Raw genomic sequence first — 53,110 nt, forward strand, 5'->3', positions numbered from 1 at the left:
GGCCTGCTGGGTGGCGTCCTCGGTGGTGACGGCGGTCTGCTCGGTGGTGTGCTCGGTGACGACGGCCTCCTCGGTGGTGTCCTCGGCGGAGACGGCGGTCTGATCGGCGGCGTGCTCGGTGACGACGGCCTGCTGGGTGGTGTCCTCGGCGGTGACGGCGGTCTGCTCGGTGGTGTGCTCGGTGACGACGGCCTCCTGGGTGGCGTCCTCGGCGGCGACGGCGGTCTGCTCGGTGGCGTGCTGGGCGACGACGGCCTGCTGGGCGGCGTCCTCGGTGGCGGCGAAGGCGGCTTGCTCGGCGGCATCGTCGGCGAAGACGGCCTCGTGGGCAGCCTGCTCGGCGGCCTGCTCGGAGGCAAGGCCCCCGTCGCGGACATCCTGGAGCCGGTGTCGTCGGTGCTCTGCCATGCAAGCGACGCCGTGGCACCGGTCGTGGCCGAGGCCACGCAAGCCGCATCCGGCGCCGCGGTGCCCGCGGCCGACATCCTGGCCGGCGCCAGCTCGGCGGTCGCCCCAGTGGTCGCGGAAGTGGTGAACACCGTCGAGCACGCGGTCACGCCGCTGGTGTGCGAAGTCGTGGCCCCGATCACCAGCCTGCTCGACCACAGCGGCACGGGCTCCGCGCTGGCGCCCGTGACGAACATCCTGCACGGCCTGCTGGGCTGACCGAAGGCGGGAGAGGCCGGCAACGGCCCTCCCCTTTGTTCCAATTCGCGCACACGAAGGCGCAGCGCACCGCTTCCGGCGCGCTGCGCCTTCGCACGCCTGCCGTGCACAATCGGCGCTCCCGAGACCAGAGCCCCTTTGCCCCACGCCGCGCATGCGAATCCACGAACTGAAACGACGACTCCGCGAGGCCGGGGCCGGTCCCAGCCACGAGCAGCGCATCCTGCGGCTGTGGTCGCACGCGCTGCCACGCAACAGCGGCAGGCGCCTGCCGGCCACCTTCTTCCCGTCGTCGCTGATGGAGGCCTTGCCGGCCATCGAGGCCGAGCTTGCGGGCCTGGCGCGCATCCACGCGGTTCATCCCGGCGCGGACGGCTCCGAGCGGCTGCTCGTCGCGCTGGCCGACGGCCAGACGGTCGAAAGCGTGCTGCTGCCACGCGATGGGCTGTGCGTCTCGTCGCAGGTCGGCTGCGCCGTCGGATGCCAGTTCTGCATGACGGGCCGCGACGGCCTGCTGCGCCAGGTCGAAAGCGCCGAAATCATTGCGCAGGTCGCCCTCGCGCGCCTGCGCCGGCCGGTGCGCAAGGTGGTGTTCATGGGCATGGGCGAACCGGCGCACAACCTGGACAACGTGATCGAGGCCATCGAGCTGCTCGGCACCGTGGGCAACATCGGCCACAAGAACCTGGTGTTCTCCACCGTGGGCGATCCGCGCGTGTTCGAGCGGCTGCTGCAAGCGCGCGTGCGGCCCGCGCTGGCGCTCTCGCTGCACACGACCAATGCCGAGCTGCGCAAGAAGCTCCTGCCGCGCGCACCGAACCTGACGCCCGAAGCCCTCATCGACGCGGGCGAGCGCTATGCCCGAGCCACCGGCTACCCCATCCAGTACCAGTGGACGCTGCTCGAAGGCGTGAACGACAGGCCCGAGGAGGTCGAGGGCATCGTGCGGCTGCTGTCGGGCAAGTACGGCGTGCTGAACATGATCCCGTTCAACACGGTGGACGGCGTGGCCTTCGGCCGCCCGTCGCGCGAGCGCTGCGAGCAGATGGCCCGCACGCTGCACGAACGCGGCATCCTCACGAAGCTGCGCTACTCGGCCGGCCAAGACGTCGACGGCGGTTGCGGCCAGCTGCGGGCACGCGCGACCGAAGTGCGGGTGACGGTGCCAATCCGCCGCGCCGACGACCGGCTCAGCTGAACGAGGCCATCCAGTCCCACACCGCGCCGGGCGCCTCGACCATCACGTTGTGGCCGTGCGGGCCCAGGTCGCGGGCCTCGGGGTCGAGGGAACGGGTCTGTTCCATCGTCACTAGTGCATCGTGGCGGCCCTGGCCGAGGTGGACGGGGCAGCGCACCAGGCCGACCAGTTCGGACAGCGGCGGCTTGCCCACGGCGTTGGCGCGCGGGTCCATAGCGAGGCGCCATCCCTCGTCCTCTTGCGTCACGCCGCGCGCCACGACGGGCGCCGTCGCGTCGGCGATCGCGGCCAGGCCAGAGACCTTCAGGTAGCGGTCAACTGCCTCTTCTTTCGTCGCGAAACGCTTGGTAGGCTGCGTCGCCAGCGTCTCCATGCGGCGGACTTCTTCATCGCTCCATCCGACCTTGATGCCCGCCGCGAACACCGCGTGCGGCACGACGCCGAACCATCGCGTCGCAAGCGCCAGGCCGATCACGCCGCCCAGCGAATGGCCGAGCACCACGAGGCGGCCTTCGGGCTGCAGGTGCGGCAGCACCGCGCGTGCCACGGTGGCGGCGTGCTGGCCGATGGCGTAGGAGGCCTGCCGGTCCGATGCGCCGTGCCCGGGCAGGTCGAGCGCAAGCCAGCGGCCGCGCCATCGCGCATCGGCCTGAGCACACAGCGGCGACCACACCGCGCTTGTCGCGCCCATGCCGTGCAGCAGCACCAGCAGGTCCGGGCCTTCGCCGCCTTGTTCCGTGTACATGTCCGTGGTCTCCAGGCACTTTCGATGGCGCGAGAATACCCGGCGACGCCCCGAAAAGGGCCCGACCGGCACCCGCTGCCGCAAGACAGCGCGGGGCCTTGTCCGGCCCCGTTTGCGCGGAATGGCTGACGCGCCGTACCCTGTGGTCCGAGGCATGCTTGGCGTTGTTTTTCCCCCGTCTTTCCGACGCTTCTCTTTTCCCTTCTCCTCCAAAGGCTTTCGCCGCCCCTCAAGAACCCATGCTTGATCGCCGATCCTTCCTCGCCGCCGGCAGTGCCGCCGCCGCACTCGCCGCCCTGGGACTGCCCGAAGAGGCGCTGGCCGCCAACGGCCTGCAACTGAGCCAGCCGGCGCCCTTCTCCTTCGATGCGCTCGTCGCGCAGGCCAAGCGCCTCGCGGCCCGCCCCTACACCGCCGCCGCGCCGCTGGCGCCGCAGGTGCTGGAGCGCATCGACTACGACGCGCACGGCAAGATCCGCTTCGACCCCGCCAACGCCCTCTTCCGCGACGGGCCCGGCGCCTTTCCGGTCACCTTCTTCCACCTCGGCCGCTTCTTCCAGACCCCGGTGCGCATGCACGTGCTGGAGACCGCCGGCGGCGACAGCTTTGCGCGCGAGGTGCTCTACAGCCCCACGTACTTCTCGATGCCCCCCGACAGCCCCGCGCGCGCGCTGCCCGAAGGCGCCGGCTTCGCGGGCTTTCGCCTGCAGGAAAGCCGCCTGGGCGACCAGGGCAAGCTCGACTGGCAGAAGAACGACTGGGTCGCCTTTCTCGGCGCCTCGTACTTCCGCGCCATCGGCGAGCTCTACCAATACGGTTTGTCGGCGCGCGGCATCGCGCTCGACGTCGCGGTGCCCGACAAGCCCGAGGAGTTTCCGAACTTCACGCGCTTCTATTTCGAGACACCCGCTGCGGGCAACACCACCTCGATGACCGTCTACGCGCTGCTCGAGGGGCCGAGCGTCACGGGCGTGTTCAAGTTCGTCATGCAGCGCGGCAAGGCCGTGATCATGGACATCGACGCGCGCGTGTTCCTGCGCCGCGACGTGTCGCGCCTGGGCTTGGTGCCGCTCACGTCGATGTACTGGTACTCGGAAACCATCAAGCCCACCGCCATCGACTGGCGCCCCGAGGTGCACGACTCCGACGGCCTCGCGATCTGGAACGGCGCGGGCGAGCGCATCTGGCGCCCGCTCAACAACCCCACGCAGACCCGCGCCTCCGCGTTCGCCGACACCCGGCCGCGCGGCTTCGGCCTGCTGCAGCGCGACCGCAACTTCGACCACTACCAGGACGGCGTCAACTACGAGAAGCGCCCCAGCCTGTGGATCGAACCGCTGGGCGACTGGGGCGAAGGCTCGGTGCAGCTCATCGAGATCCCGACCGACGACGAGATCCACGACAACACCGTCGCCTTCTGGGTGCCCAAGGCCGATGCAAAGGCCGGGTCGAGCTACAGCCTGCAATACCGGCTGCACTGGACCGACCAGGAGCCCTTTCCGTCACCGCTCGCGCGCTGCGTCGCCACCCGCATCGGCCGCGGCGGCCAACCGGGCCAGCCGCGCCCGCAAGGCGTGCGCAAATTCATGGTGGAGTTCATCGGGCAACCGCTCACCACGGTGCCCTTCGGCGTCAAGCCCGAACTGGTGCTCACCGCGCCACGCGGCAAGTTTTCGTATGTCTTCGCCGAGGCCGTGCCGAATGGCGTGCCGGGCCACTGGCGCGCACAGTTCGACTTCACGCCCGAAGGCACGGAGCCGGTCGACATGCGGCTGTATCTGAAGAACGGGGATCAGACGTTGACGGAGACCTGGCTGTATCAGTACCAGCCAGGTTGAATTTCACGAAGCCTCAGCGCTTCGTGACCGACACCAGCTCGACTTCGAAATTCAGCGTCGCATTCGGCGGAATCAGGCCGTTGCCCGCACCGCGCGCACCGTAAGCAATCGACGCCGGGCAGGTCAGCTTGGCCTTGCCGCCCGGCTTCATCTTCTGCACGCCTTCGGTCCAGCAGGGGATCACACCGTTGAGCGGGAACTCGGTGGGTTCGCCGCGCTTGTACGAGCTGTCGAACTCCTTGCCGCTGTCGGGGAAGGTGCCGCGGTAGTGCACCTTGACCACGTCGGTGGCGGCGGGCGATGCGCCGGTGCCTTCCTTGAGCGACTGGTAGATCAGGCCGCTGGGCGTGGTGACCGCCGCGGACTGCGCAAAGGCTGCGGGAATGGCAAGGACGGACACGAGCGCGGCACAGACAAATGACTTCACGAAACACCTCGGTGGTTGAAAAGCTGCCGATTATGGACAGCCCCCGTGAAGCCGCCTGTACGCCGATGTATCCGATGGAACGGCCCTTGCTTTGGGAGGGGTGCACTGTCACCATCCGCCCAGAGAGGAAGCCCCCATGCGCTCCAACGACGCTCCGCCGGCCCCCGTCGCCGGCACCGGTCATCTCAAGAAAGTCCTCGGTCCCGTCCAGTTGTGGGGCATCGCGGTCGGCCTCGTCATCTCGGGTGAGTACTTTGGTTGGAGCTACGGCTGGAACACGGCCGGCACGCTCGGCTTCCTGGTCGCCACGGTGCTGGTGGCGACGATGTACACGACCTTCATCTTCAGCTTCACCGAGCTCTCGACCGCCATCCCGCACGCGGGCGGTCCCTTCGCCTATGCGCGGCGCGCCTTCGGGCCGCGCGGCGGTTTCGTGGCGGGCTTCGCGACGCTGATCGAATTCGTCTTCGCGCCGCCGGCCATCGCGCTGGCCATCGGCGCCTACCTCAACGTGCAGTTCCCGGGCATCAATCCGAAGTGGTTCGCGGTCGGGGCCTACGTGATCTTCATCGGGCTGAACTGGATCGGCATCGGCATCGCGGCGGCGTTCGAGCTGTTCGTCACGGTGCTCGCGATCTTCGAGTTGCTGGTGTTCATGGGCGTGGTCGCACCGGGCTGGTCGATGGCGAATTTCGTGGCCCACGGATGGGCCGGTGGCAACGTGCTGAACGGCGCGGCGGTGTCGGGCATCTTCGCGTCGATCCCGTTCGCGATCTGGTTCTTCCTGGCCATCGAGGGCGCGGCCATGGCGGCCGAAGAGGCGCGCGATCCGCACCGCACGATTCCGCTGGCCTACACCACCGGCATCGTCACGCTGGTGCTGCTGGCCTTCGGCGTGATGATCTTCGCGGGCGGCGTGGGCGACTGGCGCCAGCTCGCGAACATCAACGACCCGCTGCCTCAGGCGATGAAGGCGGTGGTGGGGGCCAACAGCGGCTGGTTGCACATGCTGGTGTGGATCGGCCTGTTCGGCCTGGTCGCCTCGTTCCACGGCATCCTCATGGGCTACTCGCGCCAGATCTTCGCGCTCGCGCGCGCCGGCTACCTGCCGGCCTACTTCGCCGGCCTGAGCCCGCGTTTCGACACGCCGCACCGCGCGCTGCTGGCCGGCGGCGTGGTCGGCATCGCCGCCATCTTCAGCGACGAGTGGGTGCAGTTCGGCGGGCAGACGCTCACGGCCAACATCGTGACCATGGCCGTGCTCGGCGCGATCGTGATGTACCTGATCTCGATGGCCGCCCTGTTCAAGTTGCGGCGCACCGAGCCCGACCTGCTGCGCACCTACCGCGCGCCCTTCTACCCCGTGTTCCCGGCCGTCGCGCTCGGGCTCGGGCTGGTGTGCCTGGGCGCGATGGTCTGGTTCAACCCGATGCTCACGGTGCTGTTCCTCGTACTGATGGCGGCCGCCTACGGCTACTTCCTGCTCACCTCGGCGCAGCGCGATGCCGCCGCGCCGGACGCGATGCTGTCCTCCACGCCCTGACAAACAGACATGCGCTACCGCACCACCATTGCCGGCCAGGGCTTCGCCTTCGACGATCTGCGACAGGTGCTCGCCTGCGCCAGCCCCGCGCGCTCGGGCGACTACCTCGCGGGCCTCGGCGCGGCGACCGCCCAGCAGCGCATGGCGGCGCGCCATGTGCTGGCCGACACGCCGCTGAAGCAGTTCCTCACCGAGGCGCTGATTCCCTACGAGCAGGACAACATCACGCGGCTCATCATCGACACGCACGACGTGCAGGCCTTCGCGCCGGTCGCGCACCTCACGGTCGGCGACTTCCGCAACTGGCTGCTGTCCGAGCAGGCCACCACAGAGGCACTCGCCGCGCTGGCGCCGGGCCTCACGCCCGAGATGGTCGCAGCCGTGTCCAAGCTCATGCGCAACCAGGACCTGGTCGCGGTCGCGAAGAAGTGCCACGTCGTCACGCGCTTTCGCGACACCATCGGCCTGCCCGGCCACCTGGCCGTGCGCCTGCAACCCAACCACCCCACCGACGACCTGCGCGGGGTGGCCGCCTCCACGCTCGACGGCCTGCTCTACGGCGCGGGCGACGCGGTGATCGGCATCAACCCCGTGTCCGACAGCCTGCCGGTGCTCGGGCGCCTGCTGCACATGCTCGACGAGGTGATCCAGCGTTTCGAGATCCCCACGCAAAGCTGCGTGCTCACGCACGTGACCAACACGCTGAAGCTCGCCGAGGCCGGCGCGCCGGTGGACCTCGTGTTCCAGTCGATCGCCGGCACCGAGAAAGCGAACCTCTCGTTCGGCGTGACGCCCGCGCTGCTCGACGAGGCCCACGCCGCGGCGCAGTCGCTCGCGCGTGGCACCGTCGGCAACAACCTCATGTACTTCGAGACCGGCCAGGGCAGCGCGCTTTCGGCCAACGCCCACTTCGGCGTCGACCAGCAGACCTGCGAGGTGCGCGCCTATGCGCTGGCGCGGCGCTACCAGCCGCTGCTCATCAACACCGTCGTCGGCTTCATCGGCCCCGAGTACCTGTACGACGGCAAGCAGATCATCCGCGCCGGGCTCGAAGACCATTTCAGCGGCAAGCTGATGGGCCTGCCGATCGGCTGCGACATCTGCTACACCAACCACGCCGAAGCCGACCAGGACGACATGGACACGCTGCTCGTGCTGCTGGGCACGGCGGGCATCAACTTCATCATGGGCATCCCGGGCGCCGACGACGTGATGCTCAACTACCAGAGCACCTCGTTCCACGACGCCCTCTTCCTGCGCGAAACGCTGGGCCTGAAGCGCGCGCCCGAGTTCGAGGCCTGGCTGCAGCGCATGCAGATCACCGACACCACCGGGCGACTCGCACCGCCCTCGGCCAACCGGTTGTTAAGCGACATGGGCGGGCTGTCCGCGCTGGCGCCATGAGCGATTCGCCGGTCACCCCCAACCCCTGGGCGCAATGGCGCGCCGCCACGCCCGCGCGGCTCGCGCTGGGCCGCGCCGGTGCCGGCATGCCCACCGACGAGACGCTGCGCTTCGGCTGGGCCCACGCGATGGCGCGCGACGCGATCCATGCAGCGCTCGATGTCGACGCACTCGATGCCGCACTGCGCGCGAACCAGTGGGACGTGAATCGCGTGCGCAGCCGCGCGCCCGACCGCACCACCTACCTGCGCCGCCCCGACCTGGGCCGCCAGCTCGATGCCGAAGACGCCGCGCGCCTGCGCGACGGCCGACCTGCGGGCGGCTGCGACGTCTGCTTCGTGATCGGTGACGGCCTCTCCTCCCTCGCCGTCGCCCGCCACGCCGTGCCGCTGCTCGCCGCGCTGCGCCCGCAGTTGCCGCCCGGCACCCGCCTGTCGCCTGTGTTCATCGCCACCCAGGCGCGCGTGGCACTGGCCGACGAACTGGGCGAAGCGGTGGGCGCGGCGCTGTCGGTCATGCTCATCGGCGAACGCCCGGGCCTGAGTTCGCCCGACAGCCTCGGCATCTACCTGACCCATTCGCCGCGCCGTGGCCGGCACGACGCTGAACGCAACTGCATCTCGAACGTGCGGCCCGAGGGGCTGTCGTACGCGCAGGCCGCCTTCAAGCTTGCGTGGCTGGTGCGCGAGTCGCTGCGCCGGGGGTTGAGCGGGGTGGGGCTCAAGGATGAGAGCGACCTGGCGGTGCTGGCTGCAAGCCCGGACGCCGTTGCCTATGATCCCGGGACCGATCCCCAGGAGACAAGCAGATGAACGCCCCCCGCTACCCCCTCGCCGAACTGAAAGACCTGCCCGACGACATCCGCACCGCGATCCTCGCCGTGCAGGAAAAGGCCGGCTTCGTGCCCAACGTGTTCCTCGGCCTTGCGCGCCGCCCCGCCGAGTGGCGGGCCTTCTTCGCGTACCACGACGCGCTGATGCTCAAGGAAGAAGGCTCGCTCACCAAGGGCGACCGCGAGATGATCGTCACCGCCACCAGCGCGGTCAATCAATGCCTGTACTGCGTGGTGGCGCACGGCGCGCTGCTGCGCATCTACGAGAAGAAGCCGCTGGTGGCCGACCAGGTGGCGGTGAACTACCGCAAGGCCGACATCACGCAGCGCCAGCGCGCGATGCTCGACTTCGCGATGAAGGTCTGCGAACGCTCGCACGAGATCGACGACCGCGACTTCGGGCCGTTGCACGCGCACGGCTTCGACGACGAGGACATCTGGGACATCGCGGCCATCACCGCCTTCTTCGGCCTGAGCAACCGCCTGGCCAGCTTCAGCGGCATGCAGCCGAACCCGGAGTTCTTCCTGATGGGCCGGCTGCCGCGCGAAAAGAAGTAAGAAGCCGAAGCTGCGAGCGCGCTCAGGCCTTGCCGCGGCACGAGGCCAGCGCGTCGAGCGCGGGCTTGTAGGTGGGCGTGGTCACGTCCATCAGGCCCAGCACCGTGTGATAGAGGTTGTCGTGCGTGAGCGGCGCGTCCAGGCCCGCCTCCATGCACGAACGCGAGAGCTTGCGGCGCTCGCTCATGCCGTCGCCGAACCAGGTGACCATGGGCACGTGCTTTTGCGCATCGGGCGCGAAGCTGTAGGGCACGCCGTGCAGGAACAGGCCGTATTCGCCCAGCGACTCGCCGTGGTCGCTCATGTACAGCAGCGCCGTGTCGTACTGCTTCGATTGGGTCTGGAGCCAGTCGATGGTCTGGCCGAGGAAGTGGTCGGTCTGCGCGATCGAGTTGTCGTAGACGTTCATCAGCTCGGCATGCGCGCACTCGGCCAGTGCGTTGGTCTTGCACTCGGGCGTGAAGCGCTTCAGCTCGGGCGCCGAGCGCTTGTAGTAGGCCGGGCCGTGGCTGCCCATCTGGTGCATCACGAGCACGACGCCCTTGGCACGCCGCTCGGCGGGCAGCGCGGCGATGCGTTCATCGAGGCCCTTGAGCATCACGTTGTCGAGGCACTCCTCGCCGTCGCACAGGGCCTTCTTGGTGGCCGCATCGAGCCCGTCGAAGGCCGAGGCGTTCGGGATGCGCGCACACACGCCCTTGCAGCCGGCCTGGTTGTCGAGCCAGAACACGGCCAGGCCCGAGGCCTGCAGCACGTCCATGAGGTTCTCGTACTCGTCCTTGCGCGACTCGTAGCCGCTCTTGCCCAGGGGCGAAAACATGCAGGGCACCGAGGCCAGCGTGTTGGTGCCGCACGAGCGCACCTCGCGGTAGCTCAGCACGTTGCGCTTGGCGAGTTCGGGCGTGGTGTCGCGGGCGTAGCCGTTCAGGCCGAAGTGATCGGACCGCGCGGTCTCGCCCACCACCACGACGAACAGCGGCGGGCGCTTCTGCGCCGCATAGCTCGCGCCCAGCGCCGTGCCTGCGGTGATCGGAATCAGCTTGCTGCTGCGCTTGAACATCGGCTTGAGCACCACGGCGCCGGCCGAGTACAGGCTGGCGATCGGGTTCATCATGTAGCGCAGGTGCACGTTGTTGCGCATCAGCGGCGCGAGCTGCCGGTTCATGGCCACGGCCGTGACCACCGCCACGACGGCGGCCAGCACCAGCAGCAGCGCGTTGCGCCAGACGTGCGACAGCAGCCCCATCGGCACGATGCGCACGCGCCAGATCGCCCAGGCCGCAGGCAGCACGACCACGAGCACGTTGAAGGCCATGCGCCCGCTCAGCAGGTCGCGCGCTTCGTTGGGGTCGGTCTGGAACGCGTTCGCGATCATGCTCGGGTCCATCACCACGCGGTACTGGAGCATGTAGTGCTGCGCCACCGCGGCGACCACCACCACGAGCAGCCACAGCGGCTTCATCCAGCGCGACCAGGCCGTGAGCGACAGCATCGCCACGGTGCCGCAGAAGGTGAGCATCCCCAGCGCGGCAATGGTCGGCATGTAGGTGCTGGGCGCTCCGCCCAGGCGGGCCAGGTCGTTCAGCAGCGGCCAGTTGGCGGTGAGGCCGAGGTACAGGCTGAGCCAGACGATCACCTGCCGCGTCGAGCGGGGCTGCGAGATCCAGCGGTCGATGCGTTGCCAGAAAGTGCCGGCGGCGCCCGCATCCGACAGCGGCGCGGGGCGGGATTCAGATCGGCTGGGAGCACGCGCCAGCAGCGCGGAGTCGAGACGCGAAACAGACATGCCGCCAATGTAGGCAGCGCGCCTGAAGAGAGCCTGAACAGTTCATTCAGAGCGCATTCAGGCTCGGCCGATGCGCGCGCGGCGCAGCAGACGCAGGCGCGGGCTGCGCGACACCGCGCGGCCGACGGGGCGGCTGATGCCGCGCTCCACCACGATCGAGACCAGCGCCGCCAGGATCGCGGCAGCCGTCACATCGGTCGGGAAATGCAAGCCCAGGTACAGCCGGCTCCAGGCCACCACCACCGCCGCCACCAGGGCCAGCCGCATCGGCGTGCGCCACGGCAGACACCACAGCGAGAAGGCGGCGGCAAACGTGCCGGCCGCATGCAGGCTGGGGAAGCCCGGGCGCGCACCCTGCGGCACCCACTGGATGCCCAGGCCGTAGAACGCGGGCCGCGGGAACGGCAGCACCGAGCGGAACACGTTCACCACCAGCCACACGACGAGCACGCTGACCAGCGCGGTGAAGAAGGCGTGGCGCCAGCGGCGATCGAAGGCCGCGGCGGCCGCGATGGACAGCGCCAGCAGCGCCGGCAGCACGTCGGACGCGAACATCGCGAAGCGCAGGCTCCACGCCGGCGCGGAGGCCGAGGCGTTGATCCAGCTGAACAGGGCGAAATCAAGGGCTTGCATGCAGGGGCGCGGTGCGCTCGATGGGAGGGGACGTCCGGCGGCGCGTCGCCACCAGCTCGATGAGGAAGCCGACCGTCCAGCAGACCCAGGCGGTCCACAGCGTATGGCTCATGTAGTGCGCGCCGCGCATCTGCTGCGCCACGCCGAGCACGAGCCCGGCGACCAGCGCCACGCACAGCCACACGACGGCCCCGCGCGGCGCCACGTGCCGCAGCACGAAATACCCGCCAAGGTAGGCAAAGGCGGCCGAGGCATGGCCGGCCGGGAAGCAGCCGCCCGGCCCGCCGTCGTCCTGGCGCCAGGCCCAGTGCGACACATAGCGCGCCACGCCGCCGAACTCCTTCAGATCCCAGGGGCAGCTGGTGTCGCTCAGGTGTTTGATCAGGCTCACTGCCAGCACCGAGGCCAGCACCGTCAGCGCCAGCTGCACGCGAGCGCCCGTGCCCAGGCGCCGCAGCACGCCCACGGGCCAGCGGATGGCGGCGAACAGGCCGATCACCAGCAGCCAGCTGAGGTTTCTCGCGCCTTCGTGCATCACGTGGACCAGGAAGGGGTTCTCGCGCCAGGGAAAGCCCATCGGCGTGCCGGCCAGGCGGGCCAGCGGCAGGTCGCCGCCAAGGGCGTCCCAGATCATCAGCAGGGCCAGGGCAAGCAAGGTCAGGGCTCCGAGACGGAGATACGGGGTACGGGTCATGAAGAAAAACAGGCCTCGGAACAGACTGGCGCGAGCCTACGCACGCGGGATGAACCCAGTCTGAAGCGACCTGAACGATTCCTGACGCGATCGCCAGAGGGGCGGCGCTAGACTTCGAGTTTTGTAAGGGCCACCGCGTGCGAATCTTGCTGGTCGAAGATGACAGTTCGTTGGCAGACGCGGTCTGCAGCTACCTCGTCGCCAAGGCGTTCGTCGTCGACGTGGCCCCCAGCCTGGCCGAGGCGCGCGGCGCCCTCCTTTCAGTTCAGTACGCGGCGGTGCTGCTCGACCTGCACCTGGGCGACGGCGACGGCCTCTCTTTGCTGCCGCAGGTGCGCGCGCTGCGCGAGCCGCCCATCGTCATCGTGCTCACGGCCCGCGACCAGGTCACCGACCGCATCCGCGGCCTCGACGCCGGCGCCGACGACTACCTCATCAAGCCCTACGACCCGGCCGAACTGCTGGCGCGGCTGCGCGCCGTGGAACGCCGGCGCAGCGCCAACACCTCGCCGGTGCTGCAGCTGGGCACGCTGGAGATCGACCTGGCCCACGACCGCGTGCGCAAGGACGGCGTGCCCGTCGTGCTCACGCAGAAGGAATGGGCCCTGCTGCGCGTGATGGCCACGCGGCCCGAGCGCATCCACACGCGCGACAACCTGGCCGACGCGCTGTACGGCTTCGGCGACGAGGCCGACAGCAACACGCTCGAGGTGTTCATCAGCCGGCTGCGGCGCAAGCTCGGGCGCAGCCACATCCAGACGCTGCGCGGCCTGGGCTACCGGCTGTCGTTCTCGGCGGACGACGAGGAATGACCGGCACCTTGCTGCGCGACCGCCGCGATTCGCTGGCCGGGCGCCTCACGCGCACGCTGATCCTGTGGGTCGGCGGCGTGTGGCTGCTGTGCGTGCTCGCCGTGGTCTGGTACGTGGACCGCGAGATCAACCACAACTTCGACAACGAGCTGGTGGAGGTGTCGCACCGCATGTTCGACATGGCGGTGCAGGAGCTCGAGAAGCTGCGCCTGCGCCATGAAAGCGGCAAGCAGGACACGCCGCTGATCGCGCCCAAGCAGCTGTTCTCCGAAGACGCCGTGATGTACCAGGTGGTCGACGTGCACGAGCACGTGCTGCTGCGCTCGGCCGAGGCCCCCGACGATGCCTTCGACGTACCGCTGGCCGCGGGCTTCGCCAACAACCAGACCTGGCGCATCTACACCGTGCGCCACCCCACGCTGGGCCTGTACTTCCAGGTGGCCGACCCGCTGGACGAACGCCGCCGCGCGCTGAACCGCACGCTGTTCGGCCTGATCATTCCGCTCGGCGCGGTGCTGCCGTTGCTGGCGCTGGTGCTGCGCCGCGTGGCGCGCACCGAGCTGCGCGTGCTGCAGCAGCTGGCCGCCGAGATCGAGAAGCGCAACGGCGCGGACCTGCGCCCGATCACCCTGCCCGGCCTGCCGCAGGAGCTGCGCGCGGTGGGCGACCATGTCAACCGGCTGCTGCAGCGGCTGTCGCAGTCGCTCGACGTGGAGCGCGCGCTGGCCGCCAATGCCGCGCACGAGCTGCGCACGCCGCTGGCCGCCGCGCGCCTGCGGCTGCAGACCGCGCTCGACCACGACCTGAAGCGCACCGACGTCGAAGGCGCGCTGCAGGCGCTGCAGATGCTGAGCCACCGCGCCGAAAAGCTGCTGCAGCTGTCGCGCGCGGAATCGGGTGCCTCGCTCGCGCGGGCGCGGGTCGACCTGGTGCAGCTGGCGGGCACGGTGGCACAGGAGTTCTGGCAAGACCCGCAGATCAACGAACGCCTGAAGCTCAAGGTGCCCGACAGCGCGGCGCCGGTGGCCTTCGGCGACGTCGATGCGCTGGCGATCGCGCTGCGCAACCTCGTGGAGAACGCGCTGCGCTACAGCGGCGACGGCCGCGTGACGATCGAGGTCGCGGCGCCCTGCGTGCTGGTGGTGCGCGATGCCGGTCCGGGTGTCAGCGCCGAGCAGCTGCAGTCGCTGCACCAGCGCCATGTGCGCCACGGCTCGGACCGGGCCGGCTACGGCCTGGGCATGTCGATCGTGAGCACCATCGTCGAGAAGCACAACGCGACGCTGGCGCTGGCCTCGCCGCCGCCCGGCATGGCGCGCGGCTTCGAGGCGCGCATCGTGCTGCGGCCGGCCTGAACTTTTTTCGACAACGCGCCGTCAGTCGCTGACGATCTCGCGCAGCCAGTCGGGCAGCGCCAGCGCCTTCTGCTTCGGAAAATCGACCCAGATGGTGGTGGCGCCGCCGGCCGCGCAGAGCACCTCGGGCGCGTCCTCGCGGACCATGGTGGCCCAGCTTTCGAAGGTGGTGCGCCCCGGGTCGCTCACGTACATCTTGATCCGCACGTTGCCCGGGTACTCGATCTGCCGGTAGAAGTTGCAGAAGGCATTGACGATCACCATGCCCTCGCCGCCCGGCGTGGGCTCGACGCCGAGCGAGCGGATCCAGTCGATGCGCGCCGTCTCGAGGTAGCGGAAGTAGGTGCCGTTGTTCAGGTGGCCCATGGCGTCCATGTCGCCCCAGCGGATGGGGATCGACATCTCGTACACGAGCTTCTTCTTTTCGGGGATTTCGATTCTCATCGGTGGGCCTTGATGGATGCGAGGATGCCCAGGACGAACAGCGCCGCCGCCACCCATTCGGTGGCCTGCGGCCAGCGGCCGTCCCAGAGGAAGGAATAGAGCAAGGCGAACAGCGTCTCGCTCACGATGAGCTGGCCGCACAGGCTGGCCGAAAGGCGCTGGCTCGCGACGTTCCAGAGAATGGTCGCGAGCCACGACGAGCCGAAACCGCTCGCCAGCGCGATCCAGATGAACAGCATGCTGTCGGGCTGAGACTGCAGCGTGGCGACATCGCTGCCCGCCACCGTCCACAGCAGCAAGGCCCCGAGGCCAGTGGCAATGCCCAGCCAGTTGGCCCAGTCGGCCGCATGCACCTCGCGGTGCCGTTGCAGCCAGGCGGCATTGAGCAGGCCGTAGACCGTCCAGCTCACCATCGAACACAGCGCCAGCGCAATGCCCCAGCCGAAGCGCGCGCCGCCACCACCGCCCGCGCCGTGCTGCGCCGACCACGCGCCCCAGATCATCAGCGCGATGCCCGCGCCCGTGAGCAACAGGCCGGGCAGCAAGGCCCGCATGTGCAGTCCCGCGGGCCGGCCCAGCAGCATCATCCAGACGGGAATGGTGCCGATGATGAGGCTGGGCACCTCGGTGCCCGCCGCCGCGATGCCGAAGGCCAGCAGCAGGTAGTAGCCGCTGAAGCCCAGCACGCTGAGCGCGAGCGCCGCCAGCGCCTGCCGGCCCGTGGGCCAGCGCACGGCCGCGGGCCGTGCGAACACCGCCAGCGCCGACACCGCGCCGAACACCGCGAAGCGCGCCGCCGTGATGTCGACCATGCCGAAGTGGCCGACCATGCGCGGCGCCACGAACACCAGGCCCCAGAGCGCGCCCGCGCCCAGGCCGGCGGCGATGCCGATCCAGGCCCGGGGGCTCAGATCGCGAACCCGTCGTCGGCCGCGATGACGGCGCCGTTCACGAAATGGCTCTCGCCGCTGGCCAGCAGCACGATCAGGCCGTCGAGGTCTTCGGGCTTGCCCACGCGCTTGCGCGGCAGCATGTTGACCAGTTTGGCGCCGCCTTCGGTGCTCCAGTGCTCTTCGTTGAGCTCGGTCGTGATGTAGCCCGGGCACAGCGCGTTCACGTTGATGCCGAAGCGGCCCCATTCGAGCGCCATGGCCTTGGTCATCTGCACCACGGTGGCCTTGCTCATGCAGTAGGTGCCGATCTGCGGCATGACCTTCAGCGCCGCTGACGATGCGATGTTGATGATGCGTCCGCCGATGTAGGTGCCCGGCGCCTTGCCCTGGGCGCGCGCCAGCATGCGCTTGCCGACCTCCTGCGCGACGAAGAAGGAGCCCTTCACGTTGGTGTCGAAGATGTAGTCGTAGTCCTCGGGCGTGACGTCCTGCAGGCGCTGCGTGGCGCTCACGCCCGAGTTGTTGACCAGGATGTCGATGGGCCCCACTTCGGTCTCGGCGCGCGCGACGGCGGCCTTGATGCTGCCGATGTCGGTCACGTCGAGCTCGACCACGTGGGCGTCATGGCCCTCGCCTTCGATGCGCGCGCGCAGCTCCTTGAGCTTCTCGACGCGGCGGCTGGCCAGCACCACGGCGGCGCCGGCACGGGCCAGTGTCTTGGCAAACTGGGCACCCAGTCCGCTGGAGGCGCCGGTGACGAAAGCCACGCGGCCGGAGAGATCGATGCTGTAAGCCATGAGCTGAATCCTGTGGAGTCGCGCAGGTGACGCAAGGCGCCTCGCCTGCGGGCGACAAGGCCCCCGCCGGACGCCGCATAAAATGCCCGGCGAACCGGGACGCCCCCGCGCCTCTAAAAATCATTATCGACCCAACCCACATGACGCACGACGAAATCCTCGCCCAGTTCGGCCCTCGCGAAGCCATGGAATACGACGTGGTCGTGGTCGGCGGCGGCCCCGCCGGCCTCTCGACCGCGATCCGCCTCAAGCAGCTCGCCGCCCAGCAGGAGAAGGAAATCTCCGTCGTGGTGCTCGAGAAGGGTTCCGAGCCCGGCGCGCACATCCTGTCGGGCGCCATCATGGACCCGCGCGCGCTCAACGAGCTGCTGCCCGACTGGGAGGAACTCGGCGCCCCGCTGAACCAGCCCGTGACCGACGACGCCATGGTGTTCCTGAGCGAAAAGTCGGGCCTGCGCACGCCCAACGCCTTCCTGCCGGCCTGCTTCCAGAACCACGGCAACTACATCATCAGCCTGGGCGCCTTCACCAAGTGGCTGGCGCAGCAGGCCGAGAACCTGGGCGTGGAAATCTTCCCCGGCTTCCCGGCCGCCGAAGTGCTCTACAACGAGAACGGCTCGGTGCGCGGCGTGGCCACCGGCAACATGGGCGTGGGCAAGGACGGCGAACCCACCGAGAACTTCCAGCTCGGCATGGAGCTGCTGGGCAAGTACACGGTGTTCGCCGAAGGCGCGCGCGGCCACCTGGGCCGCCAGCTGATCGCCAGGTTCAAGCTCGACGAAGGCCGCGACCCGCAGACCTACGGCCTGGGCGTCAAGGAAGTCTGGGAAATCGATCCCAAGCGCCACCAGCCCGGCTTCGTGCTGCACACGGCCGGCTGGCCGATGGACAACAACACCTACGGCGGCGCCTTCCTCTATCACATGGAGGACAACAAGGTCACGATGGGCTTCATCACGGGCCTGGACTACAGCAACCCGTACCTGAGCCCGTTCGAGGAAATGCAGCGCTGGAAGCTGCACCCCAACATCCGCTGGTACCTCGAGGGCGACGAAGCCAAGGGCATCAAGCCCGCCAAGCGCATCGGCTACGGCGCCCGCGCCATCACGGCCGGCGGCCTGATGTCGCTGCCCAAGACGGTGTTCCCGGGCGGCGCGCTGGTCGGCTGCGAGGCCGGCTACCTGAACGTGAGCCGCATCAAGGGCAGCCACGCCGCCATCAAGACCGGCATGCTGTGCGCCGAAGCCGCTTTCGACGCCGTCATGGCCGGCCGCCAGCACGACGAGCTCACGGCCTACCCCGCCGCGTTCGAGAAGAGCTGGCTCTACACCGAGCTGAACAAGGCGCGCAACTTCAAGGCCTGGTTCAAGAAGGGCCTGGGCATCGCCACGGTCATGAACGGCGTCGAGCAATGGCTGCTCAAGGGCCACATCCCATGGACCCTGCGCCGCAACAAGCCCGACCACCAGTACCTGAAGCCGGCCGCCGAGTGCAAGCCCATCGTCTATCCGAAGCCGGACGGCAAGCTCACCTTCGACCGCCTCTCCAGCGTGTTCATCAGCAACACGAACCATGAAGAGCAGCAACCCGCCCACCTGACGCTGAAGGACGCGTCGGTGCCGGTCAACGTCAACCTCGCCAAGTTCGCCGGCCCCGAAAGCCGCTACTGCCCGGCCGGCGTGTACGAGTTCGTGCCCGACGAAGCCAGCGCCGGCAAGGAGCGCCTGCAGATCAACGCGCAGAACTGCGTGCACTGCAAGACCTGCGACATCAAGGACCCGACGCAGAACATCGTCTGGGTCACGCCCGAAGGCGGCGGCGGGCCGAACTACGTGGGCATGTAAGCCCCGCCGCGTCGATGCATGAAAGCCCTCTTCGGAGGGCTTTTTTCATGGCGCTTCAGGCGAGGTACGCGGCGACCTCCTCGGGCGTGAGGAAGTGCACCAGCGACACCTGCGGGTTCTGCTCGGCGTGCAGCACGTGGGTGAATCCGTTCCAGCCGCGCGCGGGCTTGTCGTCCGTCTCCAGCGCGACGAGCACCAGCCGCCCCTGCCGGCGCGCGTTTTCGCGCAGCGTGCCTTCGCCCCAGGACCACGCCATGCGGTCCACCAGCTCGCCGTTGGCGAAGGCTGTCGCCTGCAGCCAGAGGAAGGCGGCGGCGTCGCTGTCCTCGTCGCGGCGCGTGCGCGGCGGCTGTCGGATGCCCAGCGTCTGGGCGTGCGTTTCCATCAGGTCCTGCAGCAGCGAGAAGGCGTGGAAGTTGTTGTTGATGCCCTGGGCGCGAACGACCATGCCCGCGCGCGACGCCGGCAGCAGGACCACCAGCTCGTCCTCGTACGACAGCTGGGCCGCGGCGCGCAGGAAGTGCAAGGCCTCGAAGGGCAGCGAGTCGTTGGCGTACATCGCCTCGAGGTGCGCGAGCAGGCCTGCGTCCGCCACCAGCGACTGGTGGTTGCGCACATCGCGCACCACCATGGTCATGAGCGGCAGCACCAGCAGATCGACCGCGCGCTGCAGCGCATCGACCTCGAAACGCGCCGGCGGCGACAGTGCCGCGAGCGCCGCTTCGGCGGCCTGCCAGGCGGCAAGTTCTGCCTCGTCCTGCGATTCTTCGTCGTCCTCATCGGGTTCGTACGGCTGCGCCGCGCAGTAAGGCGCCAGCGACGCCAGCAGGCGCCCCGCCAGCTGCCGCACGGCGTCGAACATGAGCTGCGGATCGGCGCCGTTCTCGACCAGCGCGCCGCAGAACACCGCCAGCAACGCGGCCCGGTGCGGATGCAGCTCGCCGAGCTGCGCGACGGCGGCCCGCAGCACCTCGTCCTTCGCCGAACCCTCCACCACCTCGAAGTAGAGCCCACGGACCTCCGGCCGCTGGAAGAAGGAGGCCTGGGTGTCGAGGTCGGCGTCCTGCAGCACAGGCAAACGCAGGGTGGCGAGGAGATCGGGGGGCAGCATGGGCATGCACAAATTGTGCGATACCACCGACGCTATCCTCGCGACACAAGGACACAAGGAGACAGGACCCCATGCACATCGTCATCACCGGCGGCGCCGGCTTTCTCGGCGCGCGCCTGGCGCGCACCCTCCTGGCCCTGGGCCAGCTGTCGCTCGCCGGCGCCCCCGCCCGCGACATCGCACGCATCACGCTGGTCGACCGCGCGCCGCCGCCGCCCGACCTCGCGGCCAACCCGCGCATCGCAACCGCCACCGGCGACCTCAACGCCCAGCTGGCCGACGACAACGCCACCTTCTGGCGCGAGGCCGACGCGGTGTTCCACCTGGCGGCGGCCGTCAGCGGCGAATGCGAGGCCGACTTCGACCTGGGCATGCGCAGCAACTTCGCCGCCACGCACGGCCTGCTCGAGAAACTGCGCGCGCTCGGCACGCGGCCGGTGCTGGTGTTCTCCAGCTCGCTCGCCGTGTTCGGCGATTCGCCGGAACAGCCGCTGCCCGCGCTCATCGACGACCACACGCTGCCCACGCCGCAGACCAGCTACGGCATCCAGAAATTCATCGGCGAGCAGCTGGTGGCCGACTACACGCGCAAGGGCTTCGTGCAGGGGCGCAGCGTGCGCCTCATGACGGTGAGCGTGCGCCCCGGCCAACCGAACGGGGCGGCCTCGGGCTTCTTCAGCGGCATGATCCGCGAGCCGCTCGCCGGCCTGCGCGCGGCCTGCCCGGTGCCCGACGAGACGCCCGTGGCCATCGCCTCGCCGGCTCGGACCATCGAAGGCATCGTGCGCGCCGCCGAAGCCAGCGACGCCGACTGGGGCCCGCGCACCGCGCTCAACCTGCCTTCGCTGGCCACCACCGTGGGCGAGATGGCCGCCGCGCTCGAACGCGTGGCCGGCCGCGCCGCCACCGACCTGCTCGACCGCACGCCCGACGCCGCCATCCGCCGCATCGTCAAGACCTGGCCCGGGCGCTTCGACACGCCGCGCGCCCACGCCCTCGGGCTCACGGCCGACGAGAGCTTCGACGCGGTGATCCGCGCCTACGTCCGTGAAAGTCCCGACGCGGTCAAACTGGTTATTGGTGCATAGTCATTTCCTGACCTGCGCCTGACGCGCTTTCGACCCCCAACTCCCCGGAGACACCATGAAATTCGGCCACATCGCCGCCGCCTGCCTTTCGCTCGCCCTGGGCACCGCCGCCTTCGCGCAGCAACCCACCGTTCTCAAGATTGGCTATGCGACGTCCAAGGAATCGCATTACGGCGTGGGCTCCACCGTGTTCTGCGAAGAGGTCGAGAAGAACACCCAGAACCGCTTCAAGTGCCAGCACTTCGCCAACTCGGCGCTGGGCGGCGAGCGCGAGCAGATCGAAGCCATCCAGCTCGGCACGCAAGACCTGCTGAACACCTCGACCGGCCCCGTGGGCAACTTCGTGCCCGAGGTCAAGATCGTCGACATCCCCTTCCTGTTCCGCGACTACGACCACGCCCGCAAGGTCATGGACGGCCCCATCGGCCAGGACATCCTGACCAAATTCCCGAGCAAGGGCATCATCGCGCTGGCCTGGACCGAAAACGGCTTTCGCCACATGACGAACAGCAAGCGCGACATCGTCAAGCCCACCGACGCGGCCGGTCTGAAGATGCGCACCATGGAAAACAAGGTGCACATGGACGGCTACCGCACCTTCGGCATCCTGCCCACGCCGATGGCCTTCCCGGAACTGTTCGGCGCGCTGCAGCAAGGCACGGTCGACGGCCAGGAAAACCCGATTCCCGTGATCCTGTCCTCGAAGTTCTCGCAAGTGCAAAAGCACCTGTCGCTCACCGGCCACGTCTACTCGCCGGCGCTGCTGCTGCTGTCGCCCAAGGTGTGGAACAAGCTCTCGGACGCCGACAAGAAGGTGTTCACCGAAGCGGCGAAGAAGGCCTCGATCGCGCAGCGCAAGAAGGTCAACGACGACGAGAACAACGGCATCGCCCAGCTTGAGAAAGACGGCATGAAGGTCACGCGCACCGTCGACGGCGCGGCCTTCCGCGAAGCCCTGAAGCCGGCCTACGTGGGCTACGCCAAGGAATTCGGCGCCGACAACATCAAGAAGATCACGGACGTCAAGTAAGACCGCTCCGCCCCGACCGCGCCCGGCCCGCCTCAGTGTGCCGGGCGCTTCGCATTTCCGACACCACAGAGAACCACAACGTGCAAGCCTTCGAGCGCTACTTTCTCGCCGCCAACCGGTGGGCGCTGATCCTCCTGCTGGCGGCCATGTCCGTCATCATCTTCACCAACGTCGTGCTGCGCTACACCACGAACCAGTCGATCGAATGGGCCGAAGAGGTGTCGCGCCACATGATGATCTGGCTCACCTTCCTGGGCGCCGGACCGGTGCTGCGCTACGGCGGCCACATCGCCGTCGAGAACCTGCAGGACGCCCTGCCCCGGCCCGCGGCCGTGGCGGTGCGCATCGTGGTGGCCGGGCTGCTGTTCGCCTTCTTCGGCTTCATGGTCTGGTACGGCTGGCTCTACATGGAACGCACGATGTTCCAGCTCACCGCCGTGACGCAGATTCCGTTTGCCTACATCTACAGCGCGATGTTGATCGGTGGCGTGCTGCTGATCGTGCACTGGCTGCTGGTGGTGCGCGGCTACGTGCTGAACCGCGAGTTCGCGTCGGACGCGCATTTCGACGCCAACGCGTCGGCCTCGCTGTAAGGAGAAGACCATGGATGCCAGCATTGTCCTGATCGTCTCCGCCTGCGTGTTCCTGGCCATCGGCGTGCCCGTGGCCTTCGCGCTCGGCCTGGCCACGGCCGCCACCCTGATCCTCGCGGAAAGCTACCCGCTGATGGTGCTGCTGAAGGAAACCTTCACCGGCATCGACAGCTTTCCGCTGATGGCCGTGCCCTTCTTCATCCTGGCCGCCGAGCTCATGAGCGGCGGCTCGCTCACCGAGGTGCTGCTGCGCTTCGCCGGCCAGTTCGTCGGCCACCGCCGCGGCGGGCTGGGCTACACCAACGTGGTGTCGCTGACCTTCTTCTCGGGCATCTCGGGCTCGGCGCTGGCCGACGCGGCCGGCCCCGGCTCGATGCTCATCAAGATGATGGACAAGGCCGGCTACGACCGCTCGTACGCGGCGGCGCTGACGGCCTCCACGGCCATCGTGGGGCCGATCATTCCGCCCTCGATCATCATGATCATCTACGCGCTGCAGGACGAGACCGTGTCGGTCGGCCAGCTGTTCGTGGCCGGCATCGTGCCAGGCATCCTGATCGCGGTGGCGATGTGCGTGGTGAACTTCTACGTCTCGAAGAAGCGCAACTACAAGGGCGACGGCCAGACGCCGCCGCTGCGCGAAATTCTCATCACGACCTGGAAGGCGATTCCCGCCATCCTGCTGCCGGTGGTGATCCTGGGCGGCATGCGCGCCGGCTGGTTCACGCCCACCGAAGCGTCCGTGGTGGCGGTGTTCTATGCGCTGGTGTGCGGCAAGTTCATCTACCGCACGCTCGAGTGGAAGATGCTGCCCGACATCCTGTCGCGCTCGGCCCTGCTGTCGGCGTCGGTGCTGATCATCATCGGCCTGTCGGCCTCGTTCGCGTGGGTGCTGACCATCGAGGGCATTCCGCAGCAGATGGCCGAATGGCTCATCAGCATGAACCTCTCGCCGTGGATGTTCCTGATCATCGTCAACGTGTTCCTGCTCTTGTTCGGCATCTTTATCGAGCCGCTGCCGGGCGTGATGGTGCTGGCGCCGATCCTTGCGCCCGTGGCGATCAAGCTGGGCGTCGACCCGGTGCACTTCGCGATGATCGTGATCTTCAACCTCACGCTGGGCATGATCACGCCGCCGGTGGGCGGGCTGCTGTTCGTGACCTGCAACGTGTCGAAGGTGCCGATGTCGGCGCTGGTGAAGGAGCTGGTGCCCTTCCTGTGGGCGCACGGCGCGGTGCTGATGCTGCTGACCTTCGTGCCGATGCTCAGCACCTGGCTGCCGCGCGCGCTCGGGTTCAAGTAGCGGCGCAGGCCCACGCCTGCACTCGCCTCAGGCCGGCGGGTGCAGGTACTGGCTCGGCGGCACGCCGAGCGTGCGGCGGAACATCGCGGTGAAGGCGCTCGGGCTCTCGTAGCCGTGCGCCAGCGCCACCTCCAGGATCGACGCGCCCGCGGCCAGCCGCGGCAGGCTCAGCAACAGCCGCGCCTGGCGGCACCACGCGCCGAAGGTCATGCCAGTTTCGCGTTCGAACAGCCTCGCCAGCGTGCGCGCGTTCATGTGCAGCCGCGCGGCCCAGCCGTCGAGCGTGGCGGGCTGCGCGGGGTCGCGGATCAGTGCCTCGCACAGCGCGGCCAGGCGCGCATGGCGCGGCATCGGCACATGCAGCGACAGCGCGGGCGCGGCCTCGATCTCGTCGAGGATCAGCTCCATCACGCGCTCGTCGCGCCCGCCCGGTGGGTAGTCCAGCGGCAGCGACACGGCCGCCACGATCAGCTCGCGCAACAGCGCCCCCACGTGGATCACGCGGCACTCGGCGCCCAGGTCGGCGCGCGTGCCGGGCTCGACGAAGACAGTACGCATCTTCACCTCGCCCGCCATGCGGATCTGGTGCGTCATGCCCGGCGGCACCCAGACGCCGCGCCCCGGCGGCACCACCCAGCTGCCGGCCGCCGCGCCGACCATCATCACGCCCGAAATCGCATGAATGAGCTGCCCGCGCCGGTGCGCATGCGGCGGAATGAAGGCGTCGCCCGCCGGATCGGTGGCCAGCACGGCCACGGCGCGCGGGGTCGATTCGCCCTCGTCGGGGCGCAGATTCAGTTTGTCCATTTCACGACGATGTTTGCACATTCGTAGCGAGAACATCTTTCCGTGTCTTCCTACGATGGCTTTTCTCCCTCTTTTTCTCCAACCGGACATCCAGGAAAGAAGCCATCGCATGAACACGCGCCGACTCGGGCTGCTCACCGGCACCCATGCCGTTAACGACCTCTACCAGGGCCTCGTGCCCGCGCTGCTGCCCTTCATGGTGCTGGAGCGCGGCTACAGCTACACGGCCGTCAGCGGCCTGATGCTGGCGGCCACCGGGCTGTCGAGCGTGGTGCAGCCGCTGTTCGGCCTGTACGCCGACCGCCACCCGCGCGCCTGGCTGGTGCCCGTGGGCTTCCTGGTGGCGGCGCTGGGCGTGGTGCTGGCGGGCCTGAGCCAGAGCTACCTGCTGACCTGGATCGCGGTCGCGCTGTGCGGGCTGGGCATCGCGGCCTACCACCCGCCCGCCACCGTGGCCGCGCGTGCGGCCGGCGGCGCCTCGCAGAAGGCGATGAGCGTGTTCTCGGTGGGCGGCACCATCGGCGCCTCGTTCGCGCCGGTGCTGGCGGCCACGGTGGTCGGCGGCGGCAGCCTGTCGCGCAGCTATCTGCTGGGCATTCCCGCGGTGGCGATGGGCGTGGTGTGGGTCGCGGCAAATGCACGGCGCAGCGCGGCCGCCCAGCACGCAGCCACGGCGGCGCGGGCCGCGCAGGCCCGCGCCCAGGTGCTGAAGCCGCACAACGACTGGCGCGCCTTCAGCCTGCTGGTGGCGACCATCGTGGGCTGGTCGATCCCGTACGTCACGGTGCTGTCGATGCTCTCGCTGCGCATCACGCGCGACCTGCACGGCAGCACCTTCCAGGGCGCCGCGGCGCTCACCGCCTTCACCGCCGCAGGGGCCGTGGGCACGCTGGCCGGCGGCTGGCTCGGCGACCGCATCGGGCGCATGGGCACGATCCGCTGCGGCTACCTGCTCGCGCTGCCGGCCATGGCAGGCCTCGTGCTCGCCTCCACGCCCGGCGCGGCGCTTGTCTGCACCGCGTGGCTCGGCATGAGCATGTTCCTGCCCTTCGCCGCGCAGGTGACGCTCGCGCAGGACTACCTGCCGCGCAACCCGGCCACCGCCAGCGGCATCACGCTCGGCCTCGCGCTCTCGGTCGGCGGGCTGGTGTCGCCGCTGTTCGGCCTGTTGTCGGATGCGCGCGGACTCGGCGTGACGCTCACGGTGGTGTTGTGCGTGCTGTGCGTCGCGACCGTGCTGGCCTTGCGGCTGAGCAATCGCACGGTGCAGGTGATGGCGGGTGAGGCTGCGGCGGCCTGAGCCCTGCCCCGCGCACCCGGTGCACAGGGCACCGGGTGCTTCCCGCAGCGAAATCAAGGAGGAGCCGGAGGCGGGGGACATTCGCGGAGGGAAGTACCCGGTGTCCTGTGCACACGCCCTGATCCACGAACCACCGAAATCCGTGGGCGATTCAACGCCGCACGCCTCCTCTTTCACTGCCAGAATCGACGCAAGCTTCGACGTCGAGCCTGACAGACAAGAAGAAGGAAAGAGAAGGACGCCATGCACCGAATCGTCGCCCAGGGCTGCAGCCTTGTCGCTGCCGGCTTGCTGGCCACCGCCGGTATCGCGGCCACGCCGGCCGCCGCGCCCGTTGCAGCCGTTGCGCCAGCAGCCGCCCCCGCCCATCCCACCAACCCCGTCACCCACCTCGCCGAAGTGGAAAGCGCCGTGCGCGCCTGGGCCGCCGCCTGGTCCGCGCGCGACGTGGAGCGCTACCTCGCCGCCTACGCGGCCGACTTCACCCCCGCGCGCGGCCAGACCCGCGAGCGCTGGGAGGCCGACCGGCGCGCCCGCATCACAGGCAAGTCGCGCATCAGCGTGGGCATCGAGGGGCTGGTGATCAGCGTCCAGGGCACCTCGGCCAGCGCGCAGTTCCGGCAGATTTACAGCGCCGACGCGCTCACCGAGACCGACCGCAAGACCCTCGAGCTGCAGCGCGTGGGCCCGCGCTGGCTGATCCGCAAGGAGAGCGCGGGCAACTGACGCGCCCCGCCTTGTCCCTGTAAGGCAAATGGTTCACGAAGATGTCACCACTTGCAACGATGCTGCAGCCTTCGACCTCCGAAAGCTGTGGCCGCCATGTTCCCCACCAAGACCGAGAAGGCACGCGACGAACTCCAGGCCGGGCAGCGCACGCTCAGCCAGCGTGAGCGCGCCCTGCTGCTCATGGCCGACGGCCGGCGCTCGCTGACCGACTTCAGCCCGCTGTTCCCCAGCCGCGTCGAGGCCGAGCAGGCGATCCAGGGGCTGATGCAGCGCGGCTACCTGCAGGTCGCGCGCCCGGTCGCGCCACCGCCCGCACCGGCCCCCACGCCCGTCCCCGCCGCCGAGCCGATCCAGGTCGCCACCTCGGCCGACAGCTTCGACGGCAAGCGCTCGCTGGCCACCACGCGCATGTTCCTGTTCGACATCTGCGAGCGCATGTTCGTGCGCCGCGACCCGCGCTTCGCCAACCAGATGCGCGACGCCCTGCGCGAGGCCCGCGACCGCGAGGCCATGCTGACCATCGCCGCGCTGATGCTCTCCGAGATCGAGAAAGCCGCCGGCCCCGAGCGCGCCGACTCGCTGCGCGAGCGCATCGACAAGCTGCTGCCGCCGGCCGAAACCGTGCACTGAGCCGCCAGCCCCGGCCCCGCGATCCACTACACTCGCCGGGTCAGGAGAGAGCCCCGCGCGACGGGGCCGCCGAAGGCGCAGGGGTTCCCCGAACGCTCAGGCAAAAGGACTGACAAGACGCCGGCAACCACCGGCGTTTCCTTGCTGGAGAGAGGCCGTGGCATTGCACGCGGCCCACCGAAGGAGCAAACCCCGATCGTGGGGCGAATCTCTCAGGTAAAGCGGACAGCAGGGGTGGCCCGTGGCGTTGCAGCCATGGATTTCGACTGCCCCTTTGGAGTGCCCCGTGGCCGCTTCCTCCGCTTCTGACGCCCAACTTCTCAAGACCCCGCTGTACGACCTGCACGTGGAGCTCGGCGCCCGCATGGTGCCCTTCGCCGGCTATTCCATGCCCGTGCAGTACCCCGCCGGCCTCATGGCCGAGCACAAGCACACGCGCGATGCGGCCGGCCTGTTCGACATCTCGCACATGGGCCAGCTGCGCCTGGTCGGCCCCGATGCCGCCGCCGCGTTCGAAACCCTGATGCCCGTCGACGTGGTCGATCTGCCCGCCGGCAAGCAGCGCTACGGCCTGCTGCTGAACGACGAGGGCGGCATCCTCGACGACCTGATGTTCTTCAACGAAGGCAATGGCTCGCTCTTCGTGATCGTGAACGGCGCCTGCAAGGTGGCCGACATCGCCCACATCCAGGCCAGGATCGGCGCGCGCTGCCAGGTGCAGCCCCTGCCCGACCACGCCCTGCTCGCACTGCAAGGCCCGCAGGCCGCGGCCACGCTGGCGCGCCTGTCGCCCGGCATCGAGCGCTTCGTGTTCATGACCGGCGGCGCGGTGCAGATCGGCGGCATCGCGGCCTTCGTCACCCGCAGCGGCTACACCGGCGAAGACGGCTTCGAGATCTCGGTGGCCGCCAAGGATGCCGACGCCCTCGCCCGCCTGCTGCTCGCGCAGCCCGAGGTGAAGCCCGTCGGCCTGGGCGCGCGCAACTCGCTGCGGCTCGAAGCCGGCCTGTGCCTGTACGGCAACGACATCGACACCACCACCACCCCGGTCGAAGCCTCGCTCAACTGGGCGATCCAGAAGGTGCGCCGCGCCGGCGGTGCGCGCGAAGGCGGTTTTCCGGGCGCGGCCAAGGTGCTGGCCCAGCTGGCCGCCGTCGCCTCGGGCGCGGCCGGCCACACCGACCACAAGACGCTCACGCGCAAGCGCGTCGGCCTCGTGGCACTCGAACGCATTCCGGTGCGCGACGGCACGCTGCTGCAGTCGCTCGAAGGGCACGACATCGGCGCCGTCACCAGCGGCCTGCTCGGCCCCACCGCCGACCGCTGCGTGGCCATGGGCTACGTGGCCGCCGCCTTCGCCGAGCCCGGCACGCGCGTGCAGGCCATCGTGCGCGGCAAGCCGGTGCCGATGGAAGTCTCGACCATGCCCTTCGTGCCGACGCGCTACTACCGCGGCTGACCGACACTGAACCCCGCAGACCCGGCTAGGCTCTGCATCCCGATTCCATTTTTTCCACGAGGAGTTTTTTCATGAGCATCAAATACACCAAGGACCACGAATGGGTGGCAGCCGAAGGCGGCGCCGCCACCGTCGGCATCACCGTGCATGCGCAGGACGCGCTGGGCGACGTGGTGTTCGTCGACCTGCCTGAAGTGGGCAAGACCTTCGCGCAGGGCGAGGTCGCCGGTGTGGTCGAGTCGGTGAAGGCCGCCGCCGATGTGTTCATGCCCGTGTCGGGCGAGATCACCGAAGTGAACGAAGCGCTGCGCGCCGACCCGTCGCTGGCCAACAGCGACCCGCTGGCCGCCGGCTGGTTCTTCAAGGTCAAGCTGAGCGAGCCCGCGCAGCTCGACGCCCTGCTCGACGCCGCCAGCTACGACAAGTTCGCCGCCGAATCCTGATCCGCTGAACCGCAGCCGTTTCCTCGCACCTTCGTTCCTTCTCCCCGAGCCTTCACCGCCATGCCGATTCCCGCCCTTCCCTCTTTGCAAGCCCTAGAGAACGCCGAAGAATTCCTCGCCCGCCACATCGGCATCGATGCAGCGGACGAGGCGCGCATGCTGCCGGTGATCGGCTCGGAAACGCGCGCGGAGCTCATCGACGGCATCGTGCCGGCGGCCATCCGCCGCGCCCGGCCGATGCGCCTGCCCGCGCCCGTCACCGAGGCCGACGCGCTGGCCGAGCTGAAGGCGCTGGCGTCGAAGAACAAGGTGTTCAAGAGCTTCATCGGCCAGGGCTACTACGGCACGCACACGCCGGGCGTGATCCTGCGCAACATCCTGGAGAACCCCGCCTGGTACACCGCCTACACGCCCTACCAGGCCGAGATCTCGCAGGGCCGCATGGAAGCCCTGCTCAACTTCCAGACGATGGTGTGCGACCTCACGGGCATGGCCATCGCCAATGCCTCGATGCTCGACGAGGCCACGGCCGCCGCCGAGGCCATGACGCTCGCCAAGCGCAGCGTGAAGAGCAAGAGCAACGTGTTCCTGGTCTCTGGCGACTGCCACCCGCAGACCATCGAAGTCATCAAGACGCGCGCCGCGCCGCTGGGCATCGAGGTCAAGGTGAGCACCGTGTCGGAAACGCTGCCGCACCTGATGGTGAGCGGCGAGTTCTTCGGCGTGCTCGCGCAGTACCCGGCCACCACCGGCCACGTGCACGACCTGCGCCCGCTCGCGGGCCACGCGCACCAGTGCGACGCCGCCTTCATCGTCGCGGCCGACCTGCTGGCGCTGACACTGCTGGTCGCCCCCGGCGAGTTCGATGCCGACATCGTCTGCGGCACCACGCAGCGCTTCGGCATGCCGCTGTGCAACGGCGGCCCGCACGCCGCCTACCTGGCCTGCCGCGATTCGTTCAAGCGCTCGCTGCCCGGCCGCCTCGTCGGCGTGAGCGTCGACACGCACGGCCAGCCCGCCTACCGCCTCGCGCTGCAGACGCGCGAGCAACACATCCGCCGCGAGAAGGCCACCTCGAACATCTGCACCGCGCAGGTGCTGCCGGCCGTGGTCGCCAGCATGTACGCCGTGTACCACGGCCCCGACGGCCTCACGCGCATCGCGCAGCGCGTGGCCGTGCTCACCGCCATCCTCGCCAAGGGCCTGTCGCAGATGGGCCGCGAGCCGGTGAACACCACCGCCTTCGATTCGCTGACGATCCGCACCGGCGACGACACGGCCGCGATCATCGAGCGCGCGCAGGCCGGCGGCGTCAACCTGCGCCAGCGCCTGCAGCAGCACCTGGGCATCTCGCTGGACGAGACCACCACGCGCGCCGACATCGAAACCCTGTGGGCCCTGTTCGTGCCCGCTGGCACCGCGATGCCGCGCTTCGACGAGCTGGCCGCCAGCACCACGCCGCTGATTCCCGAGGACCTGCGTCGCACCAGCGCCTTCCTCACGCACCCGGTGTTCAACACCCACAAGAGCGAGACCGCGATGCTGCGCTACATCCGCAGCCTGTCGGACAAGGACCTCGCGCTCGACCGCAGCATGATCCCGCTGGGCAGCTGCACCATGAAGCTCAACGCGACCAGCGAGATGATCCCCATCACCTGGCCCGAGTTCGCCAACATCCACCCCTTCGCGCCCGCCGACCAGCTGCAGGGCTACGCCCAGCTCGACGCGCAGCTGCGCGCCTGGCTGTGCGAGGCCACCGGCTACGCGGGCATCAGCCTGCAACCCAACGCGGGCTCGCAAGGCGAGTACGCGGGCCTGCTGGCCATCAAGTCCTTCCATGAAGCCAAGGGCCAGGGCCACCGCAACATCTGCCTGATTCCCTCCTCGGCGCACGGCACCAACCCGGCCAGCGCCCAGATGGTGGGCCTGCAGGTGGTGGTGACGGCCTGCGACGCGCAGGGCAACGTCGACATGGACGACCTCAAGCGCGCCTGCGAGAAGCACAGCGCCCACCTGGCCGCCGTGATGATCACCTACCCCAGCACGCACGGCGTGTTCGAAACGCGCGTGAAGGAACTGTGCGAGCTCGTGCATGAGCACGGCGGCCGCGTGTACGTCGACGGCGCCAACATGAACGCGCTGGTCGGCGTGGCCGCGCCGGGCGAGTTCGGCGGCGACGTGAGCCACCTGAACCTGCACAAGACCTTCTGCATCCCGCACGGCGGTGGCGGCCCGGGCGTCGGCCCGGTCTGCGTGGTCGAAGACCTCGTGCCCTACCTGCCGGGCCATGCCACGGCCGGCGTGCCCTCGAACGGCGTGGGCGCCGTGTCGGCCGCGCCGCTGGGCAATGCGGCCGTGCTGCCGATCAGCTGGATGTACTGCCGCATGATGGGCGCCAAGGGCCTGCAGGCCGCCACCGAGACGGCCATCCTGAGCGCCAACTACATCAGCGCGCGCCTGAAGGACCACTACCCCACGCTGTACGCGAGCCCCAACGGCCACGTCGCGCACGAGTGCATCCTCGACCTGCGTCCGCTCAAGGACACCAGCGGCGTCACCGCCGAAGACGTGGCCAAGCGCCTCATCGACTACGGTTTCCATGCGCCCACGCTGAGCTTCCCCGTGCCCGGCACGCTGATGGTGGAGCCCACCGAAAGCGAACCGCTGGCCGAGCTCGACCGTTTCGTCGACGCGATGATCGCCATCCGCGGCGAGATCCGCCGCGTGGAAGAAGGCGTCTGGTCGAAGGATGACAACCCGCTCAAGCACGCGCCGCACACCGCCGCCAGCTTGCTCGGCACGGAGTGGAGCCACCCCTACTCGCGCGAACTCGGCGCCTTCCCGCTGGCCGAACTCAAGCAGGCCAAGTACTGGCCGCCGATCGGGCGCGTCGACAACGTCTACGGCGACCGCAACCTGTTCTGCAGCTGCGTGCCGGTGGGCGAGTACCAGGAAACCGAAGAGGCCTGACGAAGGCGAGGCGGCGCAAGCCGCCCGCCATTCAGCCTTCTTGCCGGTACATCGCCCACTTCACGGTGAGCAGGTCCGCGGCGATCTTCGCGGCGTTCACGCCCGCGTAGGTTTCGGACGGATCGAACGCGAAGGCCGCCTGGTAGCGCTTGATGTGCGCATAGTCCCGATCGAAGGTCATCGGGCCCATGAGTTCGGTCGGGTCGGTGCCGGCGGGAAGCGCCAGGAATTTCCCGGGGTCGGTGGTGCTCTGGTAAAGATCGACGCTCATCAGGTTCATGGCTTGCCCTCGAAGTCGTAGGCGCAAATCATCTCGACCCTTCGCGCGGCATGCAATCGGCCCGCGCCTACAGGGCGTGCAGGCGGGGCGCTGTCAGTGCATCGCGCCTCAGGGCTGCTTCTTCTTCGCGATCTCGCCGGTGGCGATCTGCGCGCGCAGCCCGCGCAGGCTGGCCTTCATCTTGCGCTCGTTCTCGGGCCCCATGCGCACCAGGATCTTCTGGCCGGCCGAGAGCGATTCGAGCTTCGGGTCGGCGTATTCGTAGCGCACCCAGGGCCGCTGCGAGGGGATGTCGCCCTTCACCTCGACCAGCTTCACCTGCACCGGCCCCGTGGGCTCGGGCGCCTGCAGCAGGTGGTCGATCACGGCAATGAAGCGGTCGTTGAAGTAGCGTCCCGGATAGCCCAGCTCTTCGTACGCCTGCTGGAACAGCGGGTACAGCCGCGCATACACCGCCGCCGCCTTGGCCGGATCGACAGCCCCGGCCAGCATCACGATGCCGTTGTAGCGCGCGGCGTTGTTCGCCGCGATGGTCTGCACGCCGCCCTGCTGCGGCCCGTCGGTGATGAAGCGCTGCGGCGCGGGCTGCACCGGCCACTTGCTGGCGGGTGCCTGCTCGCGCGGCAGGTTGTCGACCGTGGCGACGAAGCGCCGCACCACGCCGTCGGACTGCAGGTAGGCCGCGACGGCCTTGCCGCCCAGCAGCTCGGTGAGCGCCTTCATCACGCGCGCATCGGAACTGGCCAGCGCGGGCAACGCGGCATCGGGCGGGGCCAGCGCCTCGACCGGGTTCTGCGGGCCCTTCGGCTCTTCAACCTTGGGCGGCTCGGGGGGCGCGTCGTTCGGGGCGACGGCCACGGGCGCGGTCGGCAGCGGCGCCAGTTGCTGCTGCTGGTACCAGCGCCAGCCGAAATAAGCCGCCACCAGCACGACCAGCGCCAGACCGACGATGGTGCCCATCGGCGCTTCCTTGCGGGGTCGGAATTCAGGGGTGTCGCGGGGGGAGTCGGCGTCGGACATGGGCGGTTTCCTTTTGCGGGATGGCAGTGGGGAGACGAAAGGCAATGGTGCACCAGGATGGCCTGCACGGCCCGCACGATCGCCACGTTCTCGTAACCCCCTGTGACGCCCCACCCGCGCCGAAGTTCAGTCGCTCAGCCCGTCACGCGCCACCGATGCGCACCACATGCGCCTCGCGCGGATCGACGCTGCCCGCGTGCAGATCGGCGATCACGGCCTGCGCATGCGCGAAGCCGCGGCCCTGGGCCAGCGTCATCCAGCGGTTGCCCGGGCGGCTCAGCTCGGCGATGAAGCGGCCCTGCGCGTCGTTGAAGCGGCGGTTGACCTCCTGCGGGCCCCAGTCGGCATTGCGCTTGCGGATCTGCACGGGCGCGAAGTAGAGCTTCGGCGTGGGGCCGGGCAGCGCGCTGGTGTCGCCGAGAAACTCGGTCTTCTGCGCCGAGCCCGCATAGCAGTCGTAAACCAGCGACTCGCCGAAATGGTGGTGCACCGTGGCGCGCAGGTTGTCGTGGCCCGCGAAGTCGACGTAGAGCGTGGGCACGTCGGCCGCCAGCGTGGCGATCTCGTCGTAGGCCACCGTGCGGTCGTAGCAGCCCAGCGCCTCGACGAAGGCGCGGTTGCCTTCCGACGTGGCGGCGATCAGTTGCAGTCCTTCGCGGCGGCCGAGGCAGAAGGCCGTGCCGAACGCCGTCTTGCTCGACGCGCTCGATACCACCACCTGCGTCGCGCCGAAGAAGGCGTTGTCTTCGAGAAAGTCGGCCAGCATGAACGAGGTGATGAACAGCGGACGCACCAGCATCTGGTAGTCCTCCAGCGCGGCGACGTAGCCCGCATCATGGCTGCAGCGCATGTACTGGTTGTAGGCCGACACCAATTCGCTGCGATGCGCCGCACCGTCGTAGAAGCCGCGCGGCGTCACGCGCACCGGCTGCATGCGCAGGTGGCTCGCAATGGGAAAGTAGCCGTAGAAGCGCTCGCCCACCGCCACGCCTTCGACGTTCGATGCCACCACGTCGGCAAAGCCCCAGGCCGGCATGTGGCCCCAGTCGGCGTCGCCGGTGGGAAAGAACTGCCAGTACTTCATGACCGCATCGCCGAAGGCCGCGTAGGTGATGTTGTTGGTGGTGAGCGAGAAGCGCTCGATCTGCATCAGCACCTCGCCCGGCTGCAGGCTGCCTGCGTCTTCCGAAGTGACGATGCGGGTGGTTCCGAGTGCGTTCTTGCGCGTTTCGAGGCGGGTTAAAGTGAATGCGTTGTTCATTCGCAAACTGTAGGACGGCCCGCTTCGCCGCGGGTTCGGAAACCCGGTCCATGCCCGCCGCACCCCGCTCCAAGCCCCTGAAACGCCCCACGCAGGCGCGCGGCAAGTTCACCGTGCAGGCCATCTACGACGCCTTTGTTCGGATTTGGCGCACGCAGGGCTGGGAAGGCGTGACCACGCGCGCCGTGGCGCTCGAAACCGGCATCGCCGTCGGCACCTTCTACGACTACTTTCCCGACAAGGAAGCCCTGCTCTCGGGCTATGTGCGCCACTGCGTCGAGGCGCTGCTGGCGCGGCTCGACGCGGACGTGATCGCGCCACCCGACATCGACTGGCGCGAACGCACGCAGCGCCTCGTGCGCCTCACCTGCGACACGCGCATCGACGAATTGCCCGCCTTCGACCACGAGATGCTGATGCTCGAACACCGCGTGGCCGAGCCCAAGCACCACCGGCGCGTGTACGACGAGTTGCTCGCGCGCTGGACGCAGGCCTTCGCCGCCTGCCGCGACCTGCAGCCGCCACCCTCGCCCGCCACCGTGCAGGCGCTGCTGACCGCGGCCTGGGGCGGGCGCCGCTACCGGCTGCTGGTGCAGCCCGACGACGCAGCGGGGGACGCCTGGGTCGACGAGATGGAAGCGCTGGTCAGGGCGCGGCTGTTGGCGCGCTGAGCGCCTGCAGCCACGCCAGCGTGCCCTGCAGCTCGGCCGGGCGGATCTCGTGCGCGCCGGGAAAGTCCGAGCCCGACAGCACCAGCGGCAGCCCGCGCACCAGCTCGCGCGTGGCCTGCGCGGCGCTCGGCGGAATCACGTTGTCGGCGCTGCCGTGGCTCACCCACAGCGCCTTGCCCGCGAAGGCCTCGGGCGGCGCGATGTGCGGCACCACCTCGGGCAGCAGCCGGCTGTGCCACACCAGCGCGGCGCGCAGCTTCTCGGGCTGCGTGAGCAGCAGCGACAGCGACATGATCCCGCCCTGGCTGAAGCCGCCGACCACCACGCGCTCGGGCGGAATGCCCAGCTGCTGCGACGCCGACGTGACCATCTCGCCGATGAGGAAGCGGCTTTCGCGCTCCTGCTCTTCGTCGATGCGGCGCCCGCCATCGGCCAGCACCTGGAACTCGAACCACGCGTAGGAGCCGGGCGACAGCACATAGGGCGCGCGCAGGCTCAGCACGTGGAACTGCGGCGGCATCATGCGCGCCAGGCCGAACAGGTCTTGCTCGTTGCTGCCCACGCCGTGCATCAGCACGAGCAGCCAGGGTTCAGGGCCGCCCGAGGGTGCGGGGTGATGCAGGAACTGCAGGGGCAGATGGAGCGATGTCATGGGTCGGAAGGGCTCGAAAAAAATGACGGACGGCGCGGCTCAGCGAAAGCCCTTGGCCAGCGCCCGCGTGACCTCGGCCGAGGACACCTCGCGGCAGCCGGTGGCGTTCTGCCCCGACCACAGCGGAGAAAAATCGCCGCTGCCCTGCGCTTCGGCCTTGGCGCGCAGCGGCGCGATGCCCGAGGTGGCGAGCGGAAATTCCGGCGCCGGGCCGATGGGGCCCAGCTCGCGCATCACGCGGTTGACGATGCCGCGCGCCGGTCGGCCGGTGAACAGGTTGGTGAGCGCCGTGTGGCGCGCGGCCTCGCTCTTCAGCGCCGCGCGGTGCAGCGCGCTGGTCATGGCCTCGGGCGTCAGCAGGTAGGCCGTGCCGACCTGCACGCCGGCCGCGCCCAGCGCCATGGCCGCAGCCACGCCGTCGGCATCCGCGATGCCGCCGGCCGCGATCACCGGCACCTTCAATGCGCGCACCAGCTGCGGCAGCAACGCGAAGGTACCGAGCTGCTTCGTCAGGTCGTGCGACAGGAAATGGCCGCGGTGCCCGCCGGCCTCCAGCCCCTGCGCGATGACCGCGTCGACGCCCTTCGCCTCGAGCCACAGTGCCTCGTCGACGGTCGTGGCCGAAACCAGCACCTTCGCGCCCCAGCCGCGCACCTTGGCCAGCAGCGGCTCGGGCGGCAGACCGAAATGGAAGCTCACCACCGGCGGCTTGAACTCGGCCAGCAGGTCGGCCACCTCGGCGCTGAAGGGGTTACGCCCCGGGCCGGTCGGGATGCCCGCGGGGTCGATGCCGAACTCGGCGTAGTACGGCCCCAGCGCGGCGCGCCAGGCGGCCTCGCGCGCCTCGTCCGGCGTGGGCGGGGTGTGGGCGAAGAAGTTGACGTTGAAGGGCTTGTCGGTGCCCGCGCGGATCGCCGCGAGTTCGCTGCGCATCGCGTCGGGGCCGAGCATCGCGCACGGCAGCGACCCCAGCGCGCCTTCGTTGCACACCGCGATCGCCATCGCGCTGGCCTGCGCGCCGGCCATCGGCGCCTGGATCAATGGAAGTTCGGTGCCGAGGATCTGTTGCAACGTCGTCATTCGGGGTGCGCTCCTGTGTCCGTGTGTCGAATGCACGGCATTCTCCGGCGAAGCCGGTGGGCGCTGTGGCTGCGGGGTCATCGCGGGCGCAGCCGCCCGCCGGCTCAGCGCGCCTTGCCGAAGTCCTTCAGCTTGAAATCGGTGTCGTCCTGGTAGCCGTACAGGCGGCACACCGCGCGGAAGTCTTCCACCGCAAAGCCGGTCCAGGTGTAGTTGCGGGCACGGCGGCCCGTCTTGCGGTTCTGCACGTCGAAGGACAGCGAGGCCTTCGGCTCCGGCAGGTTGATCGTCTTGTGCAGGCTGGGCACGAACTTGAAATCTTGCGCCTCGAAGCGCTTGGAGGCACCGAGTGCCGTGCGCACGACGATGGCCTCGGGCGTGAACTCGTAGCGCGACACGAACAGGTAGTCGCGCCGCACCGCGACGATGACCACGAGCGCCAGCAGCAGCGTCACCGCATAGAACAGCGGCGTGTTGATCGTGCGGTCGACCAGGAAGCGGTAGGCGTAGTTGAACACCAGCGAGGTCAGGCCGACCATCAGCACCAGCTGCCCGAGCTGCATCAGCAGCCACTTGGCCTTGTTCGAGACGGAGACGATCACGACCGCTTCACTCCTCGCTGGTCCACTCCACCTGCACGCCCAGGCTGCGCAGGTTTTCCACGAAGCGCGGGTGCGCGCGCCGGATCGGCGTCGCGTTGCGGATCTCGGACTTGCCTTCGATGCTCGCGGCCACCATGAACAGCGCGATCGCCACGCGGATGATGTAGGGGCTCTCGACCACCGCCGGCGTGAGCGCATGGCCGCCGAAGGTGATGAGCCGGTGCGGGTCGGACGAGAACACATGCGCGCCGAACTTGGACAGCTCGCCGGTCCAGCCCAGCGCACCGTCGTACACCTTGTTCCAGAACATTGCGTTGCCCTGCGCGCGCACGCCCAGCGCAATGAAGATCGGCAACAGGTCGACCGGGAAGTACGGCCACGGCGCGGCCTCCACCTTGGTGAGCACGTTGCTCGTGAACGGCGTCTGCACCTTCAGCGGGCCGCTGCGGATGGCGCGCGACCAGCCGTCGGCATGCTCGATCTGCACGCCGAATTTGGCAAAGGTGCGGTCGATGAGCGGAAAGTTGCCCGGCGCGCTGTTGCGCACCACGACGTCGCCGCCGGTGATCGCGCCCAGCGCCAGGAAGGTGGTGATCTCGTGGAAGTCTTCGTCGAAGCGGAACTCGCCGCCGCCCAGCGCGCCGCCGCCATGCACCGTGAGCCGCGAGGTGCCCATGCCCTCGATGCGCACGCCGATCATCGCCATGAAGCGGCAGAACTCCTGCACGTGCGGCTCCGAGGCCGCGTTGGTGAGCGTCGAGGTCCCGCCCGCGGCGGCCGCGCACAGCACGAAGTTCTCGGTGGTCGTCACCGAGGCGTAGTCGAGCCAGTGGTCGGTGGGCGTGAGCCGGCCGGGGGCATACACCAGCAGCGAGCCCTCGGTGCGCTCCACCTGGCCGCCGAAGCGCTGGAACACCTCGACGTGCGGATCGATCTCGCGCACGCCCAGCGTGCAGCCCTTGACGTTGTCTTCCAGCCGCGCCACGCCGAAGCGCGCCAGCAGCGGCGGCACCAGCATGATCGACGAGCGCATTTCCTCGGGCAGGCGGTGGAGCGCCGCATCGAAGGTGGTGGCGCGGTGGTGCAGTTCGAGCGTGCCGCTCTCGTGGTCCATGCGGACCTCGCTGCCCAGCGTGCGGAAGATGTCGAGGATCTTGCGCACGTCGGTGATGTCGGGCACCCCGTGCAGCCGCAGCGGTTCGCCGGTGAGCAAGGTGGCGCACAGCACCGGCAGCACCGCGTTCTTGTTGGCGGAGGGAATGATGCGGCCGCGAAGGGGCGTACCGCCGTGCACGATGAGGTTGGACATGAAGGGGGCGAACAGAGGGGGCGAAGGCACGAACTGTTCGCGCCGGACGGCGGAACTTTACCGTTGGAAACGACGGGTTTCCGGGGGCTCAGTTGTAAGAATTTGGAAACGCCCGCGGCGCGCCGGTGCAGCCGCGGCGTTGCCAGGGAGGCCGGTCAGGCCTTGCGCTGGAAGCCCGGCGCCTGGTCGACTTCGGTCGGCTTGTAGATCTTGTGCGCCGCCGTCGCGCTGCCCGCGTCGGCCACCACCAGCAGGCGCCACAGCGGCTCGCGCACGGCGCACAGGCTTTCCTCGGGCGTGAGCGCGAAGGTCGGCAGCGCCGGGGCGGTGCCCTTCACGACCACCTTGAGCAGCATCGCGCCCTTGGCGTTCGACACCTCGATGTCGTAGCCCAGCGCCTTGCTGGTGACGTCTTCCGCGTTGTAGCCGTAGCCCTTGAAGTGGCCCATGACATAGGCCATGGCGGCGGCCTGCACGGCGTCGGTCGTGGTCGGGCCGGCCGGGGCCGCGTCGGCGTCATCGGCCGCCGGCACGCCGCCACGGGCCTTGGCGGCCGTGATGTCGGCCTCGGTCGGCACCCAGCCGCGCGCACCGCGCACCAGCACGGCGAGCTGTTGTTCAGGCTCCCAGCTCGCGACGTGCCATTCGGCGTCGTCGCGCACGCGGGTCGACACCTTGGCGCTCTTGTTGCTCTCGAGCTCGGCGATGGCGACGCGGTTGGTCTGCAGCACGGCGCGGAATCCCTGGCCGGCGTCGAAGGTGCGCTTGAGCAGGGCCAGGCGGTCCTTGGCGCGCTGCGCCTGCTGGGCGCTGCGCACGCCGCCGCCGGGGCGGCGCTGGGCGTCGAGCGATTCCAGGTAGAACCAGCGGCCACCGGCCGCCACGCTCACGTACTCGCCCCAGATGGTGGCGATGACGTTGTCGCCCGTGGCGAGCCAGGCGTGCTCGAACGGCTTGTCGCGTGCGTCGAACACCCCCATCTTGGCGACGATTTCGACCGGCGTGAGGCGCGGTCCGGAGAGCCGCATCTCATCGATGGCGGCGAGCACGGAGGGGTCGACTTCCTTGTCCATTCAGCGGAATTCTGGCGAGTTGGGAGGGGGTGGGAGTATGCCGCATCGGCCGTCGCTCCCCGGTGCCCGGCACCTTGCCGCGTGTACCCTCCGTGCCTTGAAAGCCCCCGCATGCACGACCTGCTGACCTCCTACTTCTGGCACGGCGACACGCTGCGCAGCCGCAGCGTGAGCGGCGTCGTGCACGCGGCCCTGCTCGACGTTCCCGAGCCCCCAGCCCGCCTCGTGGCCGACTGGCAGCGGGAGATCGCCACGAACGTGCCGCTCGAACCCGGCGATGTCGAACCGATGCCGCTGGCCCGCGCGCGCACGCGCTGGCCCGACTACGCGCAGTGCGTGCAGGCGATGTCCGGCTGGCTCGGCACGCTGGGCCTGCCCGCGTCGCTGCTGCCCGCCAGCGACGTCGCCCTGATGGCCTGCCGCGGCGCGCGCTACCACCACGACGGCGCGCAGTACGGCGGCGCGGCCTTCTGCAACCTGTTCCTCAGCGAAGACAAGGGCCTGGACGTGCATTTCCCCGTCACGGGCCATCGAATTCCGCTCACCCGGGGCACGGCCCTGCTGTTCGACACGGGCCAGCCCCACGCCGTCGTGCCGCGCGGCAGCGACCACGGTTTCGATGCAGCCGATTTCCCGTCTTCGATCGATCGCACGCAGCTGTTCCTGACCTGGGAGCTGTCGATCGAAGACGCGCAGGTGGCGCGACTGCTCGGCGTCGGCTTCGATGTCGATCCGGCCACCGCGTCGCAGCTCGATGAAGAACAGGTCCGGGTGAACGGCCAGCAGGCCGAGGTCTGCGCAAGCTCCGGCCGCTGGCGCAGCGGCACGTAGCGAACGAACGATCAATCGCCCTGGCGGTAGTGAGTCCCCGGCCGCGCCGCCGAATCGATGATGTCCCGCCACGACTTGCCCGCGCTGCGCAGTTGCTCGATCGACGGGCCCAGCGTGTTGCCGTAGCGGCTGTGCGACCTGGCTTCGAGGGCCTGCAGTTCGGCTGACGGCGTCAGCGCGCGGTAGTGCAGCTTGAGATCGTCCCGCTGCGCGAAGATCCAGCGCGCCACCTGTTCTTCACTCACACCATCGGCCAGCATCCGCTCGGCAGCAGGACCGAGCTCGGCCACGGCCGCTTCGTAGGTCTTGCGTACGTTGAGGTCTGCCATGCGGACTCTGGAGTGGATGTGACGGGCGATTCGGCCCATTGTGCATACGACGAGGACGCTACAGTGGCTGTCCCCACATCTCTTTTCGTGCATGCCCGGAGCCCAGACGATGCGCCACCTCTTCAACGTGTTCGGCCGCACCCTGCGCGTCGAAATGACCGATGCCCGCTGGCGCAGCCACTGGGTCGGTGCCGACGGAAAACTGGGCCTCGCCCAGCTCGCGATTCCGCCCGACGTGGCGCCGGCCGACCTCGCGCAGTACCTCTACGACATCTATCACGAGAACGCGACGCCGACGAACGGCGATGTCTTCGAGATCGGGGCGAAGTGAGCCCGGCGCGGCTATCGCTGCGCGGCCTTCGATGACGACCGAAACGCCAGCCAGGCCACGCCGCCGAACGCCAGCACGAACACCAGCAACGGCCCCACCTCCCGGGCCCTGAAGCCCTCGCTCACGAGGTTGCCAAGCAAGGTCCACGGCACCAGCGGAAACGCAAGCAGCACCACCACCGCAGGCACATGCGCGTGCAGCGGAAAGAGAACCAACGCAAGACCCGTCGACAGCAGACTCGCCACCAGGTACGCGAACAGAAGCTTGAACACCACTTTCATGCGGCGATTCTGACCGCCTCCTTGCCCAAGCCGGGGTGACAGATGACACGGCAATCTGCTACACCTCGCGGTACCCACCCGCCCCCCTGCGCAAGGAGATCCGACCGATGGCCCCAGCCAAGAAGCGCGTCGCCGCGAAGAAGCCCTCGCCCGCTGATACGAAAGTCCCCAGGATGCCGCACGGGGTGCTGACGCCGGCGCTGTCGTCCGGCAGCGTGCGGCTCCACGTAACCGGCCAGATCAAGCTCCTCAACAGCTGGGTCGACCTTCCGCCGGAGATGGCCGCCGCGATGGTGGCGCAGTCGGCCCACGCCGACGCGCCCGCCGCGGGCCACCTGCCGGGCGAAGCCTCCCCTGCCCTCACCGCCGCGCTCGCCGGCACGGCCGACGCGTTGTGCACGCGGCTCTCGCCGGTGTCGACCTTCGGGCTCGCGCAATTGCAGCGCCTGCCGATGGACGTCGAGACCTCGATGGACCCGCGCCTCCAACTGGCGGTGATGAACCGCCGCGCGGGCAAGCAGAGCATGCCCATCTCGTCCGCCGACGGCGACTCGGTGCCGGTGGTGGCGCGCGTCACCAGCCATGCCGAGTGGGCCGACATTCCCGACGTCGATGCGGGCTCCGACATCGGCACCGCCGACGACGGCACGGTGCTCGTCACGGGCCGCATTCCGCTGGGCAAGGCAGAAGTCATCCGCCAGCATCCGGCCGTGCTCAGCATGAAGGCCTCGCAGCCGGTGCTGCCGGCCTTGAACAACACCATCGCGTCGATGGGCGTGCAGGCCGACAACCCCGCGCTCGCCGGCACGGCGGGCGGCGCCGGCGTGGTGATCGGCGTGGTCGACTCGGGCGGCGACTTCGCGCACCAGAACTTCATGAAGGCCAACGGCAAGACGCGCCTGCTGGCGCTGTGGCAGCAAGGCGCGCCGGCCAAGGCCAACAGTCCCTACGGCTACGGCCGGCTCTTCGAGGCGGCGGACATCGACAAGGCGCTGAAGAAGGCCGACCCGTACAAGGCGCTGGGCTACGACCCCGGCGCGGGCATGCCGGGCAGCCCCGGCTCGCACGGCACGCATGTGATGGACATCGCCGGCGGCAACGGCCGGGGTTCGCTGCAACCCGGCGTGGCGCCCAAGGCCGACCTGATCTTCGTCGAGATGTCGGCCCGCGACATCGCATGGACCGGCCACAACGCCGTGTTCAGCTCCTTCGGCGATTCGGTGCAGATGCTCGAGGCGGTGAAGTTCATCTTCGACCGCGCCGGCGACAGGCCCTGCGTCGTCAACCTGAGCCTGGGCACCAACGGCGGCCCGCACGACGGCACCTCGCTGGTCGAGCAGGGCTTCGACGCGCTCGTGTCGCAAAAGCCCAACCGCGCGATCGTGCTGGCGGCCGGCAATTCGCAGGAAGACAACACGCACACGGCGGGCACGGTGCCCGGCAACGGGCACCTCGACGTGTCGTGGACCCTGGTCAATGGCAAGGGCGGCGAGTTCGAACTCTGGTACGGCGGCAGCCAGCGCCTGCGCGCCGAGCTGCTGGGCCCCGACGGCGAGGTGCTGGCGAGCGTGGCGCCGGGCGAAAACTTTCCGCTCGGCGCGGGCAACGGCGAGATCGCCGCGTTCCTCAGCAGCCGCATCACCGACCCGAACAACAAGGACAACGTGATCGGCATCTGGCTCGCCCCCAACTGGCCCGACGGCGAGTTCAAGGTGCGGCTGCACGCCCTGGCCGCCGACGACGTGCCGTTCCACGCCTGGCTCGAACGCCTGGACAGCGGCCAGTCGTACTTCGGCCAGCCGGTGAAGTCGCACCTGCTGGGCTCGCTGTCGACGGGCAAGCTGTCGATCGTGGTCGGCGCCTACGATGCCCGCAAGACGGGCGAGCCCGCCGCCAGCTTCTCGAGCGCAGGCCCGACGCGCGACGGCCGGCCCAAGCCCGAGGTCAGCGCCCCCGGCGTGCAGGTGAAGGCGGCGCAGTCGCGCACGAAGGACGGCATGGTGAAGAAGTCGGGCACCAGCATGGCGGCGCCGGCGGTGACGGGGCTGGTCGCGCTGATGCTGGCCAAGGCTCACAAAGCGGGCAAGAAGCTGACCATCGCCGACATCCGCGCCAAACTGAAGGCGGGCGTCAAGCCCGGCGCGGGGCCGGCCGGCTGGGACCCGCAGCGCGGCGACGGCCGGGCTGGCAGCGGCGCAATCTGACGATCCAGCCATGACCCCCACGCCCGGTGCGGTTGTGCCGAACCCGAGCGGGGGGTGTAATCTGTGTTCCCGCCCCCATCTGCCCTCTCATGACCATCGACTTGCGCTCGCTCAAGAAGCTCGACTTTTCGGCCGCCCCCGCGCCGGTGTCGGGCGAGCGCGTCGTCGTGCTGGTCAAGCTGTGCGAGGGCGCCGAGCGCCCGGACTACATCGCCGCGCGCGCCGACATCTCGCCGGGCCTGTTCTCGGCCGAGATTCCGCTGGACAAGCTCCAGCAGCTCGAAGCCGACCCGGCCGTCGAGTCGGTCGAGCTGTCGCGCCGGCTGCCCAACATTTCCTGATTCCCCTGACACGCGACCCACCCGGGTCGCTTCCTTCGCGCATGCCATGCCGGCAGGCGCCCGCACACCCGTGCCTCACAACCCAGCCCAAGGAACACCCATGAAAGTGCTCGACGATGCCGCGCGCGCGGCGGTCCGGTCGGTGATCGCCACCCACCAGGCGCAGCTGGCCGCCCTGCCCGGCTACGTGGCGGCGGAGCCGGGCTTTCCGCTGGTCGACGGCCGCTTCCTGCGCGAGCCCGCGGTGATCGTGCTGGTCGACCGCAAGCGCCCGTTATCGGAGGTGCCCGTGGCCGAGCGCGCGCCCCGGCAGCTCGGCCCGTACCGCGTCTGCGTGATGCAGGCCGACCCCGCGCGGCAGCTGGCCGCCAGCGCGGACTTCGAGGACACGGTGAACGCACTCGCCGAAGCCGCCGTCGGCCTCGTCTACAAGCCGCCTGCGGGCCAGCCCATCGACAAGGTCTACAACGTGAAGCTGCCCTTCCTGTGCCACGTCGGTCCCGACGCGGGGTGGCCGGTGCTGCGGCCTTTTCTCGAAGGCACCACGCGCTCGCTGTCGGTGGCGATGTACGACTTCAACGCCGACCACGTCGCCCAGGTCTTCATCGACCTCGTGCGCGACGGCGGCATCGCGGCGGCGCTGAGCTGGGACGACGGCATGACGAAGGAAGAACAGGTCATCCGCAAGAAGCTGCGCAAGCTGCAGCAGGAGGCCGACTTCACCGCCTGGCTCGTGCAGTGCGGCAAGGGCCGTCGCTTCGCCAGCGCGTACCACGAGAAAGTGGCGGTGCGCGACGGCAAGGCCTTCTGGTTGTCGAGCGGCAACTGGAGCAAGCGCAGCCAGCCCGACATCGACCCCGTGGCCACGCCCGCGCAGGCCAAGGGCATGTTCAGCAAGGGCAACCGCGAGTGGCACGTGATCTGCAGCGACGCCGTGCTCTCGAAGGTCTTCGAGAAGTACATCCTGCACGACCTCAAGGCCTCCGAGAAGGAAGAAGCCGATGGCGCGGCCGACGCGGCGCTGGACGTGGCGCCCAAGCTCACGCTGCCCGACGTGTTCGTGCCGCTCGACCACCTGCTGGAGCAGGCCGTGGCCTTCGCGGGGCCGGTGGTGCCGATCGAACCCGCGCGGCTGCCGGCGGTGAAGACCACGGTGAAAGTGCAGCCCGTGCTCACGCCGGACAACTACCTGCCGCACATCAATGCGCTCATCGACAGCGCACAGACTTCGCTGTACCTGCAGTTCGCCTACATCACCTGGAGCGATGCCGACAAGGACGCGGACTTTCGCGCGCTGCTGCGCAAGCTGGCAGAGCGCAGCACCGAGCCGGACCTCGACCTGCGCATCATCCTGGGCAGCACCAGCGCGGCCGACAACATCCGCAAGCTGGTCGAGGCGGGCTGCAACCAGGACGTGTTCCGCGTCCAGGGCAGCATCCACAACAAGGGCATCATCGTGGACGGCCAGGCGGTGCTGGTGAGCAGCACCAACTGGTCGGGCGACGGCGTGCTGCGCAACCGCGACGCCGGGCTGATCATCCACAACGAAGAGGTGGCGCAGTACTACCAGCAGGTCTTTCTCGACGACTGGGACTCGCGCGCCAAGAGCCGCGTGGACGACGACCCGCCGGTGACGCTGGCCTCAGCCGGCGCGCCCACGCCGCCGGGCATGGTGCGCATGTCGTGGAGCGACTATCACGGGTGAGGCAACGGGGCGTCCGGCGCTGCCTCGATGAAATCCACCGAGTGCAGCACCCGCCGCAGCTCCGGATCGTCCGAGGCCTGCCACGCCGGCAGCTGCGCCAGGAAGTGCGCGATGAAGCGCGCCGCCGCGTGCGACGGCGCCTCCTGCGCGCGGCGCACGATGCCCACGACATTGCTGTGGAAGCGCTCGCGCAGCTGCAGGGTCACGAGCGCATGGCGCAGGCTCTCGGTTTCCACCAGCGGCCAGGGGCAGAAGGTGAGCATGTCGGTCTTGCGCACGAGCCCCAGCATCATCGACGGCGAATGCGCCAGCTGGATGCGCTGCACGGGCGCGGCCAGGCCGTGCTGGCGGAACAGGTTGTCCAGAAAGCTCGCGCCCTCGCCCGGCGTGAAGTTGAGCACCCAGTCGTCCTGCAGCAGCTCGGCCATCGACTGCGCGCCGGCCCGCGGATGGCCGCGGCGCGCCACCACCGTCATGTCGTAGCGGAACAGCGGCTGCGCCTGCAGCCCCTGCATGGCCTCGTCGGGGCCGATGCGGCCGATCAGCAGGTCGAGGCTGCCTTCGCGCAGCCGCGGGTAGCTGAGCGCCGACAGGCCGTCGAACATCTCGAGCTGCACGTGCGGCAGCTCTTCGCGGAACAGCGACACCACGCGCGGCAGCAGGGTCTGCGTGATCCAGGGCGTGATGGCCACGGTCAGGCGCTGCTGCGCGCCGGTGTCGCGGTGGCGTGAGAGCGTGTCTTCGGCCTGGCGCAGCTGGGCCAGCACGCGCTGCGCATGTTCGAGCAGCTCCAGGCCGGCCGGCGTGAAGGCGATGCCGCCGCCGTGGCGTGTGAACAGCGCCACCTGCGCATGCGCCTCCAGTTCGCGCAGGCCCTGCGTGACCGTGGCCTGGGTGACGCCCAGTGCCCGCGCGGCGGCGCGGATGCTGCCTTCGGAGGCGACGGCGGCGAGATAGCGGAGCTGGTGCAGCTTCATGGCGGCCGATTATCCGCAGCCGTCCGCAGCGACAGGCTGCGCCCGCCCCTGCATGGCGGCGCCTGTCTGCCCCCGCAGGCAGCGAATTCCTAGACTCGCCGCAAGACAGCAAGGAGACAGATTCCCCCATGACGACCTACACCGTCGACAACGCCGCCGCCCTCGAGAGCGTGCTGCCCGCCGTGCGCGAGGTCGCGCCCGAGATGGTCGGCCTGCGCCACCGCATCCACGCCCACCCCGAGCTGGCCTACGAAGAGCACGTCACCAGCGAGCTGGTGGCCACGCGCCTGGCCGAGTGGGGCTACGAGGTGCACCGCGGCCTGGCCGGCACCGGTGTGGTCGCCACGCTGACATGCGGCACGGGGACGCGGCGCCTGGGCCTGCGCGCCGACATGGACGCGCTGCCGATCCAGGAAGCGACCGGCCTGCCCTATGCCAGCCAGGTGCCCGGCAAGATGCACGCCTGCGGCCACGACGGCCACACCAGCATCCTGCTGGCCGCCGCGCGCGTCATCGCGCAGGAGCGCAACTTCGACGGCACGCTGCATCTGATCTTCCAGCCGGCCGAGGAAGGCCTGGGCGGCGGGCGCCGCATGGTGGAAGAAGGCCTGTTCGAGCGCTTTCCCTGCGACGCCATCTTCGCGCTGCACAACATGCCCGGCTTTCCGGCGGGCAAGTTCGGCTTCAAGGAAGGCTCGTTCATGGCCTCGTCCGACTCGGTCACGATCACGGTGACGGGGCGCGGCGGGCACGGCTCGGCGCCGCACCTGTCGGCCGACCCGGTGGTGGCGGCGGCGCACATCGTCGTGGCGCTGCAGACCATCGTGTCGCGCAACGTCGACCCGCGCGAGATGGCGGTGGTGTCGGTGGGCGCGATCCACGGCGGCGACGCGCCCAACGTGATTGCCGACAGCGTGCAGATGCGCCTCACGGTGCGCGCCTACCGGCCCGAGATCCGCGCCATGCTGCGCGAGCGCATCACCGAACTGGCGCAGGCGCAGGCCGCCACGCTCGGCGTAAAGGCCGAGGTGGACTACCACTGGCGCTACCCCGCGCTGGTGAACGACGAAGAGTCCACGCGCTTCGCACGGCAGGTCGCACACGACTGGCTGGGCGACGACGGCCTGCTGCCGCCGCTGGCACCGCTCACGGGCAGCGAGGACTTCTCCTTCATGCTGGAGCGCTGCCCCGGCAGCTACCTGATCGTGGGCAACGGCGAAGGCGAGCACCACCGCACCGGCGGCTGCATGGTCCACAACCCCGGCTACGACTTCAACGACGCGATCCTGCCGATCGCGGCCAGCTACTGGGTGCAGCTGGTGCGGCGCTTCCTGGGCGCGCAGGCCTGAGCGGGCCTTTCGCCTTTCCTTTCCCACTCCTTCGTACTGGAACCGCGATGACCCGTCTTGCTTCTTCTTCCGTTTCGCGCCGCGTGGCACTGAGCGCGCTCGGCGCCGCCGCCCTCTGTGCCGCCGCCCCCGCGTTCGCGCAGGGTACCTACCCCGCCAAGCCCATCAAGCTGCTGGTCGGCTACGCGCCGGGCGGCTCGGTCGACATGGCCGCGCGCGTGGCGGCGGACATCCTGTCGGCCAAGCTCGGTGCGACGGTGGTGGTCGAGAACGTGACCGGCGCCGCAGGCGTGGTCGCGGCGCAGCGCGCAGTGAGCAGCCCGGCCGACGGCTACACGCTGCTGGCCGGCTCCAGCAACGAGATGGCGGCCACGGTGCTGGTGAACCCGGCGCAGCGCTACGACCCGGTGAAAGACCTGACCCCCGTCAGCCTGCTCGCCGTCGCGCCCGTGCTGCTGGTGGCGAGTCCGAAGGTGGGCGTGAAGAACCTCGACGAGTTCATCGCCCTGGCCAAACGCAACCCCGGCAAGTTCAGCTACGGCAGCTCGGGCGTGGGCTCGACGCTGCACTTCGTAGGCGAGCAGATCAAGCAGCGCGCAGGCCTGTTCCTCACGCACATTCCCTACCGCGGCACCGCGCCGCTCACGAGCGACCTGGTCGGCGGCACGCTCGACTTCGCGATCGTGTCGCCCACCGCCGCGGCGCCCTTCCTGCAGGGCGGGCGGATCGTGCCGCTGGGTGTGTCGTCGGCCAAGCGCTTTCCCGGCCTGCCGCAGGTGCCGGCGCTCGGCGAGCATCCGCAGCTCAAAGGCTACGAGCTGAGCGGCTGGTTCGCGCTCGCGGGCCCGAAGGACCTGCCCGCGCCCATCGTGCAGAGCCTGCGCGCGGCGCTGCAGGCCGGCCTGGCCGACCCGGCGATCCGCCGACGTCTGGAAGAAGGCGGCTCCATTCCCGCCACGGGCAAGGAAGACCTCGGGCAGATCATGCGCGAGGACACGGCGAAGTACGCGACGCTGGTGAAGTTCGCGAACATGCGCGACTGAGGCCTGCCGGCCGTTTCAGCGCGGGGCGTCGCCGCCCTGGCGCTCCTCCACCCACCACTTCGCCTGCGCGGCATTCATCGCGCGCGCGTTGACAATCATTTCCTCGATCTGCGCACGCGTGGCCGGTGAATCGACCATCCACGCGGTCTGCACGGCATGCGCGGGCCCGCCTTCGGCAAGCCGGTATTCCAGACAAAAACGAACCTCATTGCTCATCGGTGATCGAACCCTCTCTCTTCGCCACCGATTCTGTCTGACTCAAGTGAAACAGAACGCTTCTTCGATGCGTCGCAGCCACAGGAATCGATGGCGTTTTGAGGCCATTCGTTCACAATGATTGCACCGTTGTTGCAGCGGAAAGGAGTGTGAAACCATGTTCGACTTCTTGTTTCGGCCCACCCACACGGCCTATTTGAAACGTGCCTCGGCACTGCTCGAAGAGGCGCAGATGGCACGCATCGAACACCAGGCTGCCGCAGAGCATCACAGCGCCCTCGCCCGCATGTACGCGGAACGTGCCCGGCGGCTCGAGAACGAGCTGTACCGGCAACCGCGCGCCGCGGAGCACGGCACCGAGGCAGTGGCGGTCGCGGTGGAAGACCGCCCGCAGCTGTACTCGCTGGATGGCAGCCGCAAGGCGACGACACACCCGGCCGGCAGCTGACGCCGGCCCGCGCGATCGCCTCGAGGTCGCGCCCGGCGACAAGGGCGCGGCTGCGCCGATGCGGTGATCCGGGGTGATGTAATCCGGCTCCCCGGCCCTCACCGCGAGAACCCCATGCGCTTCATTGTCTGCATCGCCGCCTGCGCGGCCTTGGCCCTGTCCCAAGCCCACGGGCAAACCGCCGCGCCTTACGACGGCCCGCTGTTCGACACCCACCTGCACTACAACCAGGAAGCCTGGGACGGCACCGCCGGCCCCTTCCCGCCCACCGAGGCGCTCGCGCGCATGCAGCGCAACCAGGTGAAGGCCATCATCGCGAACTCGCGGCCCAATGCCGGCACGCAGACCCTGGCCGCCGCGCGCGAAACCCGCGCCGCCGGCGTCACCGTGGTGCCCTTCGTGCGCCTGTACCGCAACCGCGACGACTACAACAACTGGTTCCGCGACGAGACCATCCACGAGATGGTGCTGGCCGAACTGGCGCGCGGCACCGCCAGCGGCCCCTACCGCGGGCTCGGCGAATTCCACCTGTACGAAAGCGCCAACGCCAACGGCCCCGTGGCGAAGAAGCTGATCGCGCTGGCCGAAGAGAAAAAACTCGCGGTGCTCGCGCACGTGGACGATGTGGCCGTCGACCTGCTGATGGCGAACGCGCCGTCGAAGGGCCGCGCGCTGCGCCTCATCTGGGCCCACACCGGCATCGGCGGCACGCCGGTCGAGCGCGTGCAGGCGATGCTGGAGCGCTACCCGCTGCTGATGGGCGAACTCTCGTACCGCCCCGGCCTCACCTGCGAGGGCGGACGCCTGTGCCCCGAGTGGCGCGCGCTGATCCTCAAGCACCCCGATCGCTTCATGGTCGGCTCCGACACCTGGGTCAACCAGCGCTGGAGCGCCTACGACGAAATCATGCGCGGCTACCGCACCTGGCTGGGCGACCTGCCGCCCGCCGTGGCGCAGCGCATCGCCTGGGGCAACGCGGCGGCGCTGTTCGACCTGCGCTGAGGCTCACCCGCGCAGACGGTCTCAGGCAACCTGATCGCGCCGCGCGGCCACCTCGCGCAGCCGCTGGTGCGCGGCGCCGTCCCATGCGACCGGCTGCTGGTTCTTCGCGCACAGGTAGTGGTGCGTGAACACGCCCAGGTAGGCGTCCAGCGTCTGCTGCGCGGCCTGCTCGCCGGCCAGGTCCATGCACATCGCCGCCACCTCGCTGGTGCAGAAGTGGTCGCCGCGGCCGGAGTTGCGCAGTTTGTATTGCGTGATCTGCTCGGGCTGCAGGCTCAGCACCGGCAGCCGGTCGAGGTAGGGGCTGCGGCGAAACATCTTGCGTGCCTCGGCCCAGGTCGCATCGAACAGGATGAAGAGCGGGCGCTTCGCGCTGCCGCCGCCGGCCGCATCAGGCGATGCAGGAACACCCAGCACCACGCGCTCGGGCGCCGCGTACTGCCCCGGGAACACCACGTAGGGTTGCCATTGCGGGTCGTCCAGCAGCGCCAGCAGCGCGGGATCGGTCTCGGTGCGGGCCCAGCCGAAGGCGAAGGTGTCTGCCACCACGTCGGCCACCAGCCACCCGGTGTTGGTGGGCTTGAGCGGTTCGATGTCGGCCATGAGCAGGCACACCCCCGCGCGCGTGGCCACCGGAGGGCGCACGGCGCACATGCAATGGCTGGGCACCAGGCGGCAGCCCGCACAGCGCTCGCGCTTGAAACCGCCACGGGCAAGAAAAGGCTTGGCGCTGCGCGCCAGGCGCGCGGCGCGAAGGAGGGAGACGGCGTGAGGCATGCGCCGATTCTCGGTGGCGTGGCCGTCGCAAGGCGGCCCCTGCCCTCACCGAGGCTGAGGCGATGCCTCGGGATCAGGGCGCGCGAGCCGGCGTGACCTTGCGGATCAGGTTGTTGAAGGTGTCGGCCACGTACAGATTGCCAGCGGCATCGACCGTCACCCCATAAGGCTGCTTGAACGTGGCTGCCGTGCCGATGCCGTTCTGCGCGCCCAGCACACCAGGCTGGCCGGCGATCGTGGAGACCACGCCCGCCGGCGTGATCTTGCGCAGCAGGCTGTTGCCCGTGTCGGCCACGTAGATGATGCCGTCGCTGTCCACCGTCAGGCCGCTCGGCTGGTGGAAAGATGCCGAGTTGCCGGCCCCGTCGGCCGCCCCGGCCTGGCCCGAACCCGCCAGCGTCGTGACCACGCCACCGGGCGTGATCTTGCGGATGCGGTTGTTGCCGCCATCGGCAACGTAGACGGTCCCGCCCGCGTCGACCGCGATGCCATAGGCCATATTGAAAGACGCCGCGCTCCCGGTGCCGTCGGCGAAACCCAGCGCACCCGAACCGGCCAGCGTGGTGACGTCGCCAGCAGGCGTGATCTTGCGAATGACGGCGCCGAAGAGTTCGGTCACGTAGAGGTTGCCGGCGGCATCTGTAGCGACCGACGCAGGTGCATTGAACGTGGCGGAAGTGCCATGACCATCGAGCGAACTGCTGTTGCCGTTCCCGGCGAACGTGGTCACGTCAGCTGCCGGCGTGATCTTGCGGATGCGGTTGCCGTTGAATTCCGTTGCATAGGCATTGCCCGCAGCATCCAGCACAAGACCGGCCAGCCCCGCGAACGATGCGGCCGTGCCGTTGCCATCCCCCGAGCCACCGCCCGCACCGCCGCCCGCAAAGATCGAGACATCGCCGGCAGGCGAGATCTTTCGCACGAGATTGGTTCCTACGTCGGACACGAGCAGGCCGCCGCTCTTGCCGACGACCACGCTGTACGGGAGGTAGAACGATGCGGCGGTCCCGTTGCCATCGACCGAGCCGGTGGTACCCGATCCGGCGAACGTGGACACTTGCGCCTGCACCGCCGAGCACGCGACCGCCACGTCACCGACGTCGGCCGCCGCCTTGCCGCTGCCCTTGCTGACGGTGCAGAACTGCCACAGAGGCTGGGTGCGTACGCTGACCTCGTAGGCCGCACCTTCGACGAGCGCTGCGGTGAAGGTGAACTTGCCATCGGCCGTGAGCTTCAGGTCGTCGCCCGCATTGTTCTGGAGCACCAGGCTGCCGGCGAGGCCAGTGACGGTGCCACCGACCGTGTGGGTCACGACCACGGGAGGCGCCGGCTCGGGCTGCGGCTGTGCCGGCGCGACGATCGGCAGGAAACCCGCGCCACCGCCGCCGCCCCCACC

Annotated in this window: 53 protein-coding genes, 1 pseudogene and 2 riboswitches; of the genes and pseudogenes, 30 read left to right on the forward strand and 24 right to left on the reverse strand. The window is 69.3% G+C overall.

The window, feature by feature from the left end; genetic code table 11:
• Positions 1-666, forward strand: a pseudogene (locus AC07YS_RS24290) (hypothetical protein); the annotation flags it as partial.
• A gap of 154 nt (positions 667-820) precedes the next feature.
• The gene (locus AC07YS_RS24295) at positions 821-1,864 is read left to right on the forward strand and encodes an RNA methyltransferase (RefSeq protein ID WP_495268136.1); all 1,044 of its coding nucleotides are present in this window, start codon (positions 821-823) and stop codon (positions 1,862-1,864) included.
• On the opposite strand, the gene AC07YS_RS24300 is transcribed toward AC07YS_RS24295, so the two are convergent.
• The gene (locus tag AC07YS_RS24300) at positions 1,857-2,609 is read right to left on the reverse strand and encodes an alpha/beta fold hydrolase (RefSeq protein WP_495268135.1); all 753 of its coding nucleotides are present in this window, start codon (positions 2,607-2,609) and stop codon (positions 1,857-1,859) included. The two genes, AC07YS_RS24295 and AC07YS_RS24300, sit on opposite strands and share 8 nt — an antisense overlap.
• A 239-nt stretch (positions 2,610-2,848) precedes the next feature.
• On the opposite strand from AC07YS_RS24300, the gene AC07YS_RS24305 reads away from it, so the two are divergent.
• The gene (locus AC07YS_RS24305) at positions 2,849-4,447 is read left to right on the forward strand and encodes an OpgD/OpgG family glucan biosynthesis protein (RefSeq protein WP_495268134.1); all 1,599 of its coding nucleotides are present in this window, start codon (positions 2,849-2,851) and stop codon (positions 4,445-4,447) included.
• A 13-nt stretch (positions 4,448-4,460) separates the two neighbouring features.
• On the opposite strand, the gene AC07YS_RS24310 is transcribed toward AC07YS_RS24305, so the two are convergent.
• Entirely contained in the window at positions 4,461-4,874 is a 414-nt protein-coding gene (locus AC07YS_RS24310) for an FKBP-type peptidyl-prolyl cis-trans isomerase (protein WP_307694011.1), read from the reverse strand.
• A gap of 136 nt (positions 4,875-5,010) precedes the next feature.
• On the opposite strand from AC07YS_RS24310, the gene eat reads away from it, so the two are divergent.
• Genes eat through AC07YS_RS24330 form a run of 4 tightly spaced genes read left to right on the forward strand, consistent with a single transcriptional unit; the run spans position 5,011 to position 9,211 of the window.
• Positions 5,011-6,417, forward strand: coding sequence for an ethanolamine permease (gene eat, locus AC07YS_RS24315; protein WP_495268133.1), 1,407 nt, complete (start codon positions 5,011-5,013; stop codon positions 6,415-6,417).
• 9 nt (positions 6,418-6,426) lie between these two features.
• Positions 6,427-7,821 (forward strand): ethanolamine ammonia-lyase subunit EutB, encoded by a 1,395-nt coding sequence (locus AC07YS_RS24320; RefSeq protein WP_495268132.1) that lies wholly within the window; start codon positions 6,427-6,429, stop codon positions 7,819-7,821.
• Positions 7,818-8,633, forward strand: a complete 816-nt coding sequence (gene eutC / locus AC07YS_RS24325) for an ethanolamine ammonia-lyase subunit EutC (protein WP_495268131.1) — start codon at positions 7,818-7,820, stop codon at positions 8,631-8,633. The genes AC07YS_RS24320 and eutC overlap by 4 nt, the downstream gene beginning before the upstream one ends.
• Positions 8,630-9,211, forward strand: coding sequence for a peroxidase-related enzyme (locus tag AC07YS_RS24330; protein WP_062474448.1), 582 nt, complete (start codon positions 8,630-8,632; stop codon positions 9,209-9,211). The genes eutC and AC07YS_RS24330 overlap by 4 nt, the downstream gene beginning before the upstream one ends.
• A gap of 22 nt (positions 9,212-9,233) precedes the next feature.
• Here AC07YS_RS24330 and AC07YS_RS24335 read toward each other — a convergent pair whose 3' ends face one another.
• Genes AC07YS_RS24335 through AC07YS_RS24345 form a run of 3 tightly spaced genes read right to left on the reverse strand, consistent with a single transcriptional unit; the run spans position 9,234 to position 12,324 of the window.
• Entirely contained in the window at positions 9,234-10,997 is a 1,764-nt protein-coding gene (locus AC07YS_RS24335; RefSeq protein ID WP_495268130.1) for a phosphoethanolamine transferase, read from the reverse strand.
• A gap of 57 nt (positions 10,998-11,054) precedes the next feature.
• Positions 11,055-11,630 carry a phosphatase PAP2 family protein gene (locus AC07YS_RS24340; protein WP_495268129.1) on the reverse strand — a complete coding sequence of 192 codons (576 nt, stop codon included), beginning with the start codon at positions 11,628-11,630 and terminating at the stop codon, positions 11,055-11,057.
• A complete protein-coding gene (locus AC07YS_RS24345; RefSeq protein WP_447743412.1) occupies positions 11,617-12,324 on the reverse strand; it encodes a phosphatase PAP2 family protein in 708 nt (235 codons plus the stop codon). The genes AC07YS_RS24340 and AC07YS_RS24345 overlap by 14 nt, the downstream gene beginning before the upstream one ends.
• A 137-nt stretch (positions 12,325-12,461) precedes the next feature.
• On the opposite strand from AC07YS_RS24345, the gene AC07YS_RS24350 reads away from it, so the two are divergent.
• Positions 12,462-13,136: a response regulator gene (locus tag AC07YS_RS24350; RefSeq protein ID WP_062474437.1), complete on the forward strand. Its 675-nt coding sequence runs from the start codon at positions 12,462-12,464 to the stop codon at positions 13,134-13,136.
• Positions 13,133-14,491, forward strand: coding sequence for a sensor histidine kinase (locus tag AC07YS_RS24355; RefSeq protein WP_495268128.1), 1,359 nt, complete (start codon positions 13,133-13,135; stop codon positions 14,489-14,491). The genes AC07YS_RS24350 and AC07YS_RS24355 overlap by 4 nt, the downstream gene beginning before the upstream one ends.
• A gap of 21 nt (positions 14,492-14,512) precedes the next feature.
• On the opposite strand, the gene AC07YS_RS24360 is transcribed toward AC07YS_RS24355, so the two are convergent.
• The 3 genes from AC07YS_RS24360 to AC07YS_RS24370 all read right to left on the reverse strand — a co-directional run bounded on the left by AC07YS_RS24360 (position 14,513) and on the right by AC07YS_RS24370 (position 16,625).
• Complete coding sequence (locus tag AC07YS_RS24360) at positions 14,513-14,935, reverse strand: acyl-CoA thioesterase (protein WP_062474433.1); 423 nt, start codon at positions 14,933-14,935, stop codon at positions 14,513-14,515.
• Positions 14,932-15,765 (reverse strand): DMT family transporter, encoded by an 834-nt coding sequence (locus AC07YS_RS24365; protein WP_495268127.1) that lies wholly within the window; start codon positions 15,763-15,765, stop codon positions 14,932-14,934. Before AC07YS_RS24365 ends, AC07YS_RS24360 begins: the two co-directional genes overlap by 4 nt.
• 77 nt (positions 15,766-15,842) lie before the next feature.
• A complete protein-coding gene (locus tag AC07YS_RS24370) occupies positions 15,843-16,625 on the reverse strand; it encodes an SDR family oxidoreductase (RefSeq protein WP_369647498.1) in 783 nt (260 codons plus the stop codon).
• Between the two features lie 140 nt (positions 16,626-16,765).
• Here AC07YS_RS24370 and AC07YS_RS24375 point away from each other — a divergent pair, with 140 nt between their 5' ends.
• A complete protein-coding gene (locus AC07YS_RS24375) occupies positions 16,766-18,469 on the forward strand; it encodes an electron transfer flavoprotein-ubiquinone oxidoreductase (RefSeq protein WP_095947441.1) in 1,704 nt (567 codons plus the stop codon).
• Between the two features lie 55 nt (positions 18,470-18,524).
• On the opposite strand, the gene AC07YS_RS24380 is transcribed toward AC07YS_RS24375, so the two are convergent.
• Positions 18,525-19,586 carry a hypothetical protein gene (locus AC07YS_RS24380; protein ID WP_495268126.1) on the reverse strand — a complete coding sequence of 354 codons (1,062 nt, stop codon included), beginning with the start codon at positions 19,584-19,586 and terminating at the stop codon, positions 18,525-18,527.
• Between the two features lie 65 nt (positions 19,587-19,651).
• Here AC07YS_RS24380 and denD point away from each other — a divergent pair, with 65 nt between their 5' ends.
• The 4 genes from denD (at position 19,652) to AC07YS_RS24400 (ending at position 23,594) form a co-directional block, all read left to right on the forward strand.
• The gene (gene denD, locus AC07YS_RS24385) at positions 19,652-20,668 is read left to right on the forward strand and encodes a D-erythronate dehydrogenase (protein WP_495268125.1); all 1,017 of its coding nucleotides are present in this window, start codon (positions 19,652-19,654) and stop codon (positions 20,666-20,668) included.
• A gap of 55 nt (positions 20,669-20,723) precedes the next feature.
• The gene (locus AC07YS_RS24390) at positions 20,724-21,698 is read left to right on the forward strand and encodes a TRAP transporter substrate-binding protein (protein WP_062474422.1); all 975 of its coding nucleotides are present in this window, start codon (positions 20,724-20,726) and stop codon (positions 21,696-21,698) included.
• An 80-nt stretch (positions 21,699-21,778) separates the two neighbouring features.
• Complete coding sequence (locus AC07YS_RS24395; protein ID WP_062474469.1) at positions 21,779-22,291, forward strand: TRAP transporter small permease; 513 nt, start codon at positions 21,779-21,781, stop codon at positions 22,289-22,291.
• 10 nt (positions 22,292-22,301) lie between these two features.
• On the forward strand, positions 22,302-23,594 hold the full coding sequence (locus AC07YS_RS24400; protein ID WP_062474420.1) for a TRAP transporter large permease: 1,293 nt from the start codon (positions 22,302-22,304) through the stop codon (positions 23,592-23,594).
• Positions 23,595-23,621: 27 nt separating this feature from the next.
• Here AC07YS_RS24400 and AC07YS_RS24405 read toward each other — a convergent pair whose 3' ends face one another.
• Positions 23,622-24,401, reverse strand: a complete 780-nt coding sequence (locus AC07YS_RS24405) for an AraC family transcriptional regulator (RefSeq protein ID WP_062474418.1) — start codon at positions 24,399-24,401, stop codon at positions 23,622-23,624.
• 109 nt (positions 24,402-24,510) lie between these two features.
• Here AC07YS_RS24405 and AC07YS_RS24410 point away from each other — a divergent pair, with 109 nt between their 5' ends.
• The 6 genes from AC07YS_RS24410 to gcvP all read left to right on the forward strand — a co-directional run bounded on the left by AC07YS_RS24410 (position 24,511) and on the right by gcvP (position 31,932).
• The gene (locus tag AC07YS_RS24410; RefSeq protein WP_495268124.1) at positions 24,511-25,701 is read left to right on the forward strand and encodes an MFS transporter; all 1,191 of its coding nucleotides are present in this window, start codon (positions 24,511-24,513) and stop codon (positions 25,699-25,701) included.
• Between the two features lie 243 nt (positions 25,702-25,944).
• Positions 25,945-26,427, forward strand: a complete 483-nt coding sequence (locus tag AC07YS_RS24415; protein ID WP_495268123.1) for a L,D-transpeptidase Cds6 family protein — start codon at positions 25,945-25,947, stop codon at positions 26,425-26,427.
• A 96-nt stretch (positions 26,428-26,523) separates the two neighbouring features.
• On the forward strand, positions 26,524-27,060 hold the full coding sequence (locus AC07YS_RS24420) for a hypothetical protein (RefSeq protein ID WP_062474467.1): 537 nt from the start codon (positions 26,524-26,526) through the stop codon (positions 27,058-27,060).
• A 31-nt stretch (positions 27,061-27,091) separates the two neighbouring features.
• Positions 27,092-27,182, forward strand: a riboswitch (glycine riboswitch).
• A 12-nt stretch (positions 27,183-27,194) separates the two neighbouring features.
• A riboswitch (glycine riboswitch) is annotated at positions 27,195-27,299 on the forward strand.
• 47 nt (positions 27,300-27,346) lie between these two features.
• Positions 27,347-28,519, forward strand: a complete 1,173-nt coding sequence (gene gcvT, locus AC07YS_RS24425) for a glycine cleavage system aminomethyltransferase GcvT (protein WP_070059552.1) — start codon at positions 27,347-27,349, stop codon at positions 28,517-28,519.
• A gap of 71 nt (positions 28,520-28,590) precedes the next feature.
• On the forward strand, positions 28,591-28,962 hold the full coding sequence (gene gcvH / locus AC07YS_RS24430) for a glycine cleavage system protein GcvH (RefSeq protein ID WP_062474411.1): 372 nt from the start codon (positions 28,591-28,593) through the stop codon (positions 28,960-28,962).
• 60 nt (positions 28,963-29,022) lie between these two features.
• Positions 29,023-31,932 (forward strand): aminomethyl-transferring glycine dehydrogenase, encoded by a 2,910-nt coding sequence (gene gcvP, locus AC07YS_RS24435; RefSeq protein WP_070059380.1) that lies wholly within the window; start codon positions 29,023-29,025, stop codon positions 31,930-31,932.
• 31 nt (positions 31,933-31,963) lie between these two features.
• Here gcvP and AC07YS_RS24440 read toward each other — a convergent pair whose 3' ends face one another.
• From AC07YS_RS24440 to AC07YS_RS24450, 3 genes are all read right to left on the reverse strand, one after another.
• A complete protein-coding gene (locus tag AC07YS_RS24440) occupies positions 31,964-32,212 on the reverse strand; it encodes a hypothetical protein (RefSeq protein WP_495268122.1) in 249 nt (82 codons plus the stop codon).
• Between the two features lie 108 nt (positions 32,213-32,320).
• Positions 32,321-33,232, reverse strand: a complete 912-nt coding sequence (locus tag AC07YS_RS24445) for a DUF3014 domain-containing protein (RefSeq protein ID WP_495268121.1) — start codon at positions 33,230-33,232, stop codon at positions 32,321-32,323.
• Between the two features lie 142 nt (positions 33,233-33,374).
• A complete protein-coding gene (locus tag AC07YS_RS24450) occupies positions 33,375-34,493 on the reverse strand; it encodes a DUF2855 family protein (protein WP_495268120.1) in 1,119 nt (372 codons plus the stop codon).
• A 50-nt stretch (positions 34,494-34,543) separates the two neighbouring features.
• Between AC07YS_RS24450 and AC07YS_RS24455 the strand changes: the two genes are divergently transcribed.
• Positions 34,544-35,164: a TetR/AcrR family transcriptional regulator gene (locus tag AC07YS_RS24455; RefSeq protein ID WP_495268119.1), complete on the forward strand. Its 621-nt coding sequence runs from the start codon at positions 34,544-34,546 to the stop codon at positions 35,162-35,164.
• On the opposite strand, the gene AC07YS_RS24460 is transcribed toward AC07YS_RS24455, so the two are convergent.
• The 5 genes from AC07YS_RS24460 to AC07YS_RS24480 form a co-directional block, all read right to left on the reverse strand.
• Complete coding sequence (locus AC07YS_RS24460) at positions 35,139-35,816, reverse strand: alpha/beta hydrolase (protein WP_495268118.1); 678 nt, start codon at positions 35,814-35,816, stop codon at positions 35,139-35,141. The two genes, AC07YS_RS24455 and AC07YS_RS24460, sit on opposite strands and share 26 nt — an antisense overlap.
• A gap of 39 nt (positions 35,817-35,855) precedes the next feature.
• Positions 35,856-36,896 carry an NAD(P)H-dependent flavin oxidoreductase gene (locus AC07YS_RS24465; protein WP_492685322.1) on the reverse strand — a complete coding sequence of 347 codons (1,041 nt, stop codon included), beginning with the start codon at positions 36,894-36,896 and terminating at the stop codon, positions 35,856-35,858.
• Between the two features lie 104 nt (positions 36,897-37,000).
• Positions 37,001-37,498, reverse strand: a complete 498-nt coding sequence (locus AC07YS_RS24470; protein ID WP_240531398.1) for a hypothetical protein — start codon at positions 37,496-37,498, stop codon at positions 37,001-37,003.
• Positions 37,499-37,505: 7 nt separating this feature from the next.
• Positions 37,506-38,807: a UDP-N-acetylglucosamine 1-carboxyvinyltransferase gene (locus AC07YS_RS24475; protein WP_062474398.1), complete on the reverse strand. Its 1,302-nt coding sequence runs from the start codon at positions 38,805-38,807 to the stop codon at positions 37,506-37,508.
• 155 nt (positions 38,808-38,962) lie between these two features.
• Entirely contained in the window at positions 38,963-39,880 is a 918-nt protein-coding gene (locus tag AC07YS_RS24480) for a protein NO VEIN domain-containing protein (protein ID WP_095947426.1), read from the reverse strand.
• A 111-nt stretch (positions 39,881-39,991) separates the two neighbouring features.
• On the opposite strand from AC07YS_RS24480, the gene AC07YS_RS24485 reads away from it, so the two are divergent.
• Positions 39,992-40,711, forward strand: a complete 720-nt coding sequence (locus AC07YS_RS24485; RefSeq protein WP_495268117.1) for a hypothetical protein — start codon at positions 39,992-39,994, stop codon at positions 40,709-40,711.
• A gap of 11 nt (positions 40,712-40,722) precedes the next feature.
• On the opposite strand, the gene AC07YS_RS24490 is transcribed toward AC07YS_RS24485, so the two are convergent.
• Positions 40,723-41,040 carry a hemagglutinin gene (locus AC07YS_RS24490; RefSeq protein ID WP_495268116.1) on the reverse strand — a complete coding sequence of 106 codons (318 nt, stop codon included), beginning with the start codon at positions 41,038-41,040 and terminating at the stop codon, positions 40,723-40,725.
• 109 nt (positions 41,041-41,149) lie between these two features.
• Here AC07YS_RS24490 and AC07YS_RS24495 point away from each other — a divergent pair, with 109 nt between their 5' ends.
• On the forward strand, positions 41,150-41,371 hold the full coding sequence (locus tag AC07YS_RS24495) for a DUF7661 family protein (RefSeq protein ID WP_143599026.1): 222 nt from the start codon (positions 41,150-41,152) through the stop codon (positions 41,369-41,371).
• 11 nt (positions 41,372-41,382) lie between these two features.
• Here AC07YS_RS24495 and AC07YS_RS24500 read toward each other — a convergent pair whose 3' ends face one another.
• Entirely contained in the window at positions 41,383-41,652 is a 270-nt protein-coding gene (locus AC07YS_RS24500) for a hypothetical protein (protein WP_492725995.1), read from the reverse strand.
• A gap of 107 nt (positions 41,653-41,759) precedes the next feature.
• Between AC07YS_RS24500 and AC07YS_RS24505 the strand changes: the two genes are divergently transcribed.
• The 3 genes from AC07YS_RS24505 to AC07YS_RS24515 all read left to right on the forward strand — a co-directional run bounded on the left by AC07YS_RS24505 (position 41,760) and on the right by AC07YS_RS24515 (position 45,902).
• On the forward strand, positions 41,760-43,856 hold the full coding sequence (locus AC07YS_RS24505; RefSeq protein ID WP_495268115.1) for a S8 family serine peptidase: 2,097 nt from the start codon (positions 41,760-41,762) through the stop codon (positions 43,854-43,856).
• A gap of 89 nt (positions 43,857-43,945) precedes the next feature.
• Positions 43,946-44,197 carry a cell division protein FtsQ/DivIB gene (locus AC07YS_RS24510; RefSeq protein WP_139703887.1) on the forward strand — a complete coding sequence of 84 codons (252 nt, stop codon included), beginning with the start codon at positions 43,946-43,948 and terminating at the stop codon, positions 44,195-44,197.
• A gap of 100 nt (positions 44,198-44,297) precedes the next feature.
• Positions 44,298-45,902 (forward strand): phospholipase D-like domain-containing protein, encoded by a 1,605-nt coding sequence (locus tag AC07YS_RS24515; protein WP_495268114.1) that lies wholly within the window; start codon positions 44,298-44,300, stop codon positions 45,900-45,902.
• Here the strand turns inward: AC07YS_RS24515 and AC07YS_RS24520 are convergent.
• On the reverse strand, positions 45,893-46,879 hold the full coding sequence (locus AC07YS_RS24520) for a LysR family transcriptional regulator (protein ID WP_492725989.1): 987 nt from the start codon (positions 46,877-46,879) through the stop codon (positions 45,893-45,895). The two genes, AC07YS_RS24515 and AC07YS_RS24520, sit on opposite strands and share 10 nt — an antisense overlap.
• Before the next feature lie 128 nt (positions 46,880-47,007).
• Here AC07YS_RS24520 and AC07YS_RS24525 point away from each other — a divergent pair, with 128 nt between their 5' ends.
• Both AC07YS_RS24525 and AC07YS_RS24530 read left to right on the forward strand, forming a co-directional pair.
• Positions 47,008-48,228, forward strand: coding sequence for a M20 aminoacylase family protein (locus tag AC07YS_RS24525; protein WP_495268113.1), 1,221 nt, complete (start codon positions 47,008-47,010; stop codon positions 48,226-48,228).
• A 47-nt stretch (positions 48,229-48,275) separates the two neighbouring features.
• Positions 48,276-49,271 (forward strand): Bug family tripartite tricarboxylate transporter substrate binding protein, encoded by a 996-nt coding sequence (locus AC07YS_RS24530; protein ID WP_495268112.1) that lies wholly within the window; start codon positions 48,276-48,278, stop codon positions 49,269-49,271.
• Between the two features lie 15 nt (positions 49,272-49,286).
• On the opposite strand, the gene AC07YS_RS24535 is transcribed toward AC07YS_RS24530, so the two are convergent.
• Complete coding sequence (locus AC07YS_RS24535) at positions 49,287-49,487, reverse strand: hypothetical protein (RefSeq protein ID WP_062474379.1); 201 nt, start codon at positions 49,485-49,487, stop codon at positions 49,287-49,289.
• A 157-nt stretch (positions 49,488-49,644) separates the two neighbouring features.
• Between AC07YS_RS24535 and AC07YS_RS24540 the strand changes: the two genes are divergently transcribed.
• Both AC07YS_RS24540 and AC07YS_RS24545 read left to right on the forward strand, forming a co-directional pair.
• The gene (locus AC07YS_RS24540) at positions 49,645-49,935 is read left to right on the forward strand and encodes a hypothetical protein (RefSeq protein WP_062474377.1); all 291 of its coding nucleotides are present in this window, start codon (positions 49,645-49,647) and stop codon (positions 49,933-49,935) included.
• A 114-nt stretch (positions 49,936-50,049) separates the two neighbouring features.
• A complete protein-coding gene (locus AC07YS_RS24545; protein WP_495268111.1) occupies positions 50,050-50,937 on the forward strand; it encodes an amidohydrolase family protein in 888 nt (295 codons plus the stop codon).
• Between the two features lie 21 nt (positions 50,938-50,958).
• Here AC07YS_RS24545 and AC07YS_RS24550 read toward each other — a convergent pair whose 3' ends face one another.
• Positions 50,959-51,714 carry a tRNA-uridine aminocarboxypropyltransferase gene (locus AC07YS_RS24550; RefSeq protein ID WP_495268110.1) on the reverse strand — a complete coding sequence of 252 codons (756 nt, stop codon included), beginning with the start codon at positions 51,712-51,714 and terminating at the stop codon, positions 50,959-50,961.
• A gap of 73 nt (positions 51,715-51,787) precedes the next feature.
• On the reverse strand, positions 51,788-53,110 hold a 1,323-nt coding region (locus AC07YS_RS24555), incomplete at its 5' end, for an NHL repeat-containing protein (protein WP_495268109.1).

The organism is Variovorax sp. GW458-11-26-14-LB1, from assembly GCF_059423965.1.

Excerpts from the sequence above, each read along its gene's own strand:
- AC07YS_RS24295 (WP_495268136.1), top strand. The coding sequence starts at position 821 with ATGCGAATCCACGAACTGAAACGACGACTCCGCGAGGCCGGGGCCGGT.
- AC07YS_RS24300 (WP_495268135.1), bottom strand. The coding sequence starts at position 2,609 with ATGTACACGGAACAAGGCGGCGAAGGCCCGGACCTGCTGGTGCTGCTG.
- AC07YS_RS24305 (WP_495268134.1), top strand. The coding sequence starts at position 2,849 with ATGCTTGATCGCCGATCCTTCCTCGCCGCCGGCAGTGCCGCCGCCGCA.
- eat (WP_495268133.1), top strand. The coding sequence starts at position 5,011 with ATGCGCTCCAACGACGCTCCGCCGGCCCCCGTCGCCGGCACCGGTCAT.
- AC07YS_RS24320 (WP_495268132.1), top strand. The coding sequence starts at position 6,427 with ATGCGCTACCGCACCACCATTGCCGGCCAGGGCTTCGCCTTCGACGAT.
- eutC (WP_495268131.1), top strand. The coding sequence starts at position 7,818 with ATGAGCGATTCGCCGGTCACCCCCAACCCCTGGGCGCAATGGCGCGCC.
- AC07YS_RS24330 (WP_062474448.1), top strand. The coding sequence starts at position 8,630 with ATGAACGCCCCCCGCTACCCCCTCGCCGAACTGAAAGACCTGCCCGAC.
- AC07YS_RS24335 (WP_495268130.1), bottom strand. The coding sequence starts at position 10,997 with ATGTCTGTTTCGCGTCTCGACTCCGCGCTGCTGGCGCGTGCTCCCAGC.
- AC07YS_RS24340 (WP_495268129.1), bottom strand. The coding sequence starts at position 11,630 with ATGCAAGCCCTTGATTTCGCCCTGTTCAGCTGGATCAACGCCTCGGCC.
- AC07YS_RS24345 (WP_447743412.1), bottom strand. The coding sequence starts at position 12,324 with ATGACCCGTACCCCGTATCTCCGTCTCGGAGCCCTGACCTTGCTTGCC.
- AC07YS_RS24355 (WP_495268128.1), top strand. The coding sequence starts at position 13,133 with ATGACCGGCACCTTGCTGCGCGACCGCCGCGATTCGCTGGCCGGGCGC.
- AC07YS_RS24360 (WP_062474433.1), bottom strand. The coding sequence starts at position 14,935 with ATGAGAATCGAAATCCCCGAAAAGAAGAAGCTCGTGTACGAGATGTCG.
- AC07YS_RS24365 (WP_495268127.1), bottom strand. The coding sequence starts at position 15,765 with ATGGTCGGCCACTTCGGCATGGTCGACATCACGGCGGCGCGCTTCGCG.
- AC07YS_RS24370 (WP_369647498.1), bottom strand. The coding sequence starts at position 16,625 with ATGGCTTACAGCATCGATCTCTCCGGCCGCGTGGCTTTCGTCACCGGC.
- AC07YS_RS24375 (WP_095947441.1), top strand. The coding sequence starts at position 16,766 with ATGACGCACGACGAAATCCTCGCCCAGTTCGGCCCTCGCGAAGCCATG.
- AC07YS_RS24380 (WP_495268126.1), bottom strand. The coding sequence starts at position 19,586 with ATGCCCATGCTGCCCCCCGATCTCCTCGCCACCCTGCGTTTGCCTGTG.
- denD (WP_495268125.1), top strand. The coding sequence starts at position 19,652 with ATGCACATCGTCATCACCGGCGGCGCCGGCTTTCTCGGCGCGCGCCTG.
- AC07YS_RS24390 (WP_062474422.1), top strand. The coding sequence starts at position 20,724 with ATGAAATTCGGCCACATCGCCGCCGCCTGCCTTTCGCTCGCCCTGGGC.
- AC07YS_RS24400 (WP_062474420.1), top strand. The coding sequence starts at position 22,302 with ATGGATGCCAGCATTGTCCTGATCGTCTCCGCCTGCGTGTTCCTGGCC.
- AC07YS_RS24405 (WP_062474418.1), bottom strand. The coding sequence starts at position 24,401 with ATGGACAAACTGAATCTGCGCCCCGACGAGGGCGAATCGACCCCGCGC.
- AC07YS_RS24410 (WP_495268124.1), top strand. The coding sequence starts at position 24,511 with ATGAACACGCGCCGACTCGGGCTGCTCACCGGCACCCATGCCGTTAAC.
- AC07YS_RS24415 (WP_495268123.1), top strand. The coding sequence starts at position 25,945 with ATGCACCGAATCGTCGCCCAGGGCTGCAGCCTTGTCGCTGCCGGCTTG.
- AC07YS_RS24420 (WP_062474467.1), top strand. The coding sequence starts at position 26,524 with ATGTTCCCCACCAAGACCGAGAAGGCACGCGACGAACTCCAGGCCGGG.
- gcvH (WP_062474411.1), top strand. The coding sequence starts at position 28,591 with ATGAGCATCAAATACACCAAGGACCACGAATGGGTGGCAGCCGAAGGC.
- gcvP (WP_070059380.1), top strand. The coding sequence starts at position 29,023 with ATGCCGATTCCCGCCCTTCCCTCTTTGCAAGCCCTAGAGAACGCCGAA.
- AC07YS_RS24440 (WP_495268122.1), bottom strand. The coding sequence starts at position 32,212 with ATGAACCTGATGAGCGTCGATCTTTACCAGAGCACCACCGACCCCGGG.
- AC07YS_RS24445 (WP_495268121.1), bottom strand. The coding sequence starts at position 33,232 with ATGTCCGACGCCGACTCCCCCCGCGACACCCCTGAATTCCGACCCCGC.
- AC07YS_RS24450 (WP_495268120.1), bottom strand. The coding sequence starts at position 34,493 with ATGAACAACGCATTCACTTTAACCCGCCTCGAAACGCGCAAGAACGCA.
- AC07YS_RS24455 (WP_495268119.1), top strand. The coding sequence starts at position 34,544 with ATGCCCGCCGCACCCCGCTCCAAGCCCCTGAAACGCCCCACGCAGGCG.
- AC07YS_RS24460 (WP_495268118.1), bottom strand. The coding sequence starts at position 35,816 with ATGACATCGCTCCATCTGCCCCTGCAGTTCCTGCATCACCCCGCACCC.
- AC07YS_RS24465 (WP_492685322.1), bottom strand. The coding sequence starts at position 36,896 with ATGACGACGTTGCAACAGATCCTCGGCACCGAACTTCCATTGATCCAG.
- AC07YS_RS24475 (WP_062474398.1), bottom strand. The coding sequence starts at position 38,807 with ATGTCCAACCTCATCGTGCACGGCGGTACGCCCCTTCGCGGCCGCATC.
- AC07YS_RS24480 (WP_095947426.1), bottom strand. The coding sequence starts at position 39,880 with ATGGACAAGGAAGTCGACCCCTCCGTGCTCGCCGCCATCGATGAGATG.
- AC07YS_RS24485 (WP_495268117.1), top strand. The coding sequence starts at position 39,992 with ATGCACGACCTGCTGACCTCCTACTTCTGGCACGGCGACACGCTGCGC.
- AC07YS_RS24490 (WP_495268116.1), bottom strand. The coding sequence starts at position 41,040 with ATGGCAGACCTCAACGTACGCAAGACCTACGAAGCGGCCGTGGCCGAG.
- AC07YS_RS24495 (WP_143599026.1), top strand. The coding sequence starts at position 41,150 with ATGCGCCACCTCTTCAACGTGTTCGGCCGCACCCTGCGCGTCGAAATG.
- AC07YS_RS24500 (WP_492725995.1), bottom strand. The coding sequence starts at position 41,652 with ATGAAAGTGGTGTTCAAGCTTCTGTTCGCGTACCTGGTGGCGAGTCTG.
- AC07YS_RS24505 (WP_495268115.1), top strand. The coding sequence starts at position 41,760 with ATGGCCCCAGCCAAGAAGCGCGTCGCCGCGAAGAAGCCCTCGCCCGCT.
- AC07YS_RS24510 (WP_139703887.1), top strand. The coding sequence starts at position 43,946 with ATGACCATCGACTTGCGCTCGCTCAAGAAGCTCGACTTTTCGGCCGCC.
- AC07YS_RS24515 (WP_495268114.1), top strand. The coding sequence starts at position 44,298 with ATGAAAGTGCTCGACGATGCCGCGCGCGCGGCGGTCCGGTCGGTGATC.
- AC07YS_RS24520 (WP_492725989.1), bottom strand. The coding sequence starts at position 46,879 with ATGAAGCTGCACCAGCTCCGCTATCTCGCCGCCGTCGCCTCCGAAGGC.
- AC07YS_RS24525 (WP_495268113.1), top strand. The coding sequence starts at position 47,008 with ATGACGACCTACACCGTCGACAACGCCGCCGCCCTCGAGAGCGTGCTG.
- AC07YS_RS24530 (WP_495268112.1), top strand. The coding sequence starts at position 48,276 with ATGACCCGTCTTGCTTCTTCTTCCGTTTCGCGCCGCGTGGCACTGAGC.
- AC07YS_RS24535 (WP_062474379.1), bottom strand. The coding sequence starts at position 49,487 with ATGAGCAATGAGGTTCGTTTTTGTCTGGAATACCGGCTTGCCGAAGGC.
- AC07YS_RS24540 (WP_062474377.1), top strand. The coding sequence starts at position 49,645 with ATGTTCGACTTCTTGTTTCGGCCCACCCACACGGCCTATTTGAAACGT.
- AC07YS_RS24545 (WP_495268111.1), top strand. The coding sequence starts at position 50,050 with ATGCGCTTCATTGTCTGCATCGCCGCCTGCGCGGCCTTGGCCCTGTCC.
- AC07YS_RS24550 (WP_495268110.1), bottom strand. The coding sequence starts at position 51,714 with ATGCCTCACGCCGTCTCCCTCCTTCGCGCCGCGCGCCTGGCGCGCAGC.